This window comes from Streptomyces finlayi, assembly GCF_014216315.1.
GTDB classification, from domain to species: domain Bacteria; phylum Actinomycetota; class Actinomycetes; order Streptomycetales; family Streptomycetaceae; genus Streptomyces; species Streptomyces finlayi_A.
Map to the genome: position 1 here is coordinate 226,320 of NZ_CP045702.1, position 56,069 is coordinate 282,388.

Genomic DNA, 56,069 nt, shown 5'->3' on the forward strand with positions numbered 1-56,069 from the left:
GAGTCGACGCGAAGTTGCCGCCCACGACCGCACCGGCGATCAGTGAGATCCCGATGACGGTCGAGACGACGCTGAGCGCGATGTTGGTCGTCATGCCGGCGACCGTGCCGCCTGCGGTGTCGAACGGGCTGAGGGAGCCGGCGAAGCCGAGGCAGCCGAAGATGAGCAGGATGCCACCGCAGAACGCGGCGCCGTAGCGGTACACGCGGGCCAGGTGGTGGTCCACTGGAAGTTCTTCTTGCAGCTTCATGCTCTCGATTCCCCTCGTACTCCGCCCGCAGATGCGACAACGGCCGTTCGCGCGCGGAAACGACGTGATCGGCCGATGTACGCACCCCGGCCGTCGGCCCCCGCCGGCCGGTGCCGTGGCGCGTGGTCCCCGGGGGCCGGACCGAGCCGGAGGGAGCACGTCACCACGCCCCTCGTTCTCGTACGGTTGATCGCGACACCACACCTTCGGAGCAGCCATGCACACCCCCCGGACGTCCGGCAGGCCGGACCGAGCCCCCGACGCGCTGTTCGGTCTTGACGAGCTGAGCACAGAGCCACGGATTCCGAGCCATGCCGGACCGCTGTTCCGCGATTCGGAGCAGGCCCGCAGGATGCTGTCGGTACGGGAGATCCATGCCGAGCCGGCCGCGGCGGCCTCACCGAGGGGCGAGCAGATCCTCGCGAGGTTCCCGGACGCCGACGTGTTCCCCATCAGCTCGCACTGGCGCATACCGGAGCTGCACGGGAACAAGGGAAACGCCGAACGCTGGGTGCGGATCAAGAGCACAGTCCTGGTCCTCGGTGAGAAGAAGACGCTGACCGTACGGCCCAACGGCCGATCGGCGGACTGGATCGCTCCGGGCGCTGCCAACGGATGTGCCATGGCATGCGCCTACTGCTACGTCCCGCGGCGCAAGGGCTATGCCAATCCGATCACCGTCTTCACCAACATCGACCGCATCATCGCCCGCCTGACGCGCCATGTCGCCGACCAGGGACCCAAGAGTGCGCCGAACCAGTGCGACCCGAGCGCGTGGGTCTACGACATCGGGGAGAACAACGACTGCTCGGTCGACGCGCTGATCAGCGAGAACACCGCCGATCTGGTGCGCGCCTTCGCACGTTGGCACACCGCCAAGGCGTCGTTCGCGACGAAGTTCGTCAACCCCGACCTCCTGCTGCTCGAACCCCGTGCGCGGACCCGCATCCGGTTCTCCCTGATGCCGCCGGACGACTCGCGGCTGCTGGACATCCGCACGAGTCCCGTCGAGCAGCGCATCGCGGCGGCAGGGGATTTCGTCGAGGCCGGCTACGAGGTCCACTTCAACCTCTCCCCCGTCGTCATCAGACCCGGTTGGGAGCAGGCCTGGGCGCAGTTGCTCCAGCACATGGACGACGTCCTGCCCCGCACGGTCAAGGAACAGGCGGCGGCCGAAGTGATCATGCTCACCCACAACCGGGATCTGCACGACGTCAACATGGCCTGGCATCCGCGCGCCGAGGACGCCATCTGGCGCCCTGACCTGCAACAGGCCAAGCGCTCGGAGAACGGCAGCTGGAACGTGCGGTACCGCAACACGACCAAGGCCGCCGCGGTGGAGACCGTACGCCGCCTGGTGCGCACCCACGCTCCCTGGCTGCCGATCCGTTACGCGTTCTGAAACCGCCGGCCGAAGCCTGCGTGCCGGTGTCCTTCTCAGGACGTGGGCGTCAGCACGGTGTCGACGAGATGGACCGTCGCGTTCTTCGTGCTGACGTCACCGCAGACGATGGACGACGAGTCATTGACCTTGAAGGAGTCTCCGGACCCGGACGTCGTCAGCCGGCCACCCTGGAGGGTCTTGAACGTCCCGTCGGGCAGTTTGTCGGCTTCAGGGCCGCGCTCTGTGGGCCGGGTGACCGCGGGTGCGGCGCCGCTCCTTCATCTCCGCCTCGTAGAGATGCTCACGGCCTGCGACGAGCTCCTGTCGCACCTGCGCCTCGAGGTCGACGAACGGACGGTAGTAGGTGGCGTTGTACGCCTCGATGATCTGAAAAGTCCAGCAGCCGGGGATGACGTTGCGCCCCACGATCTCGCGACTCACCAAGTCCGCCTGCTGCGCATGGCCGGCCTCCCGCAACTGCTCCACCGCCCTGTCCAGTGCCAGGTCGGCGCCGCCGGTGAGCTGGTGGAAGGCATACAGATGCCCACGGGCCCGCTCCACCGCTTCCAACGCTTCCGACAGGGCACCCAACGCTTCGACTGTCGCGTCACGGACACCGTCCGGCCGCACATGCCGATCGTCCGGCTGGTCCTTGTCCGTCAATGCTTCGCTCCTTCGGACGGTCCGGGGTGGTGGTGCTCGTCATCGGTCGGGGTCGTGACCCCAGTTCATCAGGGAGTACCGCCATCTGGTGTCCGTCGGGTCACCATCGGGCCGCTGTGCCATGTGCCGGTGTACGTATCCGACGACCTTCCGCATGTGCGCGATGTCGTCATCGCCGAGGTCGGCTTCCTTGGTCCGCAGCAGCCCGGCGATCCGCCGTCCCGAGGCGTGGCCTACGCTTTCGCCCCCGCCGTCCGACTGGCCCACGCTCTTCGACTCGGCCGTCTCGAGCCACTTCTCGAGTTCACCGGCAGTCATGTTGACCGCCTCGCCGAAAGCACCGATGGCCTGCTCGCGGTCCGCGTCCCGGTCGCCGGTCACGAGTCCTTGCCCTTCTTGCGCAGGGCATCCGGCTCGTGTACGGCTCTGCGTCCCGACTTGTCACTCTCGACCTCGTACTGCGGCTCGTCCTTCGAGGCGTCCACCGTCCGGCCCGCCGCTTCCGTACGCTTCGTGATCTTCCTCTTGACCTTGCCCGGCACGTTCTTGCCGTGGCTGCTCCAGGAGACCTCATCACCCTTGTCGAGCTTTTCGTCCTTCGCCATGCGACAACTCCCCTACTTCCGTCACTCGCCGCCACTCGCCGTCACTCGCCGCCACAGGGATGAAGGCGATCCATACCCACTCTGCTGACTACGTGCCGGTGCTGCACTTCGAGAACGGCGAGATGCCGGCGCCGCGGGCGGCCGAGCCCGAAGCACCCCGCAGCGTCGGTCGAGGGACGTGAGTCCCGGGTGGCCGACGGGCCACTCGCCCCACGTGCCGACCCGTTGGCACGCCTTCGGGGTTCGCGGGGCCGGTCACTGGCAGGAGGTGACCGGGGTTCCGTCGTAGAGGTTGCCGTCGGCGACGCCGGTGACGATGCTGCGGAGGTAGTAGCCGCAGGTGGGACGGTTCTTGAAGTCGTAGGTCTGGCCCGGGCGCAGGCGCCAGATCTTGTAGTCGCGGTAGGTGAGGTAGCGGTCGGGGTCAGCGCGCTCGGGGCGGTGGTCGCCCAGGACGACGTAGGTGTCGGAGCCGCCGACGGTGGCCAGGCCGTTCCGGTCGACGAACAGGGAACCGCCGTCGTCGACTCCGACGCCCCATGCGGCCCCGCCGGTGGTGAGGCCGTCCTCGATGGCGCGGGCCACGAAGGCCATGGTGCGGCCCATGCGGTCACGGCTGACGAAGTGGGAGTCGTTGATGGTGTCGGCGTAGTCGGGCCAGGAGAACATGCCGGTGGTGAAGGTGATGTAGGGGTCGTACGGGTCGTACAGCGCTTCTTCGGAGGTGACACTGCCGCCGCAGGCGTCGTACACGATCGAGCTGTTGATGTGATGGCCGGCGCTTCCGCCGCCGACTCCGCCGCCCTTCGCCACCACGGACTTCACCGACGTCTGGAGGGCGGTGCCCTTCCAGTCGGCGTAGTCGCACTGGTCGCCGCCTGCGAAGTACACGAACTCCGCGTTGCGGATATCCGTGTTGGCTGCGCTGTTGTTGCCGTCATTGCGCGTGGTCAGCGTCCAGGTGGTACAGGAGTTGACGCCGGCCAGCCTGGTGACCGTGTCGCACTCGGGGGTGGCGCTGCCCGAGGTGGGCGGGGAACCGGCCAGAACCACGACGTCCAGGGTGCCGGATCCGCCACGGATGGCGTCGATGGCCTTCGTCATGGTCGCGGTGACGACGGCGCCGGAGCCGTTCATGGTGTGGGCGGGGCCGGCCCAGACTCCGCGGCTCACATCGGAGGAGCTGCCCAGCCGGATGCGCTTGGCGGAGGCGTGGGCGGGTTCCGCAGTGATCAGTGCGGGAGCCAGCAGAGCCATGGAAGCCGCCAGACACGTCGTCAACCGCAGGACGCGCCGCCTTGTCGGGCCGGCCGGTCGGGCGGGGACCTGCTGAAGGGTGGAGCTCGGCAGCACGGAGTTCTCCCAGGGGAAGAAGGGACGAGGAACCGACGTGGCATCGGTGGTGATGGAACGTACAGATGGCGGGAGCGTTGCGCCAGATGTAACACCACAGAGAGTCGCCCAACAACCGACAGGACCGCAATACTCGGCACAACCAAGGGCTCACGGCACTTCGGTTCAGGCTCCCGATCGACACCCGACCAAAGGTAACGCTCGTTACACCTATGCAGATCGCATGCCGATGTGTAACTTCTGGGGCGGGCCGAGCGAGAAGTCATCCCTTGGCCGGCAAGCCTTCGGGAGGAAACGCATATGAGGTACGCCCATGTCTCCGGCCGCACCGCGGCCACCGCGCTGACGACCGTCGCGATGCTGGTGCTCGCGGCGTGCGCCGAGGGTGACACAAGCGCCACAGCGAAGGTGCCCGCGTCGGCGGAGGTCGCCGGCGTGACGGTCAGGAAGGACGCGAAGCTGCACAGTTCCCTCCCCGACGCCGTCAAGAGGTCCGGCACCGTGCGGGTGGCGACCGATGTCCCCTACGCACCCTTCGAGATGTTCGTGACCGAGGGGAAGAAGGAGCTCACCGGTCTGGACTACGACCTGGGACAGGCGATCGGAGCCCGCCTCGGGGTGCGGTTCGCCTTCACACCGCAGAAGTTCGACGGGATCGTCCCCGCCATCCAGGCGGGCAAGTTCGACGTGGCCATGTCCGCCATGACCGACAACAAGGAGCGGCAGGCCGTCGTCGACTTCGTCGACTACTCCTTCTCCGGCTCCGGAATCATGGTGGCCAAGGGCAACCCCGAGAAGATCACCACCCTCGACGACCTCTGCGGCAAGAAGGTCGCGGTTCAAGCCGCGACGAACCAGCTCGACCTGCTCAACGCGCACCGCAAGACGTGCGAGAGGGCCGGCGGCGACATCGGCATCCTGACCTTCCCCAAGGACTCCGACGCACAGCTCGCTCTCCGCGCGGACAAGGTCGTCGCCCAGGTGCTGACCAAGCCCGCGGCCGGCTGGACCGCCAAGACCGCCGACGGCGGCGACGCCTTCGAGGTCGTCGACGACCCGGCCGCGGCCGGCGGCTACCAGGCGTCCCCCAACGGCATCGCCGTCAGCAAGAAGCTCCCGGAACTGACCGACGCGATCCAGAAGGCTCTGCAGTCCCTGATCGACGACGGCACCGCGACGAAGATCTTCCAGAAGTACGGCGTTGCCTCCATCGCGGTCAAGGAAGCCACCAGGAACGCGGCGGTCGACCAGGGATGACCTCCACCGCACTCACCGGGCTCCCCCACGACCGCGAGCTACCGGAGGACGAGGACCTGACCGTCGTACCCGTACGGCACTACGGCCGCTGGGCCGCCGCTCTCGTCTCGATCATCGCGCTGGCGGGTCTCATCGGCTCGCTGGCGACCAACGCGAACCTGCACTGGGACATCATCGGCGACTACCTCTTCGCCGGCCTGATCTTCGACGGCCTCGCCACCACCTTGTGGCTCACCGTCGCGGCCATGGCGCTGGGACTCGGCCTCGGGACCGTCATCGCGGTCATGCGCCTCTCGTCCAACCCGGTCCTGTACGGCCTGTCCTCGCTGTTCGTCTGGGCGTTCCGTGGTACCCCGCTCCTCGTCCAGATCATCTTCTGGGGGTACGCGGGAGCCCTCTACAAGAGTGTGCTCATCGGCATTCCCTTCACCGACATCACCTTCGTGCAGGCTGACACGAACACCCTCCTCACCCCGGCCGTCGCCGCTCTGCTCGCGCTCGGACTCAATGAGGCGGCCTACGCGTCGGAGATCGTCCGGGCCGGCATCCAGTCGGTCGACACCGGCCAGGCCGAGGCCGCGCACTCGCTCGGCATGCGACCGGGGATGACCATGCGCAGGATCGTTCTCCCGCAGGCCATGCGAGTGATCATTCCGCCCATGGGCAACGAGACGATCAACATGCTGAAGATGACCGCCCTGGTCTCGGTCATCGCGGCGCACGACCTGATGTCGAACATCCAGGACGTGTACGCGCAGAACTACCAGGTGATTCCGATGCTCGTCGTCGCCTCCCTCTGGTACCTCGCCCTGGTGAGTCTGCTGAGCATCCCGCAGGCCTGGCTGGAGCGGCGCTACGGAAGAGGCACCGCGCACGGGGGCCACAGCTCGCCCCTGCGGCGGATGCTGACCGGTTTCGCCCGGCAGACCACTACGACGACTGAGAAGGAGAAGGGCCGTTGAGCGCGCCCATGGTGCACGCCCGCAGCGTGCGCAAGCACTTCGGCAGGCTCGAAGTCCTCAAGGGCATCGACCTGACTGTCGAACGCGGGCAGGTGTGCTGTCTGCTGGGCCCATCGGGGTCGGGCAAGTCCACCTTTCTGCGCTGCGTCAACCACCTCGAGAAGATCGACGGAGGCACACTCGCGGTGGACGGCGAACTCGTCGGATACCAGCGGCGCGGAACCCGCCTGCACGAGCTGCGGGAGAAGGAGATCGCCGCGCACCGCCGTGACATCGGCATGGTCTTCCAGCGGTTCAACCTCTTCCCTCACCTGACGGCTGAGCAGAACATCATGGAGGCGCCCCTGCGCGTCACCGGAGCGAGCGCCGCTCACGCACGCGCCGACGCCCGGAGGCTCCTCGGCCAGGTGGGGCTCGCGGACCGGGCGGGTCACTATCCCGCTCAGCTCTCCGGCGGCCAGCAGCAGCGCGTCGCCATCGCCCGGGCCCTCGCCATGAAACCGAAGCTGATGCTCTTCGACGAGCCGACCTCCGCGCTGGACCCCGAACTGGTCGGTGACGTCCTGGACGTCATGCGGCAGCTTGCCGCCGACGGCATGACCATGGTGGTCGTCACCCACGAGATCGGGTTCGCCCGCGAGGTCGGGGACACAGCCGTCTTCATGGACGACGGCGTGGTCGTCGAGGCCGGCGACCCCCGGCAGGTGCTGGCCGATCCGGAGCAGGAACGCACGCGCGCCTTCCTGTCCAAGGTCCTGTGACCGCGCCCTCACGGCAGCGGCCACGCGCAACCGAGCTGCTCCCGTACGCGGAGGCCCGCCTGGGCAGGTTCCTGTCCGATCTCGCGGCGCTGGTCACCATCGACTCCGGTTCGCACAGTCCCGCCGGGGTGGACCGGGTCGCCGACTGGACGGCCGACCGGCTCGCCGCACTCGGCTTCTCCGTCGAGCGTGTCACCCCCGAGCCGGTGGGCGGCGTCCCGACCGGGGACGTGGTGATCGGCCGCAGACGGGGCCGGCTCGCGGCCGTGGACGGTGGGCGCCGAATCCTGCTCGCCGCTCACATGGATACCGTCTTCCCCGACGGGACCGCGGCGGAACGGCCCTTCACCGTCGTGGGACCACTCGCGCACGGTCCCGGCGTCAGTGACGACAAGGGCGGCCTGCTCGCCGGGCTGACCGCGCTGGAGATCCTCGACGAGGCTGGCGTCGAGGACTACGACGAGGTGGTCTTCCTGGCCACTCCCGACGAGGAGATCGGTTCCCCCGCCAGCCGTCCCGTCACCGAACGGACGGTCCGGGGCGCGCACTACGCGCTGGCCCTGGAGTGCGCCCGCGAGAACGGCGACCTGGTGACCGCGCGCAAGGGCGTCGCGGACTTCCACCTGACGGTCACCGGGCGTGCCGCGCACTCCGGCATCGAGCCCGAACGCGGCGCGAACGCGGCTCTGGCCGCCGCGCACCTCCTCATCGCCCTCCAGGCACTCAACGGCCGCTGGGCCGATGTCACCATCAACGTGGGTGTGCTCCGGGCGGGTACGCGTACCAACATCGTCTGCCCTGAGGCCGAGTTGCACGTGGAGGTCCGCTCGGCCACGACGGACGGGATCCAACGGGCCCTGGCAGCCATCGAGGGGGCCGCAGCACAGCCCGCGGTCAGCGGCACGGCCGTGACGGTGAAGCAGCTCGACCTCTGCCCTCCGATGGAGAAGACGGCGGCCGGCCACCGCATGATGGCCCGGGCCCGCTCGGTGGGCGCGGAGCTGGGCATTTCTCTGGGCGCCGCGGCCACGGGCGGAGTCGGCGACGCCAACATCATCGCGGGAGTCGGCGTGCCGGTCCTGGACGGCCTCGGTCCGGTCGGCGGCGCCGATCACAGCCCCCAGGAATGGCTCGACACGACGACGGTCCCCGTCCGGGTCGCCCTCCTGGCCGCACTCATCGCGTCGCTGGGTGACGCCAGGACCGGGTGACCACCTCGCCGAACAACCGCCGACCCGCTTTCCGACGACATCCGGAGGTCTCCCATGCCCGGCCACTCCCCCACCCGGCGCACCGCGCTCACCGGCGGGGCAACCGCCCTGCTGCTCACGCTCGCCGTCACGCCGGCGGTGGCCGCCACCGACAGCCCACCGGCCTCGCGGCACGGCGGTTCGCTGGTCCTGGTCGGCGGCGCCCTCAAGGAAGACAACACACAGGTGTACGGAGAGATCATCCAACGGGCAGGTGGCAGTCGCGCCCGTATCGGCGTGATCACCGCCGCCTCCGTACCTCCGAGCCAGGACCCCGATGCGGGCGACCCCGAGCGGTGCAGCAACTCCCGGTGCAACGGGGCCTACTACGCCGGCCTCTTCGAACGGCACGGCGCGGCCGACGCACAGTGGATCCCCGTCGACCTCGACTCCGTCTCCCACGCCGACTCGGACGCCGTCGTCCGCCAGGTCAACGCCATGACCGGCTTCTTCTTCGGCGGCGGCGACCAGTCCCGCTACCTCACCACCCTCCTGCACGGGGCCGCACACACCGACACCAAGGTCCTGGCCGCGATCAGGGCCAAGCTGGCGCGGGGAGCCGTGGTCGCCGGCTCCAGTGCCGGAGCCCAGATCGCCGCGGGCCGTGACATGGTCACGGGCGGCGAGTCGTACGAGGGTCTGCGCGACGGGAGCAGCCCAGGCTATTTCGACGACCCCACCCGTCTCGGCTACGAGCCCGGGGGCGGCTTCGCATTCCTCCACTCCGGCCTGATCGACACCCGCCTTCGACACAGGCCACGACCGTGTGTACGCCCTTGAGGAGAACACCGCCCTGGTCGTGGACCATCCGGGGGGCGCGCGTGAGCGGTTGCGGGTGCTCGGACCGCGCGGCGTCGCTGTCCTGGACCTGCGGCCCGGTCGCGCTGCGCACGGTGCGGCCTGGTCCCTGTCAGGCGTGCGGTACTCCTACCTCACCGACGGCGACCGCTACGAGCCTCGCCATTGGCGTACCCTGCCCGCCGCCGGCAAGCGCCCGCTCACCCCGCACACGGCCACGCCCGTCGCCGCCAACACCGATGTGTTCTGCTCGGCGGCCAACCCGGCCGGCGTTCCGTACGCGTTTCTGAGAACGGCACGCGCGCTGGCCGCCACCAGTGCCCAACGCAGCGCGGAGGCGACCACCTACGAGGACGGCCCGCGCTTCACCGTCACCTTCTCCAAGCCGCCCGCCTTCACCGCCTGGAGCGACGACGGGTCAACACCGCAGACACTGATCGGCCTGGACGTCGGCGTGGCCGCCGGCTGAGTCACCGTCCGCAACGGGCGGGGACCGGCCGTCCCGCCGGCCGGTCCCCGCCCGTAGGCTCGCCGAGCAGTCCGCACATCCGAAAGGAACCGAAGACCCATGGCCTCTGGCGCGCTCGCAGAAGACATCCGGCACAAGCTGGGCGAGCTCAGTCCCGCCGAGCGCAAGGTGGCCCGTGTCCTGCTGGCCGGTTACCCGGCCGCCGGCTTCGAGACCGTCGCCGTGCTGGCCGAACGGGCCGCGGTCAGCGCTCCCACGGTCATCCGCTTCGCCAACCGGCTGGGGTACCGGGGGTTCCCCGACTTCCAGGCCGCGCTGCGGGCCGAACTCGACGAACGCAACGCCTCTCCTCTGTCCCTCTACTCCTCGGCCGGTTTCGGTCCCCCTCCGGAAGGGACGGACACCGAGTCGGCCCTGCTGCGGCATGGGAGCGAGGTCTTCACCTCCGCTGTCACCGCGACCCTCGCCGAGCTGCCTCCCCACGACTTCGAGCACGCCGTGCGGCTCCTCGCCGACGGCAAACGCCGCATCACGCTCGTCGGCGGCCGGTTCACACACCTCCTTGCCCAGTACCTCGGTCTCCACCTCATGCAGTTGCGCGACGACGTCCGCTTCCTCCCCGACCGGGACGTCGAACGCACAGCCGTGCTCGCCGCCCTCACCCGCCGGGACGTGATGGTCGTCTTCGACTACCGGCGCTACGAGGACGACAAGACCACGATGTCCTCCCTGGTTCAGGGCCAGGGAGGCAAGGTCGTCCTCTTCACCGACACCTGGCTCTCGCCCGCGGCGGCGCATGCCGAGGTGGTACTGCCCAGCCAGGTGTCGGCCCCCTCCCCGTACGACAGCCTCGTCCCGACGCTCGCGGTGCTGGAAACCGTCGTCGCGGGTGTGATGGGCACCCTGGGCGAGGAGGCACGCCGCCGCATGCAGCACGGCGAGGACATCGCGCGCCGCGCGGGACTGTACTGATGGGCTGGTGGGGCCGGCCCATCCGCGAGCGCGGGCGGGCCCCACGACAGAAGCGCTGCCCGGCGCGAGGTCCGGCGTCAGGAACGCTTGCGTCGCGCGAAGAGGAGAAGGCCCGCGCCGAGGGCGACGACCGCCCCGCGGGTGGCGTCCCGCTCACGTGCGCGCAACGCGTTGGACGCGTTCGCGGATCTCGTCGAGGCAGCCGTCGACGTACACGGCCGGGAACTGGCCGTTCGCGTCGCTCTTCTGGCTCCGGACACGACGGGCCTCCTCGCCCACGACACGGGGGACGGCATGTCGGAGGTGTTCAGGAAGGCCGACTGATGGGCTTCGACCACCACAGCGGGCAGGCGGGCGGCCCGGGCCAGGGGTGAGCTACGCTCTGCGGTCATGTATACCGGGACGGCTTCGCGCCACTCACGGATCGGCGACCCGGTGCCCTTCTGAGCGCCGTACGGGCCGACGCGGGCCCGCCGTTCGACCGAGGATCTCGTGCTGCGGCGCGGGCTCCGCCTCCGTCGTGTTGATCAGAGGCTCGACACATCAACCCGACAGGAGAACTCATGCCCACCAAGACGCTTCGGATCCCCACCACGGACGGCCGGGCCGACGCCTTCGCCGCCTTCCCCGACCACGGAGAACGGCGCCCGGGCGTGCTGATGTACGCGGACGGCTTCGGTATCCGGCCCGTTCTGCGGGAGATGGCCCGCGAACTGGCCGGGCACGGCTACTACGTACTCGTTCCCGATCTTTTCTACCGGCACGGCCCGGCACCGCTGACCGGGCTTCCCGCGCACATCGGAGAAGAGGCCCGGCTCGCGCTCATGGCCCAGGTGATGCCGTTGATCGAGGCACACACCACCGCACGTGCACTGCGTGATGCCGACGCCTACCTCAGCTTTCTCGCTGCCCAGCCCGAGGTCGCCGCCGGGCCGGTCGCGGTGACGGGCTACTGCATCGGCGGCCTCCTGGCGGTGCGCACCGCCTCGGCCCACCCCGGGCAGGTGGCCGCCGTCGCCGCATTCCACGGCCCCGTGGGCGCGGACGGGCCCGGCACCCTTGCCGGGATCACCGCCCAGGTCCACTTCGGCCACGCCGAGAGCGATCTGACGCCCGAGGCTCTGGGCGAGCTCAACCGGGTCCTGGACACCGCAGGGGTCGACTACACCTCCGAGATCTACCCCGGCACGGTCCACGGGTTCACCATGTCCGACACCGACGCCTTCGACCCCGCCGGGCTGCGTCGCCACTGGGACCGTCTGCTCCCTCTCCTCGGCCGCACAGTGACCACCAGCTGAGGTTCCGGCTCGAAAGCCACTGAAGCACAAGGCCGCGACAGCGGACGGCTGGCCATACCCATGTCGGCATGGTCGGCCCGCTTCGCCTGCCCGCTCGGGTCTGGACTACAGCTGATCGAGGAATTCCTGGAGGGCCTCGGCGATGCGCTGGGGGGAGTCCTCCGGGAGGAAGTGGGTTCCCGTGACGCCGACTTCCCGCTGGTTGGGCCAGCTCCTCACGTACGCGAGGGCAGCCCCGGTCAGCACCGCGCCGGGCTCCCCCGCGATGAGGAGCTTGGGCACCTGGCTTCCCGAAGCCCAGGTCCCGTTGGCCTCGACGATCGCCGCGACGTCCTGCGGCTCCCCGTCGAGCGGCAACTCCCGTGCCCAGGTGAGCGTGGGCACCCGCGACCGACGCGTGGGGAACGGCGCGCGGTAGGCCGCCATCTCCCGCTCGTCGAGTGCGCGCAGGGTGCCCATCGGGAGCATCTTCTCGACGAAGAGGTTGGTGTCGAGGACGATCTCCTCGCCCTTGTCGCCGCGCACTGCGCGGAACAGGGCGTCCCCGCCCGGCGGGAAGTCGGCCCAGCGGCGGCCCTGCACCACCCCTTCCATGTGGGCCAAGCCGTCCACGCGGTCCGCGTGGCGCCGGGCCCAGTCGAGGCCGAGGGCGGCGCCCCACTCGTGCATGACCAGCGTGACCTTCCGGTCGGGCAGGACCGCGTCGAACCAGGCGTCAAGGTGCCTGGCGTGGTTTCCGAACCGGTAGGTGCCGTCCGGGGTGGGGCCGGACGCGCCCATGCCGGCCAGGTCGGGGGCCAGGTACCGACGGGTGGGTGCGAGGTTCGCGATGACGTTGCGCCACATGTACGACGAGGTCGGGTTGCCGTGCAGGAACACGACGGTGCGGTCGCCCGAGCCCGTGTCGACGTAGCTCATGCGCACGCCGTCCGCGTCGACGATCTTCCTGGGGTGCCGGTCGGTCCTGGTGTCGGGTGTTCCGGCCGGGTTCGGCGACATCTGCTTACCTTGCTTTCCATGATTCATGACAGATGTTTCTAATGATCCATGCCGATTGACCGTCGCAGACCGTTCGGGTCCGAAGCGTGAACGAGGTTGTCCCCCTGGTCCGGGACTTCCTGAGCTCTCACCCCTGGGTGAGGCGGGACGGATCACTCCCAGGCCCTCAGAGGCACCGGAATCCGCTGCCCACATGTTGACCAAGGTGACCATTACATGGACGGCGCGCATGCTGTGATCATCGTGCGGGCAGTATGCCTGGCATGACGACCACCGGGACCCGGACCTCGTGCCTACTGGCCGCCGAACGGGCTGCGCAGCTCCTCACGACGGACGAGGTGGCGCACTGCTGGGAAGATGAGTCCGTACTGCCAGGGATGTCGGTGGGCGAACTGGCCGGCCATCTCGCGCGGAGCATCCTGCAGGTCGAGTGGTTCCTTGACGGCCCAGTGGTCGGCGTGGAAACGGTGTCACCAGTGCACTACTACGCCAGGCTTATGGGTACAGATGTGCCCGGCTCGGCGTTCAACGTCGGCGTGCGTGCACGGAGCGAGGAAACGGCCGCGGCCGGCCCCTCCGTCGTGGCTGAGCAGGCGCGGGCCACCTGCGCGCCTGAGCCGCCCACCCCCCGTCGGCACGTCACCGGCTCTCCCTTCGGCCCTCACCGGAAGAGCCGGTCAACGGAGACGTCGGGCTCCCTCGCCCTGCCCGGGCGCCATGCCTCCCCAGCGGATGCGCACACCGCAGAGTCGGGCAACCATGGACCCATGCCCATGCCACCGATCATCATTCACGCCCCGACACCGTCCGGCGGCAGGATCGTGACCGTCCACGCCAAGGGCCGCGACGAACGGCTCGGTCTCGCGCACAGCGATCACGATGTGATCGTCTTCCTCGCTGACGCAGGCCTGCTGGATCCCGAGCGGGTGCTCGACAACCCGGCAGTCGTCACCTGGGAGGGCGCAGAAGCTCACAGCTACGAGCCCGCTTGAGCGCTGCGGAGCCCGCGCAATATGACTGGCCCTGTCACGTATCCGGTCGCTAACCTCGGCAGTCATGAATCAGCGGCGGCAGAAAAAGCTCTCCCGGCATCTCTTCGCAGCCATCCTGCGGGGTGACGCCGCCCGCGCGAAGGCACTTCTGCGTGCGGGGGCAGACCCGCAGCGAGGCGACAGCGAGGGCACCACCCCTCTCTACGAGGCATCCGTGAACGGGAAGGCCGAGATCGCCCGCCTGCTCCTGGCGTCCGGGGCCGCCCCGGACACCGAGAGCAGCGGAATCGGCGCGGAGGGCACGCCGTTGTGCGCCGCCGCATGCTGGGGACACCTGGAGACGGTGCGCGAACTGCTGGCGCACGGCGCTGATCCGAACCTCCGTGAAGACCACGGCTCGGGCCGCTCTCCTCTGGACTGGGCGAACAACGGTCCCCATCCAGAGACCGCTGCCCTCCTCATCACAGCGGGAGCGCTCTCCCACGGGGCAACCGCATAGCATCGCCGTTCGGAGCCCGCGTACTGCGCCTCCCTCGACACCGCCCCCGCCGCCAGTGGGTTGGCCGCGATCCGCGCTTCCACCGCAACGGGGCCAGCCCGTGCAGGACCGACTTGTGACAGTTGCGGTCGACGAGGGCGATCTCGTCGCGCGTGACGCTGTAGTGACCCACCATGCGGTCGGCGGTGGAATCGCCGTGGAGCACGAAGTACGTACGGTCGGCGCCGAAGACCCGGACCGCGTTGCGCTCCGCCTCGCCGATGGGGCCGCTGTGCTCGAAGAGCGAGCCGAGTTCACCGACGGAGATCGACAGGTCGCTGCGGAAGAGCCGCTCACCGTAGTAGTCGAAGAAGGCCCGGGCCGCGGCGGACTTCAGGAAGGCGACGCCGCCCGCGTGCGCCGGTGTGTGCCAGGAGTACTCGTGCGCACGCGGGCGGCGTCGCCTTGAAGAACGGCGGCAGGACACTTTCGCGGTAGGCGCGGGCTGCGGCGCTGACCCGGCCCGCGATGAAGGCGGGGGTGTCTTCCATCGGCCAGATGTAGCCCACGACAGTTTCGGACACCCACAGAGGAAGTCGGTCGAGGGCCTGATCCGACTCGTCCGCCATCAGGAGGAACACAGGCAAACCCTTGAACCAGCGTTCGATCTGCCGCAGCACTGCCGCGCCACCGCCCTCCGCCGCCGTGCTCGCATCGTGCTGGAGATCCCAGGCGACCACCGCTGCCGAAGGCCCCGCCTCCGTGTGCAGCGCCGCCCGCGCGTCCCGCGCGTTGTCGGCCCACCGCAGCTGAAGTCCCCGGTTCTCCAGCTCTTTGCCGACCCGCTTGAGCTGCTCACGGTTGGCACCTCCACCCCACGCATTGCCAGCAGAACTCTGCCGTCCGCCGTTGCTGTCCGCCTCTGCTCCTTGCTGCCCGAAGTGTCCCGCGCTCAGTTTCCGCCACTCGGCCCTTCTGCACCCTCAAGAGGGGCGGCGGACCGGTCGACGGGGAACCGGCGACGGGACATCGTCCGGTCAGCGAAGGGCCGCGTACACGATGAGGTTGTCGACGGGGTGGCCGTCGGCGTCGAACGCTCCGTCGCACGTGACCAGACGGAGCACGCGCTCGCCGGTCGCCCCGTACACCTTCTCCGTGGGGAAGGCGTTCTTGGACACGGTCTCCGTGCCGGTGACCGCGAAACGGGACGTGCCGCCCGCCCCGTCGGACACCACGATCTCCGCGCCTTCGGCGATCGAGTGGAGGTCGTGGAAGACGGCCTTGCCGAAGCGGGTGTCGTTGTGACCGATGAGCACGGCGGCCCCCGGCTCACCGGGAACGGCCCCGCCCGCGTACCAGCCCGCCGTCATGCCCTGTTCGGCCGACGGGACCTCGACCGTGCCGTCCTCGTTGAGCCCCAGGCGCAGCAGCGTGCTGTCGATGCCGAGCGAAGGGACTGTCAGCCGGGTCGGCGCGGGCGCCTTGTGCGCTTCGGCTTCCGCCTCCGGGGAACGGGCGGCGGGTGAGGCCGTCCGGGCGGATGCCTCGGGGACGTCCGCCGTGCCGCACCCCGTGACGAGGGTGAGCAGCAGGCCGGCTGCCATGGCGGACGCGAGGGCCCGCCAGGACGATTCAGGTGTGAGGGGCATGTGCACTCCGGTGCGCTGGTGATCGGGGAAAAGGGGTGGCGCCGCCCCCACGGGGAGCGGCGCCACTGTGTGCGGAATCAGCCGTTGCGCCGAGCGGCGGACCGGCCGCGCAACACGAGGGCACAGGCACCGGCGAGCAGCACCGCGCCCGCGGCCGAGCCGTACAGCGCGGTGTGGTCGGTGCCTTGGACGGAACGCTCCCCGGCGTCGACGCCGCCCCGCGGCATGGTGCCCGGCTCCACCTCCGCGGGAACCGCGGACGGCTCTGCTCCCTCGGAAGCGGAGCCGGGGGTGGGGGTGGGGCTGGGGGTGGCGACGCTCGCCGTGGGCACCGGCGTGGGAGTGTTGTCGGCGACGGCCGCGGCGGTCGGGAGGAGCACCGCTCCGGTGGCGACGGCGGTAAGGACGGCGGTACGCAGGGTCGTTCGAAGGGACATGAAGAACTCCGATTCCAGCTCGGCATGGGTGGTGCCCGCGCTCGGATACGCGTCGGGCGACGCCGGCTTGTTCCAGACTGGAGTGAAGTTGTGAGGAAGCTGTCAGACCGTCGTTTCCATCGGATCAGGGCCGGCCGCCGGAAGCCGCAGGGTGAACACCGAGCCCTGGCCCGGCGTGCTCGTCACTCCCGCCGTCCCTCCGTGCGCCTCCGCCAGCTTGCGGACGATGGCCAGCCCGAGACCGCTGCCACCGGTCCGGCGGCTGCGTGACTTCTCTGCGCGCCAGAACCGTTCGAAGACGTATGGCAGGTCCTCGGGGGCGATGCCGCCGCCGGTGTCGGCGACCTCCACCACCACCACCGCCTCGCCCGGAGCCCCGTCGCCCGCGTCCCCGGGCGCGGTCGCATACGCGCGCAGTGTCACGTGGCCACCGGGCGGGGTGTGACGTACAGCGTTGGACACCAGGTTGCCTACCGCTTGGCGCAGCCTCACCGGGTCGGCGTCGAGCGCGGGGGCCCGGTCGCGGCCGGCCGTGGGAACCACCGTGAGGCCGACTCCCGCGGCATCGGCCCCTGCCTGGTGGGCCGACGCGACCTGGGCGAGGAGCTCCTTGATCCGCACCGGCTCGGGGTGCAGCCGCAGCGCACCGGCATCGGCGGCGGCGAGGTCCTGGAGGTCGTCGATGATGTGCTGCAGCTGGACGGCCTCCTCCAGGAGTGAGGAGACGAACGTCGCGTCCGCTTCGGCGATGCCGTCCTGTGCACCCTCCAGCCACCCCCGTATGTTGCTCAGAGGCGTGCGCAGCTCGTGGGCGACATCACTGACCATCACCTTGCGCTGTTCCTCCAGCCGGGCACGGTGTGCGGACATGTCGTTGAACGCGGCGGCCAGCCGGCCGATCTCGTTGTCGCCCGCGACGACCACCTGCGACGGGCTCTCGCCGTCCCGCATGCGCTGAGCCGCTCCGGTCAGCGCGTGCAGCGGTCGTACGAGGCGGACCCCGGCGAGGACCGAGGCGCCGACGGAGAGTGCGAGGACCAGCGCCGCCGCGCTGATGATCTTCACTGTGTTCGCCGCGGACAGGTCGAAGCCGGGGACGGCGCCTCCGCCGGGGTCGGTGATGAACAGCAGCGCGGGTGAGGCGACGTACGAACTGAGCTGCTCCTGGCGGGCGATGCCGACGCACGAGGCGATGTCACGGTCGTTCTCGCTGTCCACGGGTGAGGGCGCGGCGTACGGAGTCGGCGTGGCGGACTCGGCAGGGGCGGCACTCGGCACGGGTGTCGGTGCGGGAAGGGCTGTGGGAAGGAGCTCGGCGCGGCTGTTCCACGAGAGGTCGAGGTCCAGCCGTACGGCTTCGCGGTCCTGCCGCTCCAGACACGCGTTGACGAGCTCGTTCAGTGCCCTCAGCGCCCGTTTCTCGGTCCCCGTGGGGCTGTCCAGCGCGTCCGTCGGGCACTGGCTGCTCCGCAGTCGGTCGGGATCGTTGCCCACGACCTGAATACGGGGGCGCCCGCTCGCGGCCTCGACGACGTCCGAGGCGATCCCGGACCGGCTGAGGCACTGCACGGCGGCCTCGGCGGTGCGCCTCAACGACGTGCGTTCGGCCTGGGGCAGTCTGAACGGACCTACGGCCCGCGGGTCGATCCGGTCGTCGGCGGAGCGCTGCACCCCGTCCGCGCCGGGGGCCCCGACCGTCACGGACACCGAACCGGAACCGTTCGCGCTTCCGTCCCCCGGTCCGTTCGCGCCCGGCATGGCTGTCACGGACAGGGGGTCCACGACGGCGGACGCCTGGTCCGGAAGAGCGGGTGGAGGCGGAGAGGAACCGGCGGAGTCGGCGACGGTCTCCCGGCTCTGCGTCGTCAGCGTGATCCGCCGGTCGGCCGACTCCGCCAGCTCGTCGACGGTGGCTCCCACACCGTCCCAGGTGGGGTGTTCGGCCGCGTAGGCGAGCAGGGAGTCGAGGATCCGGGTGTCGGCGGCCAGGTTGCGGCCCTGTTCCTGTTCGATCGCGCCGGACGTGGTCTGGACGGCCAGCCATGCGGTCGCGGCGACGGAACACGCCGCCACGAGCGCCGAGACGGCCAGCAGCCGGCCGAGCAGGCTCTTGCGCAGGGGCAGGCGCAGCCGCTGCACTCCGCGCTCAGCGCGCCGAAGCACGCGCGGCACCCTTCAGCGGGTCCATGAGCTTGTACCCGACCCCGAAGACCGTGAGCAGCCGGACCGGTCTGCGGGGCGCGCGCTCGATCTTCTTACGGAGGTTCATGATGTGCACATCGACGGTGCGGCTGCTGATGTACCGGTCGAAGCCGTGCAGTTCGGCGAGCAGTTGCTCGCGGGTGAAGACCCGCTCGGGCTCGGCGGCCATGGCCGTCAGGAGCCGGAACTCACCAGGCGTGCACTCGACTCCCGTGCCGTCGACGGCCACCTCGTGGCGCACGGGATCGACCACGAGGGTTCCCACCCTCAGCACGTCGCCCTCCGCCCGGTCCCCGTCCCGCCGGGTCCGCCGCAGGAGCGTGCGCACGCGTGCCATGAGTTCCCGCGGGCTGTAGGGCTTGGTCATGTAGTCGTCCGCCCCCAGGTCGAGCCCGAGCAGCAGATCGTCCTCCGTGGCGCGGGCGGTCAGCATGAGGACCGCCAGTTCGCGCTGCTCGGACCGGAGTACGCGGAGCACGTCCAGTCCGTCGGCGCGCGGCATCATCACGTCGAGGACGATCAGATCGGGTGCCCCCTGCCTGGCCTGCTCCAGCGCGGCGAGCCCGTCGGACACCACCGTGACCGCGTGTCCTTCGCGTTCGAGGTAGCGGCGGACCAGCTCGGCCTGTTTCGCGTCGTCTTCAGCGACTATGACGTTTGCGCACACACAAGTGATCGTAGAGGAGTCCGTTACCGCGGCCTTCCGCCGGGCGATTGCGGCGGCCGGGAGGGAATTGAGTACGAGAGCTCAGGCACGGCGCCGGCCCTCTTCCGGGGCGAGCCTCTGCCCGGCCTTCCGGGGCCGCTCGCCGACGCGGAACGCCAACGCCTCGCCCGGCAACGGCGCACGCTGCACCAGGACCGGGTCGAGTGCCTGGTACTCCTGGGCCGTTACCCGGACGCCCTGGACGACCTCATGTCCGTGCCCCTGGCCCAGCGGCACGACGAGCCGCTCGCAGCCCTGCGGATGCGCGCGCTGTACGGCAGCGGCCGGCAGGCCGAGGCGCTCAGCACGTACCAGGAAATGCGCCGCCGGCTCCTCGACGAGCTGGGCGTGGAGCCCGGCAAGGAACTCCGCGCGGTGCACCGGGCCGTACTGCGCAGTGACGACCGGCTGTTGCTGGGCAGGTCGACGCCGGCCGGCACCCTCGCTCCCGAGGACGCCGGGTCCCAGGAGTCCCCACCCCGGCCGCAGAAGACCGGTCGGCACCGCCCCCGCCGGAACGAACTCCCCGGCGACACCTCCTGCCTGGTCGGCCGCGAGACGGAACTCGCCCTGCTCACCGCTGCGGTGCCGCCGGATTCGGTGTCAGTGGCGGCCGTCGACGGCACGGCGGGCGTCGGCAAGACGGCCCTGGTGGTGCGCGCCGCCTGGGCCCTCGCCGACGACTACCCCGACGGCTGCCTCTTCGTCGACCTCCACTCGTACGGAGCGGCCCACGAGAGCGTCGGCCCGCAGCGGGCTCTGCGCCGGCTGCTGCGCGCGGTCCGCGGGGGCGCCGGTGAACTTCCGGACGCCGCAGACGATCTGACGGACCTGGTCACCGCCTGGCGTGCGGCGACGAGCGCACTGCGGCTGCTCCTCGTCGTGGACGACGCCCGCAGTGCGGAGCAGGTGCGCCCTCTGCTGCCCGCGGGACCTGGGAGCCGGGTCCTGGTGGCGGGCCGGCAACGCCTGCCCGGCCTGGACGCCGGTCAACGCCTCACCGTGGAGCCGCTGGGCACGGACGATGCGGTCGGCCTGCTCCGCGAGCTCCTCGGGGAGGCGCGCGCGGACCGCGAGCCCGAGGCCGCATGTGAACTCGCCGTGCGCTGCGGCGGCCTGCCCCTGGCGCTGCGCATCGCGGGGGCCCGGCTGCAGAACCGTCCGTCCTGGACCCTGGCCTTCCTGACCAACCGGATGTCCGACGACGGACGGAGCCTCGGCGAGCTGCGTGCCGAGGACCGCAGTGTGGAGGCCGCCTTCCGGGTGTCCTACGACCTGCTTTCACCCGAACTACGGCGCAGCTTCCGCGCGTTGGGCCTGGCTCCCACCGTACGTTTCGACGGTCTCACCCTTGCCGTCGCACTGGGACGCTCCCGCACGGACGCCGAGGGACTTCTGGAGGATCTGGTCGACGCCAGCCTGCTTCAGCAGCCGCAGCCGGGCCGATACCGGCTGCACACACTCGTACGGGCGCACGCGCGGCGCCTCGCCGACGAGGCACCCGTGGAGGCCGCCGCGGATCGCGCCGCTGTTCTGAACCTCTACACGGCAGCCGGCCGCATCGCCGACGACTGGGGTCCTGAGGGCTTCCCGACCGGGCCCGACGTCGCCGGTTCGCCCTTCCACGGGTGGCGGGAAGCCTCGACCTGGCTGGACGCGGCGGGCGGGGAACTGGTCGACGTGGTGGCCTACGCGGCCGCCGCCGGACAGTACGACGACGCCTGCTGGATCGCCGAGTCAGAAGAACGGCCGGCCGCGAACGATCAACAAGACGCTGCGCTTCGTCGCCGATGCCCACAAATCCCTCGGCCGGCACATGGAGGCCACGGGGCTGTTGCGACGGGCCGCCGAACTGGCCGCTCAGGCAGGGGACTTGCCGCTGCGTACGGTGTGTCTGTCCCGCCTCGCCGCCGCGGAACACGTCCAGGGCGATCTTCGCTCCGCCGTCGACACCCACCACGAGGCCCTGTCCACCCTCACCGAGCACACGAGCACGTGGCTGGAGATGGAGGTCCGAATCCGTCTCGCCCGCACCTACGTGGCAGCGGGCCGTCGCGCCGATGCTCGGCATGAGTTCCGCACGGCCCTCTCCCTGCCCGGAGCCGGCGACCACCCCAGGGAGTACGGCCAGGCGCGCGACGGGCTGAACCGTACGGCGTCGGCGGCCCAGTTGCTGAGGGCGGCGACCGCCGAGGGCGGAGGGAACTGATCAACTCCCCGCGGCGTGGGCCGGAACGAGCGCGACGGGACGGTGCGCATGATCACGGTGGTGGGACCGGTGAGGGACGTGGTGTGCGGCAGCGCGGTCGGGTCCGGGAAGGCCTCGTCCCTGGATGAGGGGGTTGAGCCGGCCTCCGGGAGCGTGGGCCGGACTCGCGGAACAGGGTCCGGGCCAGGGAGCCCAGGCCTGGCTCACCGTGTTCAGGGATGACATCCCCCTCACCTGCCGTGGACACGTCCGCGCCAGGTGAGGGGGTGTCACTCACGCCGCAGGAACCGCCGAGGCAGTCCTCGATTCCGGTATCCAGGCTCCTCCTGCTCACCGGGCCGGAGAGGCGGAGGCGGCGCCCGTACGCCCGTGGCCGTTGCCAGGGCTGCCGCCGCAAGGGAGCAACCCGCCAGTAGCAGGAAGAGTGCGTCGTATCCGCCGAGAGGGCCGGACAGAACGGCGCCCGCCCACGGAGCGAGGGCCGCGGCGAGGGAGGCGGGCGCGGTCAGTACGGCCGAGAGACGGCCGTAGTGTGCCGTGCCCCAGCGGTCGGTGACGGCGGTGGCCTGCAGCAGGGTGAGGTTGCCGCGTACGACTCCGGCGCCGACGGAGAGTGCCACCAGCAGCGGAATCGGTCCGGGGACGAGGGCGAAAGCCGCCGTCGTGGCACTGCCGAGGGTGATGAGCACGGCGGTACGGGTGGTCGCTGAGGTGCGGGCGGCGAAGCTCGCGTAGAGGGTGCGGCCGAGGGTCTGGCCGGCACCCCCGAGACCGAGAGCCCAGGCGGCCGCGGTGGTGCTCGCGCCACGTTCGTGCAGGAGAGGGACGAGACTGATGACGACCGCGTACATGGCGAAGCCGGACAGTGTGAAGGCGGCGGCCAGCACCAGGAACGGACGGCTGCGGACCACCGGCGTACCACCCGTGACGGCCGGCGCCGGCTCTGCCGGAGGCCATGGTGCGCGCAGCGCGAGGGCATGGGCCGGGATGGTGACGGCGGCGAGGATCGCGGCCAGAACGAGGTAGGTGGCGCGCCAGCTGAGGTGCTCGGCGAGGGCGGCGGTCAGCGGGGCGAAGACGGTGCTCGCCAGGCCGCCCGCGAGGGTGACGACGGTCAGGGCACGGACGCGGTCGGGTCCCCACCAGCGGGTGAGGGCTGCGAACGCGGGCGGGTAGAAGGTGGTGGCCATCGCGACGCCCGCGAGCAGCCAGCCCGCTGTGAAGCACGCCAGGCCGGGAGCGGTGGCGATGAGCAGGAGGGCCAGGGTTCCGAGCACCGAACCCGCTGTCATCACGGCGCGCGGACCCCTGCGGTCCAGGACGCGTCCGACGGGGATTCCGAACGCCGCGGACACGAGCAGAGCGGCCGAGAAGGCCGCGGTGGTGACGGCCGGGGACCAGCCTGTGTCGGCGGTGATCCGGGAGTTGAGGACGGGAAAGGCGTAGTAGATGACGCCCCAGCTGGTGATCTGGGTGGCGCAGAGGGCGGGCAGGACGACGTGCGGCCGCGACCGGACCCCCGTCCTGGTCGCGGCCGCACCGGCCGGGAGCTGCGGCATGGAGGTCAGCAGCCACCGGAGGCGGCCGGGGCGCCGATGCCGACCTGGAGCGTGGCGGGCGCGGCGCAGCAGCCGCCGCCGTCGCTCGGGGCGGTTTCGGGCTCGTCGAAGAGGCCGGCGCCGCCACAGACTCCGGTCTCGGGCAGGACGAGTTCGACGCGCTCGGCGGCTTCCTGGTCTCCGGCGAGTGCCGCGGCGATGGAGCGGACCTGCTCGTAGCCGGTCATGGCCAGGAACGTCGGTGCCCGTCCGTAGGACTTCATTCCGACCAGGTAGACGTCCTTCTCCGGGTGGGAGAGCTCGTTGACGCCGTGCGGGTAGACGGTGCCGCACGAGTGCTGGTTGGGGTCGATGAGCGGGGCGAGGCCGGTGGGCGCCTGGAGGCGCTCGTCCAGGCCGAGGCGCAGCTCGGAGAGGAAGGAGAGGTCGGGGCGCAGCCCGGTGAGGACGATGATCTCGTCCACCGGGTCCAGGCGGCGGCCGTCCTCGGCGAGCAGGACCAGCTGTTCGCCCGCCTTCTCCACGGCGCCGGTGCGGAAGCCGGTGACGGCGTCGGCGTGGCCGTCGTCGACGGCCGCCTTGGCGGCGAGGCCGAGGGCACCGCGTGCGGGCAGCTGGTCGGCGGTGCCGCCGCCGAAGGTGGAACCGGTGACGCCGCGACGCAGAACCCACACCGCGTGTGTGCCGCCTTCCTTCCTGGCGAGGCCGGCGAGAGAGGCGAGCGCGGTGAAGGCCGAGGCACCGGAGCCGATGACCGCGGTGCGCCTGCCCGCGTACCGAGCGCGGACGGCGGGGTCCTCGAGGTCGGGAACCCGGTACGAGATCCGGTCGGCCGCCGCCTTCTCGCCGAGCGCCGGAAGGCCGTCGCCGCCGATGGGGCTGGGCGTGGACCAGGTGCCGGACGCGTCGATGACGGCACGGGCGGTGATCCGCTCCTCGGTCCCGTCGGCCAGCTCGATGTGCACGGTGAAGGGCTGCTGCTCCCGGTCCGCGTCGACGACCCGGTCGCGGCCGAGACGGGACACACCGGTCACCGTGGCGCCGTAGCGGACCTTGTCGCCGAGGACGTCGGCGAGCGGCTGGAGGTACCGCTCGGCCCAGTCCGCGCCGGAGGGGTAGGTCGCACCGTCGGGGGCGGACCAGCCGGTGGGCGCCAGCAGCTTCTCGGCGGCCGGGTCCACGACCTCGGACCAGGTGGAGAACAGTCGTACGTGCCCCCACTCCCGTACAGCGCTGCCTGCGGCGGCCCCTGCTTCCAGGACCAGGGGCTCGATGGCGCGCTCGACAAGGTGCGCGGCGGCGGCCAGACCGGCCGGACCTGCACCGATGACGACAACAGGAAGCTGCTTCTCGCTCATGACGGGTGCTCTCCTCAACACGGGGTGACGCCGGAGCGCTGCTTCGACGTTCATCGATGTCTCGATGTCTGGAGCTTGCCACCTGTATCGACGAGTGTCAACATAGACATATGTCGAATCCAATGACGGTGGAAGTCCCTGTCCTGCCGGCCGGACCGGTCACCCCGTGCTGCGCGCCGATCACGTCGGCCGAGCTCTCGCCGGCGGACGCGGCGAAGATGGCCGCCATGTTCAAGGCACTCTCGGACCCGGTCCGGCTGCGGCTGTTCTCGAAGGTCGCCTCGCACCCCGCCGGGGAGGCGTGCGTCTGCGACGTCGCGGATGTCGGCGTCTCGCAGCCCACCGTCTCGCACCATCTGAAGAAGCTGCGCGAAGCCGGACTCCTGACCTCGCAGCGGCGCGGCACGTGGGTCTACTACCGGGTCGAGCCGTCGGTGGTGGCGGCGATGTCGGCCCTGCTCGATACGCCTGCGGCAGGCGCCTTCTGAGCGCTTTGGCCATACCCGGCTCGCGGTCGGGAGGCCCCGAGGACACCTCGACGACGATCGACCCGGGCGCCAGACGGCGGCGAACGAGCCGATCCGCGACATCCGTGGGCCGCCGCGGGGAGCGCGCCGCACAGGCCCGGAGCCGGGCGGCCGCCTCGCGCGGAGAGGATGTCCGCGGTGGCGGCGATCATGCCGCCGATCCAGGAGCCGGCGGGTCGCCTGAGGCCTCGCAGCGACGGCCCCAGGCTGTTCCATCGTTTCCAGACTCCCACTCAAGCGTCCGGCCGAACGGAACGAATCCGTCGCGGTGGAGCCTTCGCAACGGCGCCGGCCACGACGGACCTGGCCCGTTCGGGCACCATCACCCGAATCGGATCCGAATTCTCGGAACGATGACATCGCGTGCCGAGCTGATCGTCACAGTAATGATCTGCAATCGCCGCGGCTACCGAACTGCCGATCTCCCGAACTGCCGAGCTTCTGATCTCCGGATCTGCGCATTACGCGGGATCTGCGCGTGATACGCGCCGCGACCGTGCCGACCGGAAGAGGGATCAAGGAACGGGAAAACAGTTGAATCGGCGCGGTTGATTCATTGTCCGCGCAGACGGGCAATAATCCAGTGACCCAGTGGGAGTTGCGCGAGGGTGAGCCGTCCTCCTGCACGGCGGGCATGATTTCCACACTGCTCACCGACGCACCGATACCCGCCGTTCGAAGGGATGCCCCCCCTATGTCCACCTACGCCGAAGAGCGTTTCGAATCCGGCCCGTCCCCTTCTCCCGGAACCACGGATTCCGCACGGCATCCGTTCCTGGGGGAGACGGCCACACCGTGGGCGGTCGGAATGATCATGGCAATGACCCCGTGCTCAAGACGGGACGCGAAGCGGATCCTGGCCCTGGCGGCAGAGTCCGCACACCTCACTCCAGCGGCCATGGCCGCCACGATGGTGGCGGGATCCCACGGCGTGCCGGTGCCGAAGCATGTGGAACGGGCGCTCCGGGGAGCGATGGAGGCGGCCCGAACGCCCGCGCCGCCCTCCGGGACCCTGCGGGGCGTGGCATTGCTGCCCAGCCGTCCCCGGACCGAACAGGTGTTGGCCGAGTTCCGCAAGTGCCAGGCGCTGCTGGCGGCGGCCCCCTCCGACAGGAGCGCACGCCAGGCCTTGGACGACGCGGCCTACACCCTGTGCGTGCTGCTCGGCAGAACGACGGTGCACGAGGCTGTGGACGCCGCGGAACAGCACCTCGCCGCATCGGCCTAGCGACCGAGCCGGATGCGCGCGTGTACGCGCCCCCGCGCGGCGCCCGGTCGGTGCCGCGGCGGACGCGGCGGACGCCGCATCTGAACGGGACCTCTCCGAGCACCCGCCATGCGTCCGTCCGCATCCCCAGGTCGCCGATTCCTCGCGTACTTCTTGCGTAGCGGGGAAGAACGCTTCTACGGAGGTTGACAACATCTCGTGTTGTCCGACGCCCTCCGCACGCCCGCACCCCCGCGCAGAGCGCGCTCCTCGGAGGAGAACTCCGATGACCACCACAATGAAGATCACCTCTGTTCCCGCACCGCATCGTGAACGCCTTCTGGGCCTTGGCAATGACGTCCGGTTCCCGGCGGGGCAACGCCTTTTCGAAGAACACACACTCGCCGACCGCTTCTGGATCCTCAGGACCGGCGCGGTCACACTCGACGCGCGGCTTCCTCAGCGGCGGAACACGGAAATCGAGACCTTGGGGCCCGGAGAGCTGATCGGATTGTCCTGGCTCTTCCCGCCCTTCGAGTGGGAGCTGGGGGCCGAAACGCTCAGCCCGGTCCGCGCCTATGAATTCGACGCGTTCCAGGTGCGGTCACTGTGCAGTTCGGACCCCGAGTTCGGATTCGCGATCAGCCAGTGGGTCGGCATGGTGCTCACCGACGGCTGCACGCGACGCGCGGCCGCCTGCTCGACCTCTATGAATTCGCCACCCGGGCCTAGCCCACCCGGCGGCCGGCCGGCGGGCCGCCGTTCTGGCGGCCGGAGCCGACGCTCCACCTGCCCTCCGGCTCGTTGTGCAGCACTGTAAACGTATGGACGAAGCAGACCTGACCGCCGACGCCGCCCAGCGCCTGGCGGACGCGGTGGAGCGACTGTGCCACCGCGCCGGGGCTGGAAGCCCACGGTCCTCCACCGTCCTGCTCCCGTATTCAGGCGAGCAGGGGGACGCCGTCCGCCGGACCCTGAAGGTGCTCGCCCCCCGGATGGGCGTACCGGCGCTGTACGGCGGCGATTCCCGTGGGCCGAACATCAGGTGGCGTGACGGTGCCCGCTGTCTGCTCCTGGACAGCGGGGAGGCCGGTGGCAGAGAGAGCGCCCTGCGCCTGACGAGCCACACGACGGACGCACTGGAGCAGCGCGAGCGGGTTCTCTTCGAGCAGGGGGTGGGCGACGGGGACGGACAGCTCCCCGCCTATGCCGACCTGCCGGTCCTCTGGCAACTGCACCGCGACGCGGCGGCCGCCCCTCCGCCCCTGCCACCGTGTGTGGCCCCCGACTGGGAGCGGCTGGAGGAGTCGCTGCGCACCCTGATGCTGGCGTGGGCCACCCAGCTGCCGTCCCAGGCCGCCGGCGGCTCGGCGGGATTCGATGTCGTGAACCACGCCGACGGCGACCGTCCCCTGACCTTCCTGTACGGACCCGAGGACGGGCTGGTCGTCATGGTCGACGACGAGGACGCCGCTCCTGACGACGTGGCGCACGAGCAGGAAATGGCCGCCAGGGGCTGGCACGACCGCGCCATCCCTGTCGCCCGGTGGTGGGTGAGCGGATTCGACGCCGACGCGTCGGGCGCCGCCGCTACGGCCCGGCTCGCGGTGGCTGAGCTACGGGCTCGCGGTGCCCGCAGGCCCTCGGACCTCGGGGTGGCCGACATCACCTGCACGGACGTGGCCGGGGAGGAGATCGGTCGGCTGACCCTGCCCGGGCTCGGCCTGAGCGGCTGAACCGGGTCACATGCTCGCCGCCACCTGGCTGCGCAGCAGGGGCAGCTTGTCGTGGAGCACGCCCGGACACAGCGTGGTGCCGAAGTCCTTGTGCCCGTAGATGCGGCTCGGCGCTATGCCGTACTGCGAGCAGGCGTACGCGCACAGCACCACCAGGACGTCCCACTGCGCCTGGGGCGGCTGAGCGCCGTCATGGTAGGCACCCTCGTTGGCGATGCCGATGGCCTGGTCGTTCTGTCCGGACGTGTGCGCGGCCAGCACGAAGTTGCTGCCGCCCTGCAACGTACTGAGGCTGCGGTGCCGCCCCTCGGTGATCCAGCCGCCCCGGCTGACGAGGAAGTGGTACCCGCTGTCGATCCACCCGTTCTTGTCCATGTGCAGGTTCTGGACCCAGTGGGCGTGCGCGTGGGCCTGGCTGCGGGAGAAGTCAGAGGTGTTGGCGCTGACGGTGTGATGCACGATGATCTTGTTCGGCCGCTTCCCCACCAGGCTCACCGCACTCCGGGGCGGGCGGGCGTTCCACTGGACGGTGCTGTCGATGTCCGGCTCGACGGCACTCGACGCGTGGGCGGCACTCGGTAACGCGGCGGCGGCCAGTCCGCCGGTACCGGCGAGCAGGATGTGGCGACGGGTCGGCTTCGGACGGTTCACGGCGGACTCCTGGTGTTCGGTCGTTCCGGCCGGATGTTCGGCGGCAGCGGACAGTGGGGTGGCCGACGGGGGCGGCAGTGGGGCTGGACCGCACCGACGCGGCCGGGGTGAGCCCCCTACGAACCCACCCCGGCCGCCGTGACGAGCGTGCCCGGCTGCTACGCCGTGTTGTTGGCGAGGGCCAGAAGGCGGGTCATGGTGCCGTTGAACTTGTTGCGGTCCACGTCACCGGAGACTCCGCTGACCCGGCCGGTGGCCGAGTACTGCCAGATCGTCCACGTGGGGAACCCACTGGGGATGTTGGGGCTTGTGGTGCCCCAATGCGCAACCCAGAGCGGCGACTTGGTGGACATCCCGGTCCAGTTTCCGGTGCATGTGTTCCACCAGCTGGCGGTGGTGTAGATGACGACGTCCCTGGTCGTACGAGCCTTGTACGTGTTGTAGAAGTCGTTGACCCAGGTGCGCATCTGCGTCGTGGAGAGGCCGTAGCACATGGAGCCCGACGGGTTGTGCTCGATGTCCAGCACTCCGGGGAGGGTCTTGCCGTCCCTGGACCATCCGCCGCCGCTGCTTGCGAAGTAGTTGGCCTGCGTCGCCCCGTTGGAGGCGTCCGGGCGGGCGAAGTGGTACGCGCCCCGGATCAGGCCGGCGTTGTACGAGCCGGTGTAGTTGGCGCTGAAGCGGCTGTCCTTGAAGCTCGTGCCCTCGGTGGCCTTCATGTAGGCGAAGTCGATGCCCGCGGCCTTCACCGAGCCCCAGTTGATCGCCCCCTGCCAGTGGGATACGTCGATGCCCTGGACGCCACTGGTGTCCATCGTGGACATGCCGCCGTCGGCCGAGGACGCGGGGCCCTGCTCGATACGGGTCCCCGCACCCATCCACGCCTGACCGGGCTGCACCGGCTTACCCGGGGCGGGGGGCTCGGCGGCTGCCGCCGGGCCTGCGGTGGTCACAAGCAGGGCGGCGACGCTGCCGAGGACGCCGGCCAGCAGGGCGCCTCTGGATCTGATGAGTCGGCGGATCGGAGAACTGTACGCGGGCATAGCGGCCTCCGGGCACGTTGATGGGGACGAAGCGCATGGCATCCGATAATCGGATGCCATGGACACGACATGAGTAACGCACGAGTAACCAGGGGCGTAAAGAGGCCACTTGGCGTAGACCTGTGGCGCCGCGCACTAGCTGCACCAACGCACCGAACGGGCAGAAACTTTCAGTGCTGAAGACTCCCGGGGGCCGCGCCAGGGAGCTCCGGAAGCGGCGGGCAGGTCTCGCTCCGGACGCCCTGTCGACAGTTCCCGCGCCCGGACCTCACCCCTGCCCGGCTCGAACGGGACGGATATTCGATACGCTCTCGATCGCCTTCGGGGCGCCCGGAAAGCCCGGTTCGCTGCTAGCAAAGGGACGATTTCCTTATGAGCAGTGCGCCTTCGGCCGATCTTTTCCAGCCACTCAACACATCGCGGTCGCCACGTACCGCGGCAGGTCGGCGGCCAAGGACCCGAGCAGATACATCACCCTCGACCTCACGGTCTGGCGCAACGCCGAGAACCCGAAGGAGGGTTGGTCGGATAGAGGCCGGCCGCAGCCCAAGCCGAACGACCGGTCTCCGGCCCCGGCTGCTCAGCCCCGGGCTGGGGTCCACAGCCCGCAGCGGCAACCGTCCCGTACCGGGCCGGGCACCACACCGGTCCACCATGGCCGACGGCGGGCCCGCCGCCGTGCGGGCATGCCGGAGAGCAGGCAAGCCGGAGGGGCGGTCCCGGCCGGGAACGAACCGGGGCCGCCCTGACAGCTGACGACGCGTAGGCCTCGATGCCGGTGATGACGGCGCCGCACCACCCCTCGACCAGGGAAGCGAACGTCAGCTCGGTGCGCTTGGCGTTCGCGACGAAGGTGAGGTGCTTGTTCTGCCAGTGCGGTTCCTTGTGATCGGGCTTGCCCGCGTGCATGAGGAAGGGCTGGGCGCCGGTCGCGGTGAACGTGAAGGTGTTGTCGAGCCCGGCGCCCACCTCGGCGACCGCCTCAGGCGTAGGAGTCGAAGGCGATGCCGGCCGGCTCGGCCTTCTGGAGGTGATTGCTGAAGTTGCCGTCCTTCAGGCCGAAGACGGCACTTCCGAAGTCGGCCTGGCTCAGCCTGTCACGCAGACCCGCGGGATAGCCGTTCCAGCCGACAAGGCTGGGGAACTGCCAGCTGTGGTGGTGATTCTCCGGCGGCTCGTCGTTGGCGTTCGCGGGACGGAAGCAGTGCGTGCTCAGACCGTCCTTGTGGTACACGATCTTGGGATGTGTACCGTCCCAGCGGATCCGGTCGCGGCCGTGTATACCGAAACCGCCGTGGGCCGACGTGGAGACGTACTTGGCCTCGTTGTCCTGCACCCAGACCACGACGTGCTCCCAGTCGTGGCGGTGCCCGCCGAGGCTGGTGCCGGCCAGGGCCTGGTCCTTCTCGAAGTACAGCCCGTACATGATCGCGCACCAGCCGTTGTTGCACTTCGAGCGCGCATATCCATTGGTGTTGCCGAGATCCCACGCGTCACGGCACTGGCCGTTGAGCGCGCCGGTCGGGTTGAGACCGGTGGCGACGGTGCCGTCAGGCCCGATGGCGGACGTGGGATAGCAGCCGTCGGTGTCGTAGTCGTAGGCCGGCTGGAACGTCTGCTCCAGTCCGTCCGCGGCGGCGGGCAGGGCCGAGGGAGGAGCCGCGTAGGCTCCCCCCGGAAAGGCGATGACCAGGGCGACGGCGCTGCCGAGGGTCAGCGACACTCTTCGCATCCGCGAGCTCTTCTTCAACTTGGTCCTCCCGATCGACCGCGGCGTGGGGCACGCGACGTTATTGACATGCCCACACCAGGCTCCGCGAACCTCGTTGCGGACCCGGTCCCTCGGGGTGTCACCACGGTGAAGCGGCGGCCAACACGGCGGGGACGCGGCAGCACGCGCGAGCCGTCCCGCCGGACAGACCCTAGGCAGGCAGCACACGAGTCTCCGCATCGGGCAGCTTCGCCCACCAGTGGTTGTAACGGCTGTACACCCGGGGATCGCGGTCGGCCAGGACTGCTGCCAGTGACCGCGCTTCCGCGGCGAGCGCGTCCCACGTCCTCGGCGGGAGGTCGTGGAAGGCGGTCGCCTCGATGCCACCGTCGGCCGGGCGCCACACTCCGGCGACGTAACCGTCGACGAGCAGCGTCGGCAGCACATCGCCGTTGTTACGGATCACGACGCGGCGGTACTCCGGCGGGATCACCCGGCTGCGGTCGGCGTAGGCAAGGAGCGTACTGTCCCACATGGCCATGAACCGCGGCGGCGCGGGGGTGTCCGCAGAGGGTCGCGGGGCGCCGGGGATGTCGTACAGGAGGGCGCCCTCGGGCCCTTCGAGCCTTTCGACGCAGTCGCCCAGTGCGTCGAGAGCCTGACGGATCGGCACGCGCCGCACCATCGCGAACTGGGCCACATCGGCCACCGAGGCCGGGCCGAAGCCTTCCAAGTAGCGCAGGACCAGGCCCTGCAGGGCCCGCGTCACCGTGTCGCGCCCCCTGGGGACAGGGCCGGTCCGCGCCGAGACGAACGATGACCGGCTGGTGAACGACCACGGGCCGCCCGTCGGAGCGTGGTGCAGCGGCGCGTAGCCGCGAAGCCCCCACCACGCCCCCGGCTGCTTGTCCGCACCGAGCCGCACGTCGAGCCAGGCCTTGATCTCGGCGGCCGTCCGGGGCCGGTCGGTGAAGTCCAGCAGCTCCGGCACCAGCTCTTCGCCGTCGACGGGCGTGAGCCCGGAAGCCGCGAACCGGAAGCCGAGACGCGAACCGTACAACGTCGGCTGCATCGCCTCACGGAACGCCTGGTAGTCATCGGCATGCACCGCGTGCAGTGTGATCCGCATCAGTGTCGCCTTGACGACAGTGCGGCCGGTGAAGCCTGCGTCCAGATCGGCCGCCTCGAAGCCGGCCACCCGGTTCCACAAGGCGACGTAAGGCGAGGGCGCGTGTTGCGCCTGGACCGCGACAACGCGGCGGACCGCATCGACAACGTCCAGATCGGCTCGTTCCAGCAGCAGTTGACGGCTGAGGGTGGCCCGGTTGAGCTCGCGCGCAGTGATCTTCACGCCGGGGATTCTGCCGTGAACCGACCGGTGTGCGCCAGGGTTATCCCTGACGCACAGACCGGCGGGCCGGAAGCCCGCGGGGATGCCTACACCCGCTCCAGCGGATGGTGGGGGCCACTGGGCAGCTCGACGCCGACCGGGTCACCGGGCCGAACGTCGCCGCCCCGCCGGACCACTCCCATGATTCCGGACTTGAAGGTGAACTCACCTGTTTCGCCTTCGAGTTCGAACACCTCCTGCAGCAGGCCCGCTCGGAACTCGTTGATCTTCGAGCACGGGTTCCGAAGTCCTGTCACCTGTACGACCGCCTCCTCGCCGAGACGCAGCAGGGTCCCCGTGGGCAGTCCGAGCAGGTCGATCCCCCGCGTCGAGATGTTCTCACCGAGCTGCCCCGCGGCAACGGAGAACCCCTTCGCGGCGAGTTCGTCGAAGAGTTCCTCATGGATGAGGTGGACCTGGCGCAGGTTGGGCAGGCCGGGCTCGTACGTCATGCGGAACTGGTGCCTGATGGTCACCCCGGCATGGACGTCTCCCTCCACACCGAGACCGGCGAGCAGGGTGATGCTCGTTCGGTTCGGTTTGCTGAACCCGTAGGTCTCCTTGCTGCTCACAGCCGTAACCTGTGCCATTTCACTGTCCACTTCTCACGCGCCCGACGTCCACCGGCCCGGCCGGGCCGGAGGTACGCCGAGCGACAGCCGATGTCACCGGGACACGCGTCGCCCCCCGGCCAGGTGCCCTTACCGTGGCATGGTGACGACTCAGATGATCATCCTCAATGGCGGTTCCAGCTCGGGGAAGTCCGGGATCGTGCGGTGTCTGCAGGCCGTACTTCCGGAACCGTGGCTGGCGTTCGGGGTCGATTCGTTCGTCGACGCGATGCCCGCCAGGATGCGGGCGTCGGACTCCGGGATCGAGTTCGCGGCGGACGGCCGAGTGAGCGTCGGGGCGGACTTCCGGGCGTTGGAGGCGGCCTGGACGGAGGGCATCGTGGCGATGGCCCGCGCAGGCGCCCGGATCGTCGTCGACGACGTCTTCCTCGGCGGAGCGGCTTCCCAGGAGCGGTGGCAGAAGGCTCTCGGAGAAGTGGCTGCGCTGTGGGTCGCGGTCAGGTGTGAGAGCGCGGTGGCCGCGGACCGTGAGGTCGCACGTGGAGACCGGGTCCAGGGGATGGCCGCGCTGCAGGCGGATGTGGTGCACCGAGGGGTGCGTTACGACGTGGAGGTGGACACGACGCATGCCGAATCCATAGCGTGTGCGCGCACCATCGCCGCCCACGTCAGCTGATCACCGGACGCACGGATCGACTCACGGATCGGCTCGGGGGCCGGGACCGGGACCGGTATCCGCGAGCGGGTCGGCAGGTCTGTCGATGCGGTAGACGTAGTGGGTTCGGTCGTCGTCGGGGTTGTCCGGGTCCAGGTCTGCTGTGGCGATCCTGCGCAGCCCGGCCTTCTCCAGGGCGCGCCATGAGGGGCGATTGGCCGTGTGGACCGGGACGACGACGGCGGACGCGTCCGGACAGTCGGTCCAGACTGCCTCCACGACCGCCCGGATGATGCGCGGGCCCAGCCCTTGCCCCACCCTCGCGGGGTCCCCGAGCAGGTAGTCGATCGTGACGGCCGTGCCGGGCAGCTCGACCTGTCCGGCGAGCTCCTCGGCGTCGTCGGGGTAGTCCGCGAATCTGCAGCGCTGGACCAGGGCGACCGGGGTGCCGTCCAGCATGACCAGGAGATCCTCGGACGGTTCCTCACCACGCGCCGCGGGCCCGAAGTCCCGTGCGACCGCGTCCGGGGAGGTGTCGTGGTGCCACCAGCGGGCCACGTGCGGCTGCATGAGCCATTCCCGCAACAACCCGAAGTCATCCTCCGTCAGACGCCGCCACGTGATCACGATGCTCCTCGCACCTGCCGATGGATGGGTCACGCCGAACTCTAAGCGCTCGTAGTCGGCTTCGCCGGGCAGCGGGCGGCGGGAATGGCTCATGCAGCCGCTACGCGGCCCTTGCCCGGCCCGGCCCTCGCTCCCGTACTCTTCAGCTTTCGACCGCCGACAGACCGTCGATGGTGGTGCCGTCAGGCTTGCGCCCGAACACGGCCTCAGGAACGCCGGCAGATCGGCCTCCGGGACCGTGGCGCGTAGGTATGTCAGGACATGAGCGAACTCGTCGTCCCGGCCGCCGGTGTGAACCCTGTCGTCGGCTGTGGCGCTTCCCCACCGACGGCCGTATCCACGTTCCATTCATCGGGCAGATCGCTAACGCAGAAGACGCACACGAAGTCGTCCTCGCGCACGATGTTGTGCTCCTGGCAGTGAGGACAGCGCCGGAACACCACCTCATGCGTGAAGCCGTCGGGGCGGCCGAGTCCCACCCGGTCCAGTGCCTCGGCGACGGCAGGCCATGACCCGGCGTCCGGGTAGTAGCCCGTGGACTGGTTGCTCACCTCACCGACGAACCAGCGGTCGGTCTCGAGGACGAAGCTGATCTCACCGGCGCTCAGAACCGGCCCGCCACCGGCACACGCCACGTGCTCACTGCGGCGGGGTGCCAGCCGCAGCTCGGCCTCGCCGCCGACAACGAAGGTGAACGGCTCGGCCAGGTCCTGCGCCGACTGCCACGACGCCCATCTCTCGAATTCGGCAGCCGAGCCGATTCTCCGGCCCGCGCCGCCCGGCCGAACCCCGGCTTTCACGTCAGCAGGCCCCACGTACCGGTACGTGCGCCGCGCGCGCTCATGTGCGCCGACCTCGATCACCTTCCCGACAGGCCCTGCACATCCGCACAGATGCGACGCGCCTCCGCCAGGTCCTTCTTCACCTCGGCATCGAAGTCACGCAGGTCATAGGCGTCGCGGGCCGGTACGGCGATGCCTGCGGCGGTGAAGGGATCGAGCAGGAACCTCGCCGAGGGCTCCTCCTTGGGACATGCCTCGCAGCCTGGTCCGCGAGAAGCGTCCGCTACGCAGGAACGGCCGCACCGGCGGTGTACGAGCCATCGGGCTCCTCCGGCTCCGGCTCGGGGGCCGGCTCCGACGACGGGTCGCTGAGCTGCTCGCGCAGGTAGTTCCAGACCACCGCGACCAGCGCGGCGACCGGGACGGCGAGCAGACTGCCCACGATGCCGGCCAGGCTTCCCCCCAGGGTCACCGCCAGCAGGACCACTGCCGCGTGGAGGCCGAGCCCGCGACTCTGGATCATGGGCTGGAACACGTTGCCCTCCAGTTGCTGTACGACCAGGATGATGGCCAGCACGATCAGCGCGTCCGTCAGGCCGTTGGACACCAGCGCGATGAGTACCGCGACCAGACCGGCGAAAAGGGCACCCACGATCGGGACGAACGCCGAGATGAAGGTCAGTACCGCCAGCGGAAGCGCAAGGGGCACCCCCAGGATCCAGAGGCCGAGGCCGATGAATACGGCGTCGAGCAGGCCGACGAATGCCTGCGAGCGTACGAAGGCGCCCAGGGTGGCCCAGCCGCGCGCGGCCACGATCGGAACGTCGACGGCCAGCCGGCCGGGGAGCTGACGCGTGAGCCACGGCAGGAACCGCGGGCCGTCCTTGAGGAAGAAGAACATCAGGAACAGGGACAGGAAGGCAGTGACCACACCGTTCAGCACGGTACTCACACCGGTGCCGACCGCGGTGACCATGCTGCCGATGCTGTCCTGGACGCGCGCGATCGCGGTGTCGAAGGCGCCACTGATCTGGTCGTCGCCGATGTTCAGCGGCGGCCCGGCCGCCCACTCGCGCAGCCTCTGGATGCCCTCGACCACGCCGTCGGTCAGCTCGCCCGACTGGGAGGCCACCGGCACGGCGATCAGCGCCAGTATGGCCACGAGAACGAGGAGGAACAGGACGGTCACGGCCGATGCCGCGAGGGCGGGGTGCCAGCCGCGCCGGCGCAGGAAGCGCGTGGGAGGCCAGGTCAGAGTGGTGAGGAACAGGCCGACGACGATCGGCCAGACGACCGGCCACATCCAGCCCAGCACCCACACGGCCGCGGCGGCCGCGACGAGGACCAGGAGCAACTCGGCGGAGACGCGTGCCGTTGTCCGCAGCGCGGTGGCCGTCTTTATGGAGCTCAATGTGGCAGACATGGGGCCACCTTATTGATACTCGGGTCACACTCCGAAATGACCGCTGCCCCGCTCACCTGGCGGTACTGCCGCCCCCAGCCGGGGAGGCCCCCGGCGAGGCCGGTCCGTGCTCCGTCCATGGGCGCGGACCGGCTCGCCGGTACGGAGGACTCCGCCCTGTGTTCCGCCGGTCAGCAGGTCCGGCCGACGGAGTGGGCTCCCTGGATCCTGCTCGCCGATCCCAGCCAGGTGTCGCCGGGGCCCACGCAGCGCTCGTAGTTGGGGCCGAAGACCTCGACTTCGATGACGACGTTCGACCCGTCCGACGTGCAGTGGTTGCAGCGGGCGTCGGATCCGGTCTCGTAGAACCCGCAAGGGTTCATCGCCGTGGCGGCGTGCCCGGCGGCGGTGTTCATGGCCGTCGCGGTCGGCGCGAGTCCCAGGATCAGTACGGCCGCGGCACCGGCGGAGAGCAGCGAATGACGCATACGCATCGCGTTCTCCTCATCGGGCGACTGCCCGGGCGCTGATCGCTCGGGCACTCGGTGATCGCGGGGCCGCGTACCGAAGATCTGCCACATTGCCCCGTACGGAGCAGCAAGTGCAGCCGATCGGGCCACCTGGCGGCGCAGTCGGCGTCACACCGGGCCGAGGGCTGGCCCTGGAAGGAGGTTGCGTCGTATGCGAGAACGTCACGAAAACGCCTTCTCCCGGTTACGTGAGCGGCCGACACCCCGTGCCATGCTCCCGGTGACAAAAAGTCAACACGCGTAGAACGCGGCACGGTTGAGGTACCAACCCGCGTTCCAGTGCGTGTCGTCCCTCGGGAAAGGGCCCCCCATGTCCGTTGCGCACATAGGAAGATGGAAGGTGCTGGCGGCTGCCGTCGCCACCGTTCTCCTCGGTCTCACCCTTCCGACCGTCGCCGCGAGTCCCGCGAGCGCTACGACGACCGCGTACGACAGCACGTACTACAGGAACGCGATCGGCAAGTCCGGTACGAGCCTCAAGTCCTCGCTGCACACGATCATCAGCCCGCAGACCAAGATTTCGTACGACGCCGTCTGGACCGCGCTGAAGGTCACCGACCAGGACCCGGGCAACAGCGGCAATGTGATCCTGCTGTACAGCGGCACGTCGCGCAGCAAGAGCCTCAACGGCGGCAGTGTCGGCGACTGGAACCGCGAGCACGTGTGGGCCCAGTCGCACGGCAGCTTCGGCACCTCGTCCGGCCCCGGCACCGACCTTCACCATCTGCGCCCGGCGGATGTACAGGTCAACAGCATCCGGGGCAACAAGGACTTCGACAACGGCGGCAGCGCGGTCAGCGGTGCGGCCGGCAGCTACACGGACTCCAACTCCTTCGAGCCGCGCAACGCGGACAAGGGGGACGTGGCCCGCATGATCCTCTACATGGCCGTCCGCTATGAGGGGGATGACGCCTGGGCCGACCTGGAGCCCAACGACTCGGTGTCCAACGGCAGCGTCCCGTACCACGGCCGCCTCTCCGTGCTGAAGCAGTGGAACGCGCAGGACCCGCCCAGCGCCTTCGAAGAGCGGCGCAACCAGATCATCTTCGACACCTACCAGAAGAACCGCAACCCGTTCATCGACCACCCCGAGTGGGTCGAAGCGATCTGGTAGGCCGCGTGCTGGACGGCTCGTCTCCCCATCCCCCGCGGGGAGATGAGCCGTCGGTCGGTTGCCCCGCACCTTCATGCACGGACCGGTTCGGAGCCGTCCCCCGTGACAGGGCGCTCAGGGGAGTTCGGTCGAGTACGTGACGCGTTCGAGGTGGTAGTAGTCGGCGACGCACCCGGCGGGCCAGGGGCTGCGCCCCTGACGGCTGAACGGCTCCAGCATCCCGCTCACGGTGACCGGTGTGTACGGGAGGACCTCGGCGCCCGCCGCCTCCCGCTCCCGCAGATGCCGGTCCTGACGGTCCCAACGCTGGGCGCGTGCCTGCATGTTGGTGTCGAGGCGGGCGAGCGAGACCGCGGGGCCGACGCACACCAGGACACAGAGCGCGGCGCAGACGGCCTTGGCGGGCGCGGTGGTGCGGGCGATCAGTCGTACTCCCTGTCCCAGGAGCAGCCCCGCGCCGACGAGCAGCACGACGTACAGCAGCAGGTAGTCGTTCCAGAGGCGGTTGGCGACCGCGACGCGTTCGTTGAAGGCCGGGTAGGTGATGACCGTGCAGAGGTATCCGGAGACGAGCAGTGCGAGTGTTCCTGCCACGGCGAGCAGCGGCCAGTACGTGGGCGGGCGGGTCGGGCGTCCGTCCGCCCGGTCGGCGAACAGGCCCAGCAGGATGCCGACAGCGATCGCTCCGACGTACTGCCAGGTCGTGGCGACCGTCACGATGATCTCCACGAAGCCGCGCAGTGAACCGATCAGCGAGTCGGGGGCGAGGAGCGCGGCGTTCTGCGCACCGAACCGTTCCCTGCGCGCCTGGGAGCCCGGTGAGGCGAGCAGGACGAGGGCGCCGGCCCCGGTTCCGGCGATGCCCGCCGCACACCAGGCCCAGGCGTACGCCCTGGAGCGGGCCGGGAAGACCCAGCGGCCGATCAGCATGGCGGCGACGAGCACGACGCCGACGACGACGGTGGTCTCCTCCGACAGCGTGCCGATGAACAGACCCATGAGGGCGGCCACGGCCAGGGCGAAGAGCCTCCCCCGGCGCGAGCGGGCCAGCAGCAGGGGAATCACCGCGGCACAGGCGAGCACGGGCGGCAGGGTGTGCGATACGGAAGCGGCGGGCCAGTAGAAGGTCTTGTACGTGTTCGTCGTGACGAACAGGAAGAGCGCGGTGACCATGGAAGCGATCAGGAGGGCGGTGCCGCGTGGCACGGTGACTCCCGCTCTGCGCAGGGCCGCCACCGTCACCGCCCACAGGATGCCGAGCACCAGGACGCCACTCACCAGGGCGAACCACTGGTGCCCGGCGACTCCGAACTTCGCGTAGGCGCCGACCAGCAGCCCGTTCGCGATCCGGCCGTTGTCGTCGAGGTAGAACTTGCCGACGATGCCGGCGATGCCCTCGTCCCGTACGACCGGCAGGAAACACCAGTCGTCGGCACTGGGGCGGATCCAGCGCCCGAACCATGCCGCGGCGGTGAGCAGACCGAGGGGCAGGAGGGCGAGGGCCGGTACCCAGAGGCCGGTCCATGGCCGCGTAGCCGGCGGGCGATGCCGTTCGTCCGGCGCCGCACCCGCCCCGGCGGACCGGCCCTTCTCGTCCGGTTGCTCCGGAACGGCGGTTCCAGGGACGCTGCCAACCATGTGCGGAGGTGCCTTTCGACGCCGGAGAACGTGTGGGGGGACCGTCGGTCAGAGACTGTCGGACCTGATCATCGGTGGCTCCGCTGCCGGGTCGTCGTCCGGCCGGCCTGGCGGAGTGCCCTCGCGTCGGCCCGAGGTGATCGCCCATCGGGCCAGCAGGAAGGAGACCGGTGTGACGAGCACGCCCGCGACCAGGGCCGCGAGGTTCTTGTCCATGTCCAGCTGGGTGACCGCGAAATGGAGCAGGGCACCGGATGCCACCAGGTTGATCACGCTCGACAGGGGGAAACGCACGAAACCGCGCCAGGTCGGCCTGGTCCCCACCGTGATGTAGGAGTTCAGCAGGAACGAGCCGATGACACTGACGGTGAAGCCCACGGCATGGGCGGCCAGATACGGGATCATCTGGTTCAGCACGTAGTAGACGCCCAGGTACACCGCCGTGTTCGCGAAGCCGATCAGAACGAACGAGGCGAACTGGCGCAGGGTGCGCGACCGGCCGGCGGCGAGTTCACTCAGTTCGCCCGGGACAACCGGTTCAGGCGTGCTGGGCAGCACGGGGCACGATTCGCTCGTCTCCCGTACGACATACGGTGGGCGGTGTTTCGCCTCGTGGTAGATGCGGCCCACGTATTCGCCGATGACGCCGAGCGTGACCAGCTGAATTCCGCTGAGTGCCACGACGGCCGTGAGGAGGGTGGCGTAACCAGGGGTGTCAGCACCGTTCAGCGCGACGTTCACGATCGTCGACAGGGCGTAGACGAACGCCGAGACGAAGACCCAGAATCCGGTGTAGATGGCGAGTCTCAACGGGCGGTTGTTGAAGGACAGCAATCCGTCGATGCCGTAGTTCAGCAGCCTTCTGCTGCCCCACTTCGACTGGCCGGCCGCGCGCTCCCTGTTGCGGTAGCGGAAGCTGACCGTGTCGAAGCCGATCCAGGAGAAGATCCCCTTCGAGAAGCGGTTGCTCTCCGGCAGCGAGAGCACGCTGTCCACCGCCCGCCGTGACAGCAGCCGGAAGTCCCCGGAGCCGTCCACGACCTCCACGTCCATGCAGCGGCGTACCAGCGCGTAGTAGGTGTGGCTGAGGGTGTTGCGGAGCACACCGTCACCCGTACGGTCGCGCCGGGGAATGACCTGGTCGTAGCCGTGCCGGTGCAGTTCCAGCATGCGGGGAATGAGTTCCGGCGGGTGCTGGAGGTCCGCGTCCATCAGCACCACCGCGGCGCCCCGGGACATGCGGAGTCCGGCGAGCATCGCCGCCTCCTTGCCGAAGTTCCGGCTGAAGGCGGTGTACCGGACACGCTTGTCGAGTGCTGCGAGGCCTCCGAGCAGCAGTCTCGTCCCGTCGGTGCTGCCGTCGTCCACGTAACAGATTTCCAGCTCGTCGCCCAAGGACTCGAGGGCCGCGAGCAAGGCGGCATGGAAGGTCTCGATCGCCTCGGTCTCGTTGAAACACGGCACCACGACCGACAGCTGAAGGGCAGTCATGTCACGCTCCCCGGAATCGGCTGACCGCCTGTCTCTGGGTAATCCGTGACGACCCGGACCTGCGCATCGGACTGGGCGTCACTTTCCGACGCCGTCCACTGTGCGGCCTTTCGCCCTTCCCTACGGCTTTACCGGACTCCGAACGCGCGGAAGACTCCTTCATTTCATACGAACAGCTCACGTACGGAGCGTAGGGAGGGCGGGGAGGAGCAGCGGAGCCTCAGGTCATGACGACCGTCCACCGAACTGCCAGTCGTGCACCTCGATGTCGGCGTACCGGTCCGGTGTGAGGACGGCTCGCGCCGTGTCCGGGTCCGGCGCCCGCACCAGCGCCGCCGTCCCCAGCCAGGTGGCACCGTCGTCGGAGAGCAGCGGTCCGTACGCGATCAGCTCGTCCTGGTCCGGCGGTAGGGCGAGATCGGCGGCCTCCCCCTCGCCGAGGCCGATCACCAGGTACCGGTTGCCGCCGCTCCCCCCGCCTGGGAAGTCCCACATGGTGCGCCCCAACGCGTTGCGCCACCGGCGCAGCAGCACGTCACGGTACACACCCGCCTGGTAGCCGGGCTCGCCGAAGGCGAAGGCCCGGGCGGCGGCGGGATCCGGCAGATCGACGATGTGCACGCTGCCGGTGGGGGCTTCGCGGTCGCTCGTGAGGCTCGGGCCGCGGGCGATCATCTCCGCCGCGTACCCGTCCATGTAGGACCAGTGCTCCTCCAGCAGTTCGCCGCGCAGTGGCAGGGAGCCAGGCCGGTCGCGGTGGTAACAGAAGAATTCCATGTTCGCAGTCTTCCGCACCGGTGCGGCACCGCCCGCGCCGCCCCGAACCCCACAGCTCGGCCGGGCCGTTCAGTCGACGTACGACTCCAGTGTGCCGCGGCGCCGGACGTCGAGCGTCGCGCAGTGGAAGGAGCCGCCGAACGGCGCGTAGTGCATCAGGTCGCACGGGATCGGCTCGAACCCCCAGCGTTCCAGCGCCCGCAGCATCCCGGTGTGGTGCCGCTCCGCGATCACCCGTCTGTCGTCGATCATCAGCACGTTCATGCTGAGCCATTTGCCGCACATGGACGTGAACTTGACCAGCAGTTCGTGGACCGGGTCGGAACGGCGGGCGGCTCCGCCATCACACGCGGTCCACAGCCCGTGCGCGTACATCAGCGTCCGCCACCCCTGCCAGGAGGCAGGGCCTCTCCCTTACTGCCATGCTCAACCGCTTCCGATCGAAGGAGTACCGACCTCCTTGTATTCAACCAGTTACGGCGAGTGAGGCAACCGGGCTGAGCGGGCTGCCACGTCCTTCTCCGGTACGCGTTCGGTGACCCGCCGTTCCGTTTCGGCCCGCAGGTCGTCGGTGCCGAGTGCCGACAGCTCGTCGATCACCTTGTTCCACCCGGCCGCCGCCTGCTCCGCCCCCGCCCGGAAGCTCCGCCGCAGCCGGCCCCCGGCAATCATGAGGGCCAGTGCGGCGACCGGCCGCCCGTCCGCCAGGACGGTCTCACCGTTGCGCGCACGGGTGGATTCGCGAAATCGACGCACAGGCGCGCTGGTTCCCGGACACGCTCGGCTTCCAGGGCCCGGACGGTGACGGAGTGCCGGAGAACGGTCATGTGTTTCCTTGCTCAGAGGCCCGGGGGACCATCCACCGGGGTGAGCCGCTGCCACAGGAACGTGTACACCAGGGCGCTGTTGTGCGCGGACTGCTCGTTGTCGTTCGCGCCCGCGTGCCCGCCGCCGGTGTTCTCGTACAGGAGGACCTCGTGGCCGAGTTCGCGCAGACGGGCTGCTGTCTTACGTGCGTGGCCGGGATGGACACGGTCGTCCCGGGTGGAGGTCATCAGGAGGACCGGTGGGTATTCCCGGTCCGCTCGGAGCTGGTGGTACGGGGAGATCGCCCGGAGGTGGTCCCGGTCCGCCTCGTCGTCCGGGTCTCCGTACTCGGCGATCCAGGAGGCGCCGGCCAGGAGCTTGTGGAAGCGGAGCATGTCCAGCAGCGGTACCTGGGTGACGATGGCGCCGAAGAGGTGCGGGTAGCGGGTGAGCATCGCGCCCATGAGGAGGCCGCCGTTGCTTCCGCCCTCGGCGCCCAGCATCGCGGGGGTCGTGATGCCCCGTGCGACGAGGTCCGCCGCTACGGCCGCGAAGTCCTCGAAGGCGCGCGGCCGTTCGGCGCCGAGCGCGGCCTGATGCCAGACGGGTCCGTACTCGCCGCCACCCCGAATGTTGGCGATCACGTACGTGCCGCCGCGCTCCAGCCAGGCCCGGCCCGTCATGGCTCCGTAGTGCGGGGTGAGGGAGACCTCGAAGCCACCGTACCCGTAGAGCAGGGTGGGACCCGGGCCGGTGGTGGTGCGGTCGGGGCCGATCACGAAGTACGGGATCCGGGTGCCGTCCCGGGACGTCGCGAACGCCTGCTCCACCGTCAGACCCGTGGTGTCGAAGCGGGCCGGCACCTGCTTGAGCAACTCCGTGTCCGCGCCCGTCTCGCCCCGGTAGAGGGTGGAGGGCTGCAGGAAGCCGGAGACGTCCAGATAGAACTCGTCGGAGACGTCCGGGTCCGTGTCCACCACCGTGACGGCCGACAGGGGCGGAACATCCGCGAGCGGCTTCCGCGTCCACCCGCGGCCGGAAGCGTCCGAAGCTCCGACGGTGCCGCCATCGCCGGAACCGGGCGTGAGGACCTCGATACGGGCACTGACGTCCCGCATCGTCTCCAGGATCAGATGGTGACGGGTCCATGAGTGGCCGTCCAGTGCCGTCCGTTCGTCCGGGGCGAACAGCACCTCCGCGGTGCGGTCACCCGCCAGGAAGGCGTCGAAGCCGAACGCGAGCAGGGAACCGGCTCGGTGTCCGAGCCAGTCGGACTTCAGGGTGACGATCAGATGCCGGCGATGGGCGTACGCGCGGGCGTCGTCGGGAACGTCGATCTTCACGAGCGTGTCATCGGGCGCCAGGAGGTACGTCTCGCTGCGGAAGAAGTCCAGCGAACGCGCGACGAAGTCCCTCTCGAAACCGGGGGTGCTGTCGTGCCAGGCCCAGGCGGACACGTCTCCCGTCTCGGCCTCGAAGACGGGGGCGGCCTCCTCCAGGGGCGTGCCGCGCCGCCACCTGCGGACCGTGCGCGGATAGCCGGAGTCCGTCAGGGAGCCCGGGCCGAAGTCCGTACCGACGAAGACGGTGTCGGCGTCGATCCAGCCGATCCGCGTCTTCGCCTCCCCCACCTGGAACCCGTCATCGACGAAGGTCCGGGTGGCGAGGTCGAATTCGCGGACCGCGAAGGCGTCGCCGCCGTCGCGCGACAGACAGACCAACGCGCGGTCATAGGCGGGATGGCGCACCCGCGCACCGGCCCACACCCACTTCTCGCCCTCTGCGGCGCGGAGGGCGTCGATGTCGAGAAGGATCTCCCACTCCGGGACGTCCTTGCGGTACTGCTCCGGTGACGTACGCCGCCACACCCCGCGTACGTGCTCGGCGTCCCGCCAGAAGTTGTAGAGGAACGCTCCACGACGGACGGGGTACGGGATGCGGTCCGATGCGTCCAGTACCTCCCGCAGGCGGCTCTTGAGTGAGTCGAAGCCCGCGTCGGCGGTCAGCGCGGCCTCCGTCTCGGCGTTGCGCTCGGCCACCCAGTCGAGTGCCGCTCGGCCCTCGACGTCTTCCAGCCACAGGTACGGGTCGTCATCCATCACAAGCGAATTGTGCAGGCCCGGGAGGCGCGATGCGACCACATTCGGACGTCCCCGGACTTAGGGGAAAGGCGTGCGCCGGAGTTCGGAGCCGTCGTACACCCGGCGGTGACGTGATCAGGACAGCCGTCCGACCCGGGCGAAGGGTGATGATTGAGGCATTAACAAGATGCCGCCGCCCATGGTCACGGGGCTCAGTCGGCAGCGCTCCGGGGACAGATCCGACCGCGGTCGCCCCCAAAACGTCATCCTTTCGCGTGCGCATCTGTGCGCCAGCTATGCCTTCTGCGCGACCACGGAAGCGGCCCGACCGCGCGGGCCGTGGCCATCGGCCGGGTGGGGCCCAGCCGGTACGGCGCGACGACTGAACTGGCGAAACGGTACGAGCCCTTCCGCTCCGGGCTCGTACCACCGCGGCCTCTCCGGCAGGCCGTCCGCCGTCACCTGAGGAGCCATCAGCAAACTTTCGCAAGCGTTTGCGGTCCGTTCCCCCTCCGCACACGGTGCGGCCTTCGGTCCGGGCGCCCTGGCCACCCCCCGGGCTGCGCTCCAAATGAACGCGCGTAGGCGGCCGAAAGGCGTCCTTGCAGCGGAACGCCGCCTGCACCCAGGATGCGTGTCGACGAGATTGGCAGGTCCATGGCGGTCTACCCCCTCCTGGACGTGCCGTTCCCGCCTCAACGGCGCGCCCACCCAGCGAGCCCCCAACTCCCACCGGAGGATGCAGTGAACCTCAAGCGTCTGTCCCCCCTCGGCAGTCTCGCGAACGGCACACGGCTTATCGCCGTGGCCACCGCACTCCTGGCTTCCGCAGCGCTTGCCGCACCCACCTCGTCCGCGGCCACCACTGACGGCCGGGCCACCACCGCCCAGCTCGCCGTCGCCAGCGACGCCGTACGCGGAGCCGACGTGGCCGGCACCGCCTGGTACACCGACCAGGCGACCGGAAGAATCGTCCTCACCGCCGACTCCACCGTCTCCGCGGCCGAGATAGCCAAGATCAAGAAGGCGGCCGGCGACCGGGCCGCCTCCCTGGAGATCAAGCGCACCCCCGGCACCTTCAACAAGCTCATCGCGGGCGGCCAGGCCATCTACGCGGGCGGCGGACGCTGCTCGCTCGGCTTCAACGTCCGCAGCGGCAGCACCTACTACGCGCTGACCGCGGGTCACTGCACCAACATCGGCAGCACCTGGTACACCAACTCCAGCAACACCACGCTGCTCGGCACCCGTACGGGCTCCAGCTTCCCGAACAACGACTACGGCATCATCCGCCACTCCAACGCCTCGGCGGCGGACGGCCGTGTCTCCCTCTACAACGGCAGCTACCGCGACATCACCGGCGCGGGCAACGCCACCGTGGGCCAGACGGTCCAGCGCAGCGGCAGCACCACGGGCCTCCGCAGCGGAAGGGTCACGGGCCTCAACGCGACCGTCAACTACGGCGGCGGCGACGTCGTCTACGGCATGATCCAGACCAACGTCTGCGCCGAGCCGGGCGACAGCGGCGGCTCGCTGTTCGCCGGCAGCACCGCTCTCGGCCTCACCTCGGGCGGCAGCGGCAACTGCTCCAGCGGTGGTACCACGTTCTTCCAGCCGGTGACCGAGGCGCTCAGCGCGTACGGCGTCAGCGTCTTCTAGGACCGGCGGAACCGACGGCCCTTCGGACTCCCGGACGGGCAGGCGGCGACAACGTTCACGGCAACCCTGGGCCGGCGATCCTCTCGATCGCCGGCCCTCGGCCGTGTCATTCACCGTTGCGGCGGCGGGTGTCACTGTGCCGGCACAGTGACACCGCCCGGTGCGTGATGTCCGCGACCCGGGCCGCGAGCTCCGGGTGCTCTTCGTTCAGGTGGCTCTGCGTGTCACCGAGCGGGGCGACCAGCAGCGCGGCGTCGTTCTGGGCCAGCGCGTGGGTGAGCTGCGCGACGGGGCCGCGTGCCGGTGCGGGCAGGTGACGACCTGCTCTTCGGTCGCCCCGGCCCGCCCGCGCCGGCCGCCGAAGACCGAAGGAGGGTGCCATGACGCACGGCACCGGCGTGATCGCGGAAATCCGGGCCGACCACCGTGAGGCCCAAGAACGCATCGCACGCCTCGAAGCGCTGCCCGTGGAGGATCTGCGGTGCCGCGCGCTGGCGGACGAGTTGACAGCGCTGCTGGTGCGGACGGCGGTCGCCGAGGAGACGCATGTCTATCCGGTGGTGCGCGAGCGTCTCGGGAACGGCCGGGAGCTCGCCGACCAGGAGGTGTCCGCCCACACCCGCATCGAGGAGATCCTCAAGGAACTCGAAGACCTGGAGGCCGACGACCCGCGCTTCACCGAAGGGCTGAGCACGCTGAAGTCGGTGGTCTCCGCCCAAGCCCTTGACGAGGAGGTACGTCTGCTCCCGGAGCTGGCCCGCGCCTGTTCGGAGCAGGAACTCAACACGCTTGGGCAGCTGGTACGGCGTACGAAGGAGACGGCACCGACCCGCCCGCATCCCTCACTGCCCACCGCACCACCCGCCATCACGTTCGTGGCGCCCGGAGTCGGATTCGTCGACCGGCTCCGCGACACACTGAGCGGACGCCCGCACTGAACCGGGAGCCGCAGCGGGTCACTGCGCTGCCCGGCCACCGGTCCCTGGCGTCCCGGCGGTGGCCGGGCAGCATCTCCTGCACCTTGGCCTTGATGCCTTGATGCCCTGGCGCAGGACGGCTCCCCGGTCGCTGTCGCCCTTGAGGATCGAAAGGGCCGGGCGTACCAGTTTGCGGAGACTGAGCAGGTCGACCTCTTGCTGGTAGGAGCCGCCCATGGCACTGCGGTTGGTCTGTCCCACGATCGCGACCACCGAGCATGCGCCACCACCGGAACATGGTCGAGTGTCGCGTCGTGCAGACCGTTCAGCAGATGAATGGCGCCGGGACCGGACGTCGCGGCACAGACCCCGGCCTTGCCGGAGCACTTCGCGTGGCCGACGGCCTCGAAGGCCGCCATCTCCTCGTGGGGCGCCTGGACGAAGCGCGGATCGCGTCGTCCGCACGGCCAAAGCGGCCAGAAGCCCGTTGATGCCGTCGCCCGCATAGGCGAAGACATGCTCGACCTCCCATTCGCGCAGGCGTCGCAGGACGTGGTCGGAGATCTTGGTCGCCATGGTGGCCCTCCCTTCGACCGGGCGTGGAGCTCCGGCACGACCGCAGGGCGCGTGGCCCCCGCCAGGTCCTGTCTGGAGTTCCAGCGCGGGAGAAGGAGCGGCGTCCGGTGCCGTCGAATCCAAGGCGGAGGAGGGAGCGATGGCGGAGCCCTCGCGACTGACGACAACGCCGGAGGCGGCGGTGCCGGACGCCGCGACGCCGCGGGGGAACTCCAGACAGGACCTAGCGGCAATGCCGTTCGGTTAGCCGTCCGGTGGGCTTGGCAATGCGTTGATCTCGATGTGGACGGTGGTCCTGTGGGTGCGGTGGTCGATGTTGCGGCCGACGGCGCGGTACTTGGAGCTGATCGCTCGTTTCTTCACGCGGGGCCGGGACCGGTCTCGGCGGGCGGGTAGGAGGCCGTTGAGTATGGCGGTGCCGATCCGGCCGACGAGGTCGATCCTGGTGTGGGGGATGATGCCGGCGGCACGGATGATCTGGTCACGTGCCGTGTTCAGCGCGATGGTGAATGCGGTGCGGTCGGGGTCGATGTTGGGCCGGTGCAGGACGGCGTCGCTCATCGCGGTGCGTAGTGCCTGGTAGGCGACCAGAAGCGCCCAGGTTTCCTGGGTGACGGCTGCCGGGTAGCGGCCGCGCAGGACTCTGCCGCCGAGGATGGTCGATTTCAGCTCGCAGTAGCTGGTCTCGATCTCCCAGCGTTCGCGGTAGAGCCTGACCAGAGCGGTGGCGGGTGCCTCGTCGGGGTCGAGCAGACTGGTGACGAGCCGGTAGGTGCTGTGGGTGGCGGGACGCTTGTCGGCGCCGTCGGTGGGGGCGAGGGTGATGGTGGCGTCGATGACGCGGACGGTGACTTCGCCTATGCGGGACAGGAACGTTCCGTCGGGCAGACGACGCAGGATCGGCAGCTTGAGCGCGGTGCTGTGGGTCTTGGCGCGGATGAGGAAGTCCGCGCCCGTGGACGCGACCGTGCGCACGAAGGCGGTGGCTGAGAAGTTCCGGTCACCCAGAAGCAGCGTCCCGGGCCGTAGTGCTCCGGTCGTGCCCGCGGTGGTGATCAGGTCTCGGGCGTAGGTCAGCTCGCCGGTCGCGTCGGTGCCGAAGACGGCGTCCATGAGGGTTCGGGTCCCGCAGGCCACCAGCGTGACCAGGCGCAGCATCGGGTATCCGGACGGCCCGTTCTGTCCTGCCTTCGCCTTGGGGAACACCGCGAGGTTCGCGGGTGTGTCCGGCAGGGCGAGCTGGGTTCCGTCGATCGCGACGACCAGCCTGCCCGCGAACCGTGTCGTCTGTGTCGCGGTCACCGCTGCGGGGCCTTTGACCAGGTCGAACAGTGCTTTCAATGGTTTGGGGCCGACCCGTCGCATCGCGGCCGTGATCGATGAACCCGCTGGCACGGGCAGCGGCGCGGGCAGTGAGGCGGTCAGCCGGGACCAGATCCCGGTCCAGCCGAGCCCGGTGAACAGTGCGCCTGCGAGCAGGAGGTAGACCACCACCCGCGACGGCAGCCGTCGAACCCGCTGCTGCAGACCACCTGCGGATGCGAGTGCCTCGTCGACGAGATCGAACGGGACAACCTGGGTCAACTCGCCCAAGTGCCCCACGGCAAAGACACCGGGGGCATGCGTAATGACAGAATCAGACACTGCAGCCCTTGTGGAGGAACACGAGTCTTGGCGGACCCGAGAACCACTACAGGGGCTGCACCCGTATCACCAGCCGAAACGCCGAGAGTTTGCGCCGCTGACCGAACCCCTAACCGAACGGCATTGGACCTAGCGGTCGCCGTGCCGGAGGGGCTGTACGCGGGGGCCGGATTCCGCGGCGGCCCTCCGGGCGAGCTGCCGCTCGGACCGGTCCTGGACCATCCGGCGGAAACCGATGAGCGCGGCGCGTTCGCGCGGGTATCCGCCGCCGCCCGGCAGCTCCGCCAGGGCTTCCATCACCTGCTGCGGCTGTGCCTGCCAGCCGACGACGAGGACCCTGAGCTTTCGGCATTCCGCCCGCAGATGCAGGTCGAGGAAGAGCAGCAGGCCGGCCGAGTCCATGAAGGGCACGCCCTGCATGTCGAAGATCACCACGGCGGTGCGCGGCGGCACGCTGTCGAGCGTGCGTGCGAGAGAGGGCTCCGCAGCAGCATCCAGATCCCCTGAGGCACTCACCAGAACCGAACTCCCGGTGTGTTGAAACACTGTTCTGAAAGTGACTGTCACACCTATGTCCTCCATCTGCCGAGGTGCGTCCAATCCGCCGCCGGCCCAGATCAGCCACAGAGAATGCCCTACCCGGGAGGGCTGGGCCGTGAGGCGCGCCGAGCACCGCATCACGGGCGCAGCGCCCACGCGGTCAGGAGAAGACCGGGCGGCCACCCGCAGGTCCGGCACGACGCCCTGGCAGGCGCTGTCGCGGTCCTGGGCGCAGGACCACCGAGGGATGGGCCGTCGCGAGCAGGCGGTGCGCGCTTTCGGCTTCTTCGCGCGGTCCCGCCGCGGTCGCGGGCAGTTCCAGGCTCGGCGGATACAGGCGCCGAGTGCCGCCACCAGTTCCGGACCCGATCCGTCGCAGCTGGGCGGCGAGCCAGGGGCGGCGCGCGGTCATCTGGTGGACACGACGCCTCCCGCTGTCGCCGTACGCTCGTCGCCCTCCGAACGCCCTGCGCCGGCGCGTCAGGCGAGAGGCGGACGGTCCCAGAACCTGTGCTTGCCGACCGCCGCCGCGAAGGCCGTACCGAAGCCGTCGTCGCCGGCCGGTGCGGTGATCACACCGTGGTCGTTGACTCCGGGGCCGGTAACGGCCGCCGGCAGCAACTCCTCCAGGGCGGAGGCCGCTTCCCCGTACGCGCCGATGGGCTTGCCGTGGCGGTAGGAGTTACGGACGAACCTGCGGACGGGGTCGTCGGAGAACTGTGCGCCGTCCGGCAGCAGGACCGCGTCGTAGAGCACGGCGGCCACCGTGGGCAGCGCCCGGTCCACGGGGAGCGTCCCTCCCCCCGCGGTGCGGACCGTGCCGTCCTGGGGCGCCAGCAGTTCGACGATGGCGCCCTCCGCGGTGAGCGCCTCCTTGAGGGCGGTGACCTGGGCGTCGTCGACGCCATCGGTGACCAGCACGGCGATCTGCCGGGTGGCGATCGAGCCGTCACCCTTGTTGTTCTCCAGGCTCAGCGCCGGTGAGGGCTCGGGCGTCGGGGTCTGCGATCCCTCGGGGGCGTGCACACCGACGCCCTCGGCAACGGCCTTGGCGAGGTCCGCCGACACGAGGGTCAGCTGCTCGACGGTCCGGGCGCGGACGTCCTTCGCCGAGACCTTTCCGAGCTCGAAACGGAACGCGTCGATGATGTGCTGCTGTTCCCAGTCCGACATGCTGCGCCAGAACAGCGCGGCCTGGAGGTAGTGGTTGTCGAAGCTGGGACTGCGACGGCGGATCTTCTGTCCGTCGACCTGCTCGGTGAGGTGCCGGTACGCGCCGGCGTCGGTGGAGGCGAGGACCGGGCATCCCGCGCCCAGGGAGTTCGGTGTGTAGTTGGTCCCGGTGTGGATCTGCTCCTGGTGGAAGCCGTCGCGCTGATTGTTGCGCACTCCGGCGACGGGCCGGTTGACGGGGATGTGGGCGAAGTTCGGTCCGCCCAACCTGAGCAACTGCGTGTCCAGGTAGGAGAAGTTCCGTGCCTGAAGCAGCGGGTCGTTGGTGAAGTCGATGCCGGGCACCACGTTGGCGGTGTGGAAGGCCACCTGTTCCGTTTCCGCGAAGAAGTTGTCCGGGTTGCGGTTGAGGACCATGCGTCCGATGGGACGGACCGGAACCTGCTCCTCGGGCACGATCTTCGTGGCGTCGAGCAGGTCGAAGTCGAACGAGTGCTCGTCCTCCTCCGGGATGAGCTGCACGCCCAGTTCCCATTCCGGGTACTGGCCGGCCTCGATGGTGTCCCAGAGGTCACGCCGGTTGAAGTCCGGGTCGCGGCCCTGGATCTCCTGTGCCTCGTCCCAGACGAGCGAGTGGACGCCCAGCTTGGGCTTCCAGTGGAATTTCACGAACGTGCCGTGCCCGGCGGCATTCACGAAGCGGAAGGTGTGTACGCCGAAGCCCTGCATCATGCGGTAGCTGCGCGGGATCGCCCGGTCCGACATCAGCCACATGATCGTGTGCAGGGTCTCCGGCTGAAGGGAGACGAAGTCCCAGAGCGTGTCGTGCGCCGACGCACCGGTGGGGATCTCGTTGTGGGGTTCGGGCTTCACCGCGTGCACGAAGTCCGGGAACTTGATTCCGTCCTGGATGAAGAAGACCGGGAAGTTGTTCCCCACCAGGTCGTAGTTGCCTTCGGGCGTGTAGAACTTCGTGGCGAATCCGCGTACGTCACGGACCGTGTCGGCCGAACCGCGCGGGCCCTGCACCGTCGAGAACCGCACGAAGACCGGGGTACGCAGGGAGGGGTCCTGCAGGAAGGCCGCACGGGTGAAGTCGGCGCAGGATGCGTAGGGCTGGAAGAAGCCGTAGGCGCCCGCCCCCCGGGCATGGACCACCCGCTCGGGAATCCGTTCATGGTCGAACCGGGTGATCTTCTCCCGGAAGTGGAAGTCCTCCAGCAGTGTGGGACCGCGGTCACCGACCGTGAGCGAGTCGTCCGTGTGCTCGACGGCCACACCCTGGTCGGTCGTGAGCGGTCCGTCCGACGGGTCGGGCGCACGTACGCTGTCCCGCTGCTTCTGCTTCTCGTCAGTCATTGAGCTCTCCTGATGGCGGTTCGGATGCCTCGGATGCCTCGGCGCGGGTCCGCCCTCGGGCGCCGGTCTGCCGGGTATCCGGCCCGCGGCACGGCAAACACCAAGTCATCCGGACGGGTGTGCGTTCGTGTGCGTTCAGTGGCCCGAGGTGTCCCGGCCCGGCTTCGCTCTCGCCCGGGCTTCCGCCTGCCGTGCCGCGGCTTCCAGTCGCCGGCCTTCTTCTCTGCGGCGCTCGTCGTCCAGTGCGGCACCGTCCGCCTTGAGCTTGGCGGCTTTCACTCTCCGGGCCATGGCCCGTACGAGGTCCGTGTGCCTTCCCATGTCTCTCCCTCGGCCTGTGCCGTGCCATACAGCGGCACCGGGTGCCTTCCCTCTGCGCGACCGGGGTTCCCCCGATGGGCGGCTTCAATCGGATACGGGTATCTCCCGGTGACGGCGTTTGCGCCGGGCGGCACGGGTACCCCGTACAACACGCCGCCGACGTACGCGGCGGCGGAGGCGCTGATGGTTGGGAAGACAGCCCCAGCGCCGTCCGCTCCGGCCACGGGACCCGGCAACGCGGGTGAACGCCCGCCATGTTTGGGCCCCGGGCACAGGGGGACTTGGGGAGTCGGCCGAGCGGCCGGCCACGATGGACCGGGCCGGGGAGACGGGATTCAGGGGTCCTCCCCGGCCCGGCGGCCGGCTTCACGCCGTACCCGGCCGCCACGGTGGACGGCTGCCACGACGGACGGACATGACGGCCCCGACGGCCGTGACCGGCGGCCGCGACGCACCCGGGCAGGAAACGTCAACCGACGTACTGGAAGCGATGAGCTTCATCGTGCCACCTCCGAAGGCTCGGGAACGGGGCTGAGCTGGGCGTAGACGCGTGCGACCCCGTCGGCCACCTCGTCCCAGGTGTACCGGGCCAGCGCGTGGGTCCGGCCCGCGGCTCCGTAACGGGCTCGCCTGGCCGGGTCGTCGAGCAGGGACCTGATCGTGGCCGCGAGGTCGTGGCCTGGGATCTCGACGGGCGGCACCAGGGCGCCGGTCACACCGTCGACCACCGTGTCCAGCTGGCCGCCGACGGCCGTGGCCAGGACGGGCGTGCCGCAGGCCGTCGCCTCGATGGGGACGATGCCGAACGGCTCGTAGCGCGGCAGGGAGAGCAGCAGGTCGGCGCTGGACATCAACCGCGGCATCACGTCCTGCGGTACGCAGCCGAGCAGGCGTACCCGCTCCGCCACCCCGTGCTCGAACGCGATCTTGCGGAGCCGTTCGGCCTCCGGGTCGGCGAACAGGAGGGGTGCTTCGGGGCCGCCCGCGATCAGCAGCTCGGTGTTCGGCACGGCCGCCAGGGTCTTGATCGCGCGGTCGAACCCCTTGCGGGGGACGAGCCTGCCGACGGACAGGAGCCGGAAGGGAACTCCGGACCGCCGGTCGCCGACGGGTGAGGGTGAGAAGTGGGTGGTGTCGACCCCGCAGAGGTCCACCGCGCCGGGTGCGGATAGCCCCGGCAGCGCGCCATGGCGGGGGTGAAGGGCGCTCTGCGGGAGGTCTGCCGTTCGGCAGAGATCCCTCGCCGGCCCCAGGTGGCGGGCGAGCCCTTCCGTTCCCACGCCGAAGACGTCGAGCGGTGCCGCGGCCGCGAAGCCGGGCAGCAGGTCGGTGCCGGTCGTACGGCCGCGCCGCACGGGCTCGTTGACGACGACCGCCGCCCGGGGCTCGGTGCCCGTCCAGAGGTGGCCCGGGTCGATGATCCCGTGCTCGATCACGCTGGTCGGTGCACGGCCGTTGTTCCACATCAGCCGGTTGAAGTGGGTGACGTGGACGAGCGGGATGTCCGCCCGGCCGGCGAGCGGGTGCACGGTGGACGGCGCTCTCGTGCGGGCTGTTGTGCTCGACGGACACCGCGGGGACTTCCGTGCCGGGCCGTCGCCCGGTCCAGGCGTGCGTGAGCTCGACCTCTCGTGGACGGGTGGCGGGCGGGTGCCCTGCCACGGCGCCTGCCGGACGATGACGTCGTCCACCCCGGGGAGCATCCGCGCGGCGGGCTCGCCGAGCGGGCCGCGGAGCAGGGCGCGGCGTGTCCGGCCGCGGCGCGCACGGCGGGTCCGGCGAGCAGGACGTCGCGGAAGCTGTCGAGTCGTACGACGAGGACGTTCATGCCGACCGCCCCTCCCGCCGGGGCACGTCCGGGGCGCGCCCAGGCCGGGCCAGGAGGCGCAGGACGGCGCTGAGGACGTCGGGGGCCGGTTCGGCCTCGGCCGCGGTCTCCTCGGGCAGCGTCGCCGCGTTGGGGACCAGGATGCCTTCGGCGCCGGCCGCCCTGGCCGCGAGTACGTCGGCCGCGATGTCGCCGATCATCACGCAGTCCGCCGGGCGCACGCCGAGGCGCCGGGCCGCGTCGGTGACGAGTCCCGGGCGCGGTTTGCGGCACGGGCATCCGGTGTCGGGGTGGTGGGGGCAGTAGACCCAGACGTCGAACGGCCCGATCAGCTCGTCGACCCGGGTGTTGACCCGGCACACGTCGTCGTGGGTGAGCAGGCCGCGGCCGATGCCGGACTGGTTGCTGACGACGGCTGTCGACATACCGGCCTCCCGTACGAGCCGTACGGCCTCGACGGCGCCCGGGACCGGGTGGACCCGCTCGGGGTCCCCGTTGCAGGGCACGTCGTGGACGAGGGTGCCGTCGCGGTCGAAGAGGACCGCGACCGGCCGGGACCGTATCGGGCTGTCGGGCGTCGACGGGCTGCGCCGGTGCGCTGTCATGGGGTGCCTCCCCAGGGAATGGCGCGGCGGTGCCGGACATGACCGGCGGCCCAGAGGCGTACGGCGAGGGACGGGATGACCGCGCTCGTCAGGAT

Annotated in this window: 55 protein-coding genes and 4 pseudogenes (1 of these 59 only partly in view); 21 read left to right on the top strand and 38 right to left on the bottom strand. The window is 70.0% G+C overall.

Annotation, left to right across the window (positions count from 1 at the left end; translation table 11 throughout):
- Window positions 1–250 carry the 5' end (the start) of a DUF4383 domain-containing protein gene (locus F0344_RS01125; protein WP_185296979.1) on the bottom strand. It extends 329 nt beyond the left edge of the window, so the window shows 250 of its 579 coding nt (coding positions 1–250); the start codon lies at window positions 248–250; the stop codon falls past the left edge of the window.
- Window positions 251–467: 217 nt separating this feature from the next.
- Between F0344_RS01125 and F0344_RS01130 the strand changes: the two genes are divergently transcribed.
- Window positions 468–1,652 carry a spore photoproduct lyase family protein gene (locus F0344_RS01130; RefSeq protein ID WP_185296980.1) on the top strand — a complete coding sequence of 395 codons (1,185 nt, stop codon included), beginning with the start codon at window positions 468–470 and terminating at the stop codon, window positions 1,650–1,652.
- 35 nt (window positions 1,653–1,687) lie between these two features.
- Here the strand turns inward: F0344_RS01130 and F0344_RS01135 are convergent.
- The 5 genes and pseudogenes from F0344_RS01135 to F0344_RS01155 form a co-directional block, all read right to left on the bottom strand.
- Window positions 1,688–1,855, bottom strand: a pseudogene (locus F0344_RS01135) (fasciclin domain-containing protein); the annotation flags it as partial.
- Between the two features lie 7 nt (window positions 1,856–1,862).
- The gene (locus tag F0344_RS01140) at window positions 1,863–2,297 is read right to left on the bottom strand and encodes a hypothetical protein (RefSeq protein WP_185296981.1); all 435 of its coding nucleotides are present in this window, start codon (window positions 2,295–2,297) and stop codon (window positions 1,863–1,865) included.
- Window positions 2,298–2,336: 39 nt separating this feature from the next.
- On the bottom strand, window positions 2,337–2,678 hold the full coding sequence (locus F0344_RS01145; protein WP_185296982.1) for a DUF3140 domain-containing protein: 342 nt from the start codon (window positions 2,676–2,678) through the stop codon (window positions 2,337–2,339).
- On the bottom strand, window positions 2,675–2,902 hold the full coding sequence (locus F0344_RS01150) for a hypervirulence associated TUDOR domain-containing protein (protein ID WP_185296983.1): 228 nt from the start codon (window positions 2,900–2,902) through the stop codon (window positions 2,675–2,677). Before F0344_RS01150 ends, F0344_RS01145 begins: the two co-directional genes overlap by 4 nt.
- Before the next feature lie 255 nt (window positions 2,903–3,157).
- Window positions 3,158–4,159, bottom strand: a complete 1,002-nt coding sequence (locus F0344_RS01155) for a peptidase S51 (RefSeq protein WP_185296984.1) — start codon at window positions 4,157–4,159, stop codon at window positions 3,158–3,160.
- Window positions 4,160–4,555: 396 nt separating this feature from the next.
- Between F0344_RS01155 and F0344_RS01160 the strand changes: the two genes are divergently transcribed.
- The 9 genes from F0344_RS01160 (at window position 4,556) to F0344_RS01195 (ending at window position 12,022) form a co-directional block, all read left to right on the top strand.
- Entirely contained in the window at window positions 4,556–5,512 is a 957-nt protein-coding gene (locus tag F0344_RS01160) for an ABC transporter substrate-binding protein (protein ID WP_258049564.1), read from the top strand.
- On the top strand, window positions 5,509–6,474 hold the full coding sequence (locus tag F0344_RS01165; protein ID WP_185296985.1) for an amino acid ABC transporter permease: 966 nt from the start codon (window positions 5,509–5,511) through the stop codon (window positions 6,472–6,474). The genes F0344_RS01160 and F0344_RS01165 overlap by 4 nt, the downstream gene beginning before the upstream one ends.
- Before the next feature lie 8 nt (window positions 6,475–6,482).
- A complete protein-coding gene (locus F0344_RS01170; protein WP_185302453.1) occupies window positions 6,483–7,235 on the top strand; it encodes an amino acid ABC transporter ATP-binding protein in 753 nt (250 codons plus the stop codon).
- Window positions 7,232–8,446, top strand: coding sequence for a M20/M25/M40 family metallo-hydrolase (locus tag F0344_RS01175; RefSeq protein WP_185296986.1), 1,215 nt, complete (start codon window positions 7,232–7,234; stop codon window positions 8,444–8,446). The genes F0344_RS01170 and F0344_RS01175 overlap by 4 nt, the downstream gene beginning before the upstream one ends.
- 54 nt (window positions 8,447–8,500) lie before the next feature.
- Window positions 8,501–9,265 (top strand): cyanophycinase, encoded by a 765-nt coding sequence (locus F0344_RS35315; RefSeq protein WP_258049565.1) that lies wholly within the window; start codon window positions 8,501–8,503, stop codon window positions 9,263–9,265.
- Window positions 9,252–9,752, top strand: a complete 501-nt coding sequence (locus tag F0344_RS35320) for a hypothetical protein (protein WP_258049566.1) — start codon at window positions 9,252–9,254, stop codon at window positions 9,750–9,752. Before F0344_RS35315 ends, F0344_RS35320 begins: the two co-directional genes overlap by 14 nt.
- Window positions 9,753–9,851: 99 nt before the next feature.
- Window positions 9,852–10,724, top strand: coding sequence for a MurR/RpiR family transcriptional regulator (locus F0344_RS01185; protein ID WP_185296987.1), 873 nt, complete (start codon window positions 9,852–9,854; stop codon window positions 10,722–10,724).
- 141 nt (window positions 10,725–10,865) lie between these two features.
- Window positions 10,866–11,048: a hypothetical protein gene (locus F0344_RS01190; RefSeq protein ID WP_185296988.1), complete on the top strand. Its 183-nt coding sequence runs from the start codon at window positions 10,866–10,868 to the stop codon at window positions 11,046–11,048.
- A gap of 239 nt (window positions 11,049–11,287) precedes the next feature.
- A complete protein-coding gene (locus F0344_RS01195; protein WP_185296989.1) occupies window positions 11,288–12,022 on the top strand; it encodes a dienelactone hydrolase family protein in 735 nt (244 codons plus the stop codon).
- Between the two features lie 105 nt (window positions 12,023–12,127).
- On the opposite strand, the gene F0344_RS01200 is transcribed toward F0344_RS01195, so the two are convergent.
- Window positions 12,128–13,021: a haloalkane dehalogenase gene (locus tag F0344_RS01200; RefSeq protein WP_185296990.1), complete on the bottom strand. Its 894-nt coding sequence runs from the start codon at window positions 13,019–13,021 to the stop codon at window positions 12,128–12,130.
- 263 nt (window positions 13,022–13,284) lie between these two features.
- Between F0344_RS01200 and F0344_RS36690 the strand changes: the two genes are divergently transcribed.
- Together F0344_RS36690 and F0344_RS01215 are read left to right on the top strand one after the other, a co-directional pair.
- Window positions 13,285–14,013 carry a hypothetical protein gene (locus F0344_RS36690; RefSeq protein WP_374940048.1) on the top strand — a complete coding sequence of 243 codons (729 nt, stop codon included), beginning with the start codon at window positions 13,285–13,287 and terminating at the stop codon, window positions 14,011–14,013.
- Window positions 14,014–14,077: 64 nt separating this feature from the next.
- A complete protein-coding gene (locus tag F0344_RS01215; protein ID WP_185296991.1) occupies window positions 14,078–14,512 on the top strand; it encodes an ankyrin repeat domain-containing protein in 435 nt (144 codons plus the stop codon).
- On the opposite strand, the gene F0344_RS36430 is transcribed toward F0344_RS01215, so the two are convergent.
- From F0344_RS36430 to F0344_RS01240, 6 genes and pseudogenes are all read right to left on the bottom strand, one after another.
- Window positions 14,475–14,978, bottom strand: a complete 504-nt coding sequence (locus F0344_RS36430) for a hypothetical protein (protein ID WP_308460881.1) — start codon at window positions 14,976–14,978, stop codon at window positions 14,475–14,477. The two genes, F0344_RS01215 and F0344_RS36430, sit on opposite strands and share 38 nt — an antisense overlap.
- A 67-nt stretch (window positions 14,979–15,045) precedes the next feature.
- Window positions 15,046–15,447: pseudogene (locus F0344_RS36435) on the bottom strand (Orn/Lys/Arg decarboxylase N-terminal domain-containing protein); the annotation flags it as partial.
- An 81-nt stretch (window positions 15,448–15,528) separates the two neighbouring features.
- The gene (locus tag F0344_RS01225; protein ID WP_185296992.1) at window positions 15,529–16,140 is read right to left on the bottom strand and encodes a class F sortase; all 612 of its coding nucleotides are present in this window, start codon (window positions 16,138–16,140) and stop codon (window positions 15,529–15,531) included.
- Window positions 16,141–16,217: 77 nt separating this feature from the next.
- Entirely contained in the window at window positions 16,218–16,577 is a 360-nt protein-coding gene (locus tag F0344_RS01230; protein ID WP_185296993.1) for a hypothetical protein, read from the bottom strand.
- A gap of 102 nt (window positions 16,578–16,679) precedes the next feature.
- Window positions 16,680–18,740: an ATP-binding protein gene (locus tag F0344_RS01235; RefSeq protein WP_185296994.1), complete on the bottom strand. Its 2,061-nt coding sequence runs from the start codon at window positions 18,738–18,740 to the stop codon at window positions 16,680–16,682.
- Window positions 18,724–19,446 carry a response regulator transcription factor gene (locus tag F0344_RS01240; protein WP_185296995.1) on the bottom strand — a complete coding sequence of 241 codons (723 nt, stop codon included), beginning with the start codon at window positions 19,444–19,446 and terminating at the stop codon, window positions 18,724–18,726. The genes F0344_RS01235 and F0344_RS01240 overlap by 17 nt, the downstream gene beginning before the upstream one ends.
- Here F0344_RS01240 and F0344_RS01245 point away from each other — a divergent pair.
- On the top strand, window positions 19,366–21,558 hold the full coding sequence (locus tag F0344_RS01245; RefSeq protein ID WP_258049569.1) for an AfsR/SARP family transcriptional regulator: 2,193 nt from the start codon (window positions 19,366–19,368) through the stop codon (window positions 21,556–21,558). The two genes, F0344_RS01240 and F0344_RS01245, sit on opposite strands and share 81 nt — an antisense overlap.
- Before the next feature lie 405 nt (window positions 21,559–21,963).
- Here the strand turns inward: F0344_RS01245 and F0344_RS01250 are convergent, their stop codons facing one another.
- Entirely contained in the window at window positions 21,964–23,253 is a 1,290-nt protein-coding gene (locus tag F0344_RS01250) for an MFS transporter (protein WP_185296996.1), read from the bottom strand.
- A 5-nt stretch (window positions 23,254–23,258) separates the two neighbouring features.
- Window positions 23,259–24,611, bottom strand: coding sequence for an NAD(P)-binding domain-containing protein (locus tag F0344_RS01255; RefSeq protein ID WP_185296997.1), 1,353 nt, complete (start codon window positions 24,609–24,611; stop codon window positions 23,259–23,261).
- Window positions 24,612–24,721: 110 nt separating this feature from the next.
- Between F0344_RS01255 and F0344_RS01260 the strand changes: the two genes are divergently transcribed.
- The 4 genes from F0344_RS01260 to F0344_RS01275 all read left to right on the top strand — a co-directional run bounded on the left by F0344_RS01260 (window position 24,722) and on the right by F0344_RS01275 (window position 28,081).
- A complete protein-coding gene (locus tag F0344_RS01260) occupies window positions 24,722–25,099 on the top strand; it encodes an ArsR/SmtB family transcription factor (RefSeq protein WP_185296998.1) in 378 nt (125 codons plus the stop codon).
- Between the two features lie 853 nt (window positions 25,100–25,952).
- Entirely contained in the window at window positions 25,953–26,366 is a 414-nt protein-coding gene (locus tag F0344_RS35325; protein ID WP_258049570.1) for a DUF5133 domain-containing protein, read from the top strand.
- 265 nt (window positions 26,367–26,631) lie between these two features.
- Complete coding sequence (locus F0344_RS01270) at window positions 26,632–27,165, top strand: Crp/Fnr family transcriptional regulator (RefSeq protein WP_308460882.1); 534 nt, start codon at window positions 26,632–26,634, stop codon at window positions 27,163–27,165.
- Between the two features lie 4 nt (window positions 27,166–27,169).
- Entirely contained in the window at window positions 27,170–28,081 is a 912-nt protein-coding gene (locus tag F0344_RS01275) for a hypothetical protein (RefSeq protein WP_185296999.1), read from the top strand.
- 6 nt (window positions 28,082–28,087) lie between these two features.
- Here the strand turns inward: F0344_RS01275 and F0344_RS01280 are convergent, their stop codons facing one another.
- The 5 genes from F0344_RS01280 to F0344_RS01300 form a co-directional block, all read right to left on the bottom strand.
- Entirely contained in the window at window positions 28,088–28,732 is a 645-nt protein-coding gene (locus F0344_RS01280; protein ID WP_185297000.1) for a peptidoglycan recognition protein family protein, read from the bottom strand.
- A 158-nt stretch (window positions 28,733–28,890) separates the two neighbouring features.
- The gene (locus tag F0344_RS01285; protein ID WP_185297001.1) at window positions 28,891–29,775 is read right to left on the bottom strand and encodes a lysozyme; all 885 of its coding nucleotides are present in this window, start codon (window positions 29,773–29,775) and stop codon (window positions 28,891–28,893) included.
- A 982-nt stretch (window positions 29,776–30,757) separates the two neighbouring features.
- Window positions 30,758–31,507 carry an NPP1 family protein gene (locus F0344_RS01290; protein WP_374940138.1) on the bottom strand — a complete coding sequence of 250 codons (750 nt, stop codon included), beginning with the start codon at window positions 31,505–31,507 and terminating at the stop codon, window positions 30,758–30,760.
- Between the two features lie 190 nt (window positions 31,508–31,697).
- Window positions 31,698–32,837, bottom strand: coding sequence for a winged helix DNA-binding domain-containing protein (locus F0344_RS01295; RefSeq protein ID WP_185297003.1), 1,140 nt, complete (start codon window positions 32,835–32,837; stop codon window positions 31,698–31,700).
- A gap of 86 nt (window positions 32,838–32,923) precedes the next feature.
- A complete protein-coding gene (locus F0344_RS01300; protein WP_185297004.1) occupies window positions 32,924–33,466 on the bottom strand; it encodes an MOSC domain-containing protein in 543 nt (180 codons plus the stop codon).
- Window positions 33,467–33,590: 124 nt separating this feature from the next.
- Here F0344_RS01300 and cpt point away from each other — a divergent pair, with 124 nt between their 5' ends.
- Window positions 33,591–34,124 carry a chloramphenicol phosphotransferase CPT gene (cpt, locus tag F0344_RS01305; RefSeq protein ID WP_185302456.1) on the top strand — a complete coding sequence of 178 codons (534 nt, stop codon included), beginning with the start codon at window positions 33,591–33,593 and terminating at the stop codon, window positions 34,122–34,124.
- 21 nt (window positions 34,125–34,145) lie between these two features.
- On the opposite strand, the gene F0344_RS01310 is transcribed toward cpt, so the two are convergent.
- The 4 genes from F0344_RS01310 to F0344_RS01325 all read right to left on the bottom strand — a co-directional run bounded on the left by F0344_RS01310 (window position 34,146) and on the right by F0344_RS01325 (window position 37,408).
- Window positions 34,146–34,763: a GNAT family N-acetyltransferase gene (locus F0344_RS01310; protein WP_308461004.1), complete on the bottom strand. Its 618-nt coding sequence runs from the start codon at window positions 34,761–34,763 to the stop codon at window positions 34,146–34,148.
- A gap of 221 nt (window positions 34,764–34,984) precedes the next feature.
- Window positions 34,985–35,530, bottom strand: a complete 546-nt coding sequence (locus tag F0344_RS01315; protein ID WP_258049571.1) for a hypothetical protein — start codon at window positions 35,528–35,530, stop codon at window positions 34,985–34,987.
- Between the two features lie 265 nt (window positions 35,531–35,795).
- On the bottom strand, window positions 35,796–36,935 hold the full coding sequence (locus tag F0344_RS01320) for an AI-2E family transporter (RefSeq protein WP_185297005.1): 1,140 nt from the start codon (window positions 36,933–36,935) through the stop codon (window positions 35,796–35,798).
- Window positions 36,936–37,105: 170 nt separating this feature from the next.
- A complete protein-coding gene (locus F0344_RS01325; RefSeq protein WP_185297006.1) occupies window positions 37,106–37,408 on the bottom strand; it encodes a DUF6355 family natural product biosynthesis protein in 303 nt (100 codons plus the stop codon).
- A gap of 346 nt (window positions 37,409–37,754) precedes the next feature.
- On the opposite strand from F0344_RS01325, the gene F0344_RS01330 reads away from it, so the two are divergent.
- Window positions 37,755–38,558: an endonuclease I family protein gene (locus F0344_RS01330; protein WP_185297007.1), complete on the top strand. Its 804-nt coding sequence runs from the start codon at window positions 37,755–37,757 to the stop codon at window positions 38,556–38,558.
- Between the two features lie 114 nt (window positions 38,559–38,672).
- Here the strand turns inward: F0344_RS01330 and F0344_RS01335 are convergent, their stop codons facing one another.
- From F0344_RS01335 to F0344_RS01360, 6 genes and pseudogenes are all read right to left on the bottom strand, one after another.
- A complete protein-coding gene (locus F0344_RS01335; protein ID WP_185297008.1) occupies window positions 38,673–40,196 on the bottom strand; it encodes a DUF6056 family protein in 1,524 nt (507 codons plus the stop codon).
- A gap of 48 nt (window positions 40,197–40,244) precedes the next feature.
- Window positions 40,245–41,687 carry a glycosyltransferase gene (locus F0344_RS01340; protein ID WP_185297009.1) on the bottom strand — a complete coding sequence of 481 codons (1,443 nt, stop codon included), beginning with the start codon at window positions 41,685–41,687 and terminating at the stop codon, window positions 40,245–40,247.
- Between the two features lie 225 nt (window positions 41,688–41,912).
- A complete protein-coding gene (locus F0344_RS01345; protein ID WP_185297010.1) occupies window positions 41,913–42,464 on the bottom strand; it encodes a YciI family protein in 552 nt (183 codons plus the stop codon).
- A gap of 69 nt (window positions 42,465–42,533) precedes the next feature.
- Window positions 42,534–42,764, bottom strand: a pseudogene (locus F0344_RS01350) (amidinotransferase); the annotation flags it as partial.
- Between the two features lie 174 nt (window positions 42,765–42,938).
- On the bottom strand, window positions 42,939–43,220 hold the full coding sequence (locus F0344_RS01355; RefSeq protein WP_185297011.1) for a hypothetical protein: 282 nt from the start codon (window positions 43,218–43,220) through the stop codon (window positions 42,939–42,941).
- A gap of 83 nt (window positions 43,221–43,303) precedes the next feature.
- The gene (locus tag F0344_RS01360) at window positions 43,304–45,370 is read right to left on the bottom strand and encodes a prolyl oligopeptidase family serine peptidase (RefSeq protein WP_185302458.1); all 2,067 of its coding nucleotides are present in this window, start codon (window positions 45,368–45,370) and stop codon (window positions 43,304–43,306) included.
- Window positions 45,371–46,096: 726 nt separating this feature from the next.
- On the opposite strand from F0344_RS01360, the gene F0344_RS01365 reads away from it, so the two are divergent.
- Window positions 46,097–47,011, top strand: a complete 915-nt coding sequence (locus tag F0344_RS01365; protein WP_185297012.1) for a S1 family peptidase — start codon at window positions 46,097–46,099, stop codon at window positions 47,009–47,011.
- Between the two features lie 106 nt (window positions 47,012–47,117).
- Here F0344_RS01365 and F0344_RS01370 read toward each other — a convergent pair whose 3' ends face one another.
- Window positions 47,118–47,393, bottom strand: coding sequence for a hypothetical protein (locus F0344_RS01370; protein WP_185297013.1), 276 nt, complete (start codon window positions 47,391–47,393; stop codon window positions 47,118–47,120).
- On the opposite strand from F0344_RS01370, the gene F0344_RS01375 reads away from it, so the two are divergent.
- Complete coding sequence (locus F0344_RS01375) at window positions 47,392–47,949, top strand: hemerythrin domain-containing protein (protein WP_185297014.1); 558 nt, start codon at window positions 47,392–47,394, stop codon at window positions 47,947–47,949. The two genes, F0344_RS01370 and F0344_RS01375, sit on opposite strands and share 2 nt — an antisense overlap.
- A gap of 168 nt (window positions 47,950–48,117) precedes the next feature.
- Here F0344_RS01375 and F0344_RS01380 read toward each other — a convergent pair.
- The 7 genes and pseudogenes from F0344_RS01380 to F0344_RS01415 form a co-directional block, all read right to left on the bottom strand.
- Window positions 48,118–48,504: pseudogene (locus tag F0344_RS01380) on the bottom strand (thiamine pyrophosphate-binding protein); the annotation flags it as partial.
- A gap of 243 nt (window positions 48,505–48,747) precedes the next feature.
- Window positions 48,748–50,106 (bottom strand): IS4 family transposase, encoded by a 1,359-nt coding sequence (locus F0344_RS01385; RefSeq protein ID WP_258050223.1) that lies wholly within the window; start codon window positions 50,104–50,106, stop codon window positions 48,748–48,750.
- A 171-nt stretch (window positions 50,107–50,277) separates the two neighbouring features.
- Window positions 50,278–50,730 (bottom strand): STAS domain-containing protein, encoded by a 453-nt coding sequence (locus F0344_RS01390; RefSeq protein ID WP_185297016.1) that lies wholly within the window; start codon window positions 50,728–50,730, stop codon window positions 50,278–50,280.
- Window positions 50,731–51,168: 438 nt separating this feature from the next.
- Window positions 51,169–53,220: a catalase gene (locus F0344_RS01395; protein WP_185297017.1), complete on the bottom strand. Its 2,052-nt coding sequence runs from the start codon at window positions 53,218–53,220 to the stop codon at window positions 51,169–51,171.
- A gap of 135 nt (window positions 53,221–53,355) precedes the next feature.
- On the bottom strand, window positions 53,356–53,541 hold the full coding sequence (locus F0344_RS01400; protein ID WP_185297018.1) for a hypothetical protein: 186 nt from the start codon (window positions 53,539–53,541) through the stop codon (window positions 53,356–53,358).
- A 497-nt stretch (window positions 53,542–54,038) separates the two neighbouring features.
- Window positions 54,039–55,070, bottom strand: a complete 1,032-nt coding sequence (locus F0344_RS35330) for a glycosyltransferase (protein WP_258049573.1) — start codon at window positions 55,068–55,070, stop codon at window positions 54,039–54,041.
- Between the two features lie 295 nt (window positions 55,071–55,365).
- Entirely contained in the window at window positions 55,366–55,974 is a 609-nt protein-coding gene (locus F0344_RS01415; RefSeq protein ID WP_185297019.1) for a D-glycero-alpha-D-manno-heptose-1,7-bisphosphate 7-phosphatase, read from the bottom strand.
- Window positions 55,975–56,069 lie beyond the last annotated feature (95 nt).

Bases quoted from the DNA above. Each gene is read 5' to 3' on its own strand.
- F0344_RS01165 (WP_185296985.1), top strand. From the start codon at position 5,509: ATGACCTCCACCGCACTCACCGGGCTCCCCCACGACCGCGAGCTACCG.
- F0344_RS01230 (WP_185296993.1), bottom strand. From the start codon at position 16,577: ATGTCCCTTCGAACGACCCTGCGTACCGCCGTCCTTACCGCCGTCGCC.
- F0344_RS01400 (WP_185297018.1), bottom strand. From the start codon at position 53,541: ATGGGAAGGCACACGGACCTCGTACGGGCCATGGCCCGGAGAGTGAAA.
- F0344_RS01390 (WP_185297016.1), bottom strand. From the start codon at position 50,730: ATGGAGGACATAGGTGTGACAGTCACTTTCAGAACAGTGTTTCAACAC.
- F0344_RS01370 (WP_185297013.1), bottom strand. From the start codon at position 47,393: ATGGCACCCTCCTTCGGTCTTCGGCGGCCGGCGCGGGCGGGCCGGGGC.
- F0344_RS01225 (WP_185296992.1), bottom strand. From the start codon at position 16,140: ATGCCCCTCACACCTGAATCGTCCTGGCGGGCCCTCGCGTCCGCCATG.
- F0344_RS01335 (WP_185297008.1), bottom strand. From the start codon at position 40,196: ATGGTTGGCAGCGTCCCTGGAACCGCCGTTCCGGAGCAACCGGACGAG.
- F0344_RS01200 (WP_185296990.1), bottom strand. From the start codon at position 13,021: ATGTCGCCGAACCCGGCCGGAACACCCGACACCAGGACCGACCGGCAC.
- F0344_RS01360 (WP_185302458.1), bottom strand. From the start codon at position 45,370: ATGGATGACGACCCGTACCTGTGGCTGGAAGACGTCGAGGGCCGAGCG.
- F0344_RS01320 (WP_185297005.1), bottom strand. From the start codon at position 36,935: ATGTCTGCCACATTGAGCTCCATAAAGACGGCCACCGCGCTGCGGACA.
- F0344_RS01290 (WP_374940138.1), bottom strand. From the start codon at position 31,507: ATGCGAAGAGTGTCGCTGACCCTCGGCAGCGCCGTCGCCCTGGTCATC.
- F0344_RS01255 (WP_185296997.1), bottom strand. From the start codon at position 24,611: ATGAGCGAGAAGCAGCTTCCTGTTGTCGTCATCGGTGCAGGTCCGGCC.
- F0344_RS01260 (WP_185296998.1), top strand. From the start codon at position 24,722: ATGTCGAATCCAATGACGGTGGAAGTCCCTGTCCTGCCGGCCGGACCG.
- F0344_RS01415 (WP_185297019.1), bottom strand. From the start codon at position 55,974: ATGACAGCGCACCGGCGCAGCCCGTCGACGCCCGACAGCCCGATACGG.
- F0344_RS35315 (WP_258049565.1), top strand. From the start codon at position 8,501: ATGCCCGGCCACTCCCCCACCCGGCGCACCGCGCTCACCGGCGGGGCA.
- F0344_RS01185 (WP_185296987.1), top strand. From the start codon at position 9,852: ATGGCCTCTGGCGCGCTCGCAGAAGACATCCGGCACAAGCTGGGCGAG.
- F0344_RS01395 (WP_185297017.1), bottom strand. From the start codon at position 53,220: ATGACTGACGAGAAGCAGAAGCAGCGGGACAGCGTACGTGCGCCCGAC.
- F0344_RS01330 (WP_185297007.1), top strand. From the start codon at position 37,755: ATGTCCGTTGCGCACATAGGAAGATGGAAGGTGCTGGCGGCTGCCGTC.
- F0344_RS01270 (WP_308460882.1), top strand. From the start codon at position 26,632: ATGACCACCACAATGAAGATCACCTCTGTTCCCGCACCGCATCGTGAA.
- F0344_RS35325 (WP_258049570.1), top strand. From the start codon at position 25,953: ATGGCAATGACCCCGTGCTCAAGACGGGACGCGAAGCGGATCCTGGCC.
- F0344_RS01215 (WP_185296991.1), top strand. From the start codon at position 14,078: ATGAATCAGCGGCGGCAGAAAAAGCTCTCCCGGCATCTCTTCGCAGCC.
- F0344_RS01170 (WP_185302453.1), top strand. From the start codon at position 6,483: ATGGTGCACGCCCGCAGCGTGCGCAAGCACTTCGGCAGGCTCGAAGTC.
- F0344_RS01340 (WP_185297009.1), bottom strand. From the start codon at position 41,687: ATGACTGCCCTTCAGCTGTCGGTCGTGGTGCCGTGTTTCAACGAGACC.
- F0344_RS01150 (WP_185296983.1), bottom strand. From the start codon at position 2,902: ATGGCGAAGGACGAAAAGCTCGACAAGGGTGATGAGGTCTCCTGGAGC.
- F0344_RS01345 (WP_185297010.1), bottom strand. From the start codon at position 42,464: ATGGAATTCTTCTGTTACCACCGCGACCGGCCTGGCTCCCTGCCACTG.
- F0344_RS01155 (WP_185296984.1), bottom strand. From the start codon at position 4,159: ATGGCTCTGCTGGCTCCCGCACTGATCACTGCGGAACCCGCCCACGCC.
- F0344_RS01325 (WP_185297006.1), bottom strand. From the start codon at position 37,408: ATGCGTATGCGTCATTCGCTGCTCTCCGCCGGTGCCGCGGCCGTACTG.
- F0344_RS01375 (WP_185297014.1), top strand. From the start codon at position 47,392: ATGACGCACGGCACCGGCGTGATCGCGGAAATCCGGGCCGACCACCGT.
- F0344_RS01130 (WP_185296980.1), top strand. From the start codon at position 468: ATGCACACCCCCCGGACGTCCGGCAGGCCGGACCGAGCCCCCGACGCG.
- F0344_RS36690 (WP_374940048.1), top strand. From the start codon at position 13,285: ATGACGACCACCGGGACCCGGACCTCGTGCCTACTGGCCGCCGAACGG.
- F0344_RS01275 (WP_185296999.1), top strand. From the start codon at position 27,170: ATGGACGAAGCAGACCTGACCGCCGACGCCGCCCAGCGCCTGGCGGAC.
- F0344_RS01250 (WP_185296996.1), bottom strand. From the start codon at position 23,253: ATGCCGCAGCTCCCGGCCGGTGCGGCCGCGACCAGGACGGGGGTCCGG.
- F0344_RS01300 (WP_185297004.1), bottom strand. From the start codon at position 33,466: ATGGCACAGGTTACGGCTGTGAGCAGCAAGGAGACCTACGGGTTCAGC.
- F0344_RS01160 (WP_258049564.1), top strand. From the start codon at position 4,556: ATGAGGTACGCCCATGTCTCCGGCCGCACCGCGGCCACCGCGCTGACG.
- F0344_RS01285 (WP_185297001.1), bottom strand. From the start codon at position 29,775: ATGCCCGCGTACAGTTCTCCGATCCGCCGACTCATCAGATCCAGAGGC.
- F0344_RS01195 (WP_185296989.1), top strand. From the start codon at position 11,288: ATGCCCACCAAGACGCTTCGGATCCCCACCACGGACGGCCGGGCCGAC.